The 57,105-nt window shown below is 46.8% G+C and carries 57 protein-coding genes (2 of these 57 only partly in view); 15 read left to right on the forward strand and 42 right to left on the reverse strand.

Annotated elements, in window-relative coordinates; genetic code table 11:
• On the reverse strand, positions 1-2,248 hold the 5' portion of the coding sequence (gene addB / locus G3255_RS11780) for a helicase-exonuclease AddAB subunit AddB (protein ID WP_211654630.1). The gene continues 1,229 nt to the left of window position 1, outside the view; 2,248 of the gene's 3,477 nt are visible here — the first part of the coding sequence; its start codon is at positions 2,246-2,248; its stop codon lies beyond the left edge, outside the window.
• A gap of 73 nt (positions 2,249-2,321) precedes the next feature.
• Positions 2,322-2,936, reverse strand: a complete 615-nt coding sequence (locus G3255_RS11785; protein ID WP_249222114.1) for a TVP38/TMEM64 family protein — start codon at positions 2,934-2,936, stop codon at positions 2,322-2,324.
• Positions 2,937-3,096: 160 nt separating this feature from the next.
• On the opposite strand from G3255_RS11785, the gene G3255_RS11790 reads away from it, so the two are divergent.
• A complete protein-coding gene (locus G3255_RS11790) occupies positions 3,097-3,789 on the forward strand; it encodes an AzlC family ABC transporter permease (RefSeq protein WP_211654632.1) in 693 nt (230 codons plus the stop codon).
• Positions 3,789-4,097 carry an AzlD domain-containing protein gene (locus tag G3255_RS11795; protein ID WP_211654633.1) on the forward strand — a complete coding sequence of 103 codons (309 nt, stop codon included), beginning with the start codon at positions 3,789-3,791 and terminating at the stop codon, positions 4,095-4,097. Before G3255_RS11790 ends, G3255_RS11795 begins: the two co-directional genes overlap by 1 nt.
• 12 nt (positions 4,098-4,109) lie before the next feature.
• On the opposite strand, the gene G3255_RS11800 is transcribed toward G3255_RS11795, so the two are convergent.
• The 13 genes from G3255_RS11800 to hpf all read right to left on the reverse strand — a co-directional run bounded on the left by G3255_RS11800 (position 4,110) and on the right by hpf (position 18,269).
• Complete coding sequence (locus G3255_RS11800) at positions 4,110-4,367, reverse strand: CsbA family protein (RefSeq protein WP_058383368.1); 258 nt, start codon at positions 4,365-4,367, stop codon at positions 4,110-4,112.
• A gap of 12 nt (positions 4,368-4,379) precedes the next feature.
• Positions 4,380-5,537, reverse strand: a complete 1,158-nt coding sequence (locus tag G3255_RS11805) for a PDZ domain-containing protein (RefSeq protein ID WP_349291435.1) — start codon at positions 5,535-5,537, stop codon at positions 4,380-4,382.
• A gap of 81 nt (positions 5,538-5,618) precedes the next feature.
• A complete protein-coding gene (locus tag G3255_RS11810) occupies positions 5,619-6,725 on the reverse strand; it encodes a trans-sulfuration enzyme family protein (protein ID WP_211654634.1) in 1,107 nt (368 codons plus the stop codon).
• Positions 6,725-7,312, reverse strand: coding sequence for a redoxin domain-containing protein (locus G3255_RS11815; RefSeq protein WP_211654635.1), 588 nt, complete (start codon positions 7,310-7,312; stop codon positions 6,725-6,727). Before G3255_RS11815 ends, G3255_RS11810 begins: the two co-directional genes overlap by 1 nt.
• A 169-nt stretch (positions 7,313-7,481) precedes the next feature.
• Positions 7,482-9,008, reverse strand: a complete 1,527-nt coding sequence (locus G3255_RS11820) for a murein hydrolase activator EnvC family protein (protein ID WP_211654636.1) — start codon at positions 9,006-9,008, stop codon at positions 7,482-7,484.
• A 111-nt stretch (positions 9,009-9,119) separates the two neighbouring features.
• Positions 9,120-10,004: a permease-like cell division protein FtsX gene (gene ftsX, locus G3255_RS11825; RefSeq protein WP_211654637.1), complete on the reverse strand. Its 885-nt coding sequence runs from the start codon at positions 10,002-10,004 to the stop codon at positions 9,120-9,122.
• On the reverse strand, positions 9,994-10,680 hold the full coding sequence (gene ftsE, locus G3255_RS11830) for a cell division ATP-binding protein FtsE (protein ID WP_101190690.1): 687 nt from the start codon (positions 10,678-10,680) through the stop codon (positions 9,994-9,996). Before ftsE ends, ftsX begins: the two co-directional genes overlap by 11 nt.
• Positions 10,681-10,946: 266 nt before the next feature.
• Positions 10,947-11,294 carry a cytochrome c551 gene (gene cccB / locus G3255_RS11835; RefSeq protein WP_211654638.1) on the reverse strand — a complete coding sequence of 116 codons (348 nt, stop codon included), beginning with the start codon at positions 11,292-11,294 and terminating at the stop codon, positions 10,947-10,949.
• A 54-nt stretch (positions 11,295-11,348) separates the two neighbouring features.
• A complete protein-coding gene (locus G3255_RS11840; protein WP_442757090.1) occupies positions 11,349-12,164 on the reverse strand; it encodes a YitT family protein in 816 nt (271 codons plus the stop codon).
• A gap of 219 nt (positions 12,165-12,383) precedes the next feature.
• The gene (locus tag G3255_RS11845; protein WP_211654640.1) at positions 12,384-13,583 is read right to left on the reverse strand and encodes a cation:proton antiporter; all 1,200 of its coding nucleotides are present in this window, start codon (positions 13,581-13,583) and stop codon (positions 12,384-12,386) included.
• Between the two features lie 130 nt (positions 13,584-13,713).
• A protein-coding gene (gene prfB / locus G3255_RS11850; RefSeq protein ID WP_211655850.1) for a peptide chain release factor 2 occupies positions 13,714-14,824 on the reverse strand; the annotation gives its coding sequence in 2 pieces (ribosomal slippage) (positions 13,714-14,751 and positions 14,753-14,824; 1,110 coding nt in all).
• A 63-nt stretch (positions 14,825-14,887) separates the two neighbouring features.
• On the reverse strand, positions 14,888-17,404 hold the full coding sequence (gene secA, locus G3255_RS11855; protein WP_211654641.1) for a preprotein translocase subunit SecA: 2,517 nt from the start codon (positions 17,402-17,404) through the stop codon (positions 14,888-14,890).
• Positions 17,405-17,699: 295 nt separating this feature from the next.
• Positions 17,700-18,269 (reverse strand): ribosome hibernation-promoting factor, HPF/YfiA family, encoded by a 570-nt coding sequence (hpf, locus tag G3255_RS11860; RefSeq protein ID WP_211654642.1) that lies wholly within the window; start codon positions 18,267-18,269, stop codon positions 17,700-17,702.
• A gap of 126 nt (positions 18,270-18,395) precedes the next feature.
• On the opposite strand from hpf, the gene G3255_RS11865 reads away from it, so the two are divergent.
• Positions 18,396-19,103, forward strand: a complete 708-nt coding sequence (locus G3255_RS11865; protein ID WP_211654643.1) for an SDR family NAD(P)-dependent oxidoreductase — start codon at positions 18,396-18,398, stop codon at positions 19,101-19,103.
• Between the two features lie 69 nt (positions 19,104-19,172).
• Here G3255_RS11865 and G3255_RS20070 read toward each other — a convergent pair whose 3' ends face one another.
• The 4 genes from G3255_RS20070 to G3255_RS11885 all read right to left on the reverse strand — a co-directional run bounded on the left by G3255_RS20070 (position 19,173) and on the right by G3255_RS11885 (position 22,763).
• Positions 19,173-19,832 (reverse strand): ComFC family protein, encoded by a 660-nt coding sequence (locus G3255_RS20070; RefSeq protein WP_249222116.1) that lies wholly within the window; start codon positions 19,830-19,832, stop codon positions 19,173-19,175.
• The gene (locus G3255_RS11875; RefSeq protein ID WP_211654644.1) at positions 19,829-21,157 is read right to left on the reverse strand and encodes an ATP-dependent helicase ComFA; all 1,329 of its coding nucleotides are present in this window, start codon (positions 21,155-21,157) and stop codon (positions 19,829-19,831) included. The genes G3255_RS20070 and G3255_RS11875 overlap by 4 nt, the downstream gene beginning before the upstream one ends.
• A 40-nt stretch (positions 21,158-21,197) precedes the next feature.
• On the reverse strand, positions 21,198-22,028 hold the full coding sequence (locus G3255_RS11880; protein WP_211654645.1) for a DegV family protein: 831 nt from the start codon (positions 22,026-22,028) through the stop codon (positions 21,198-21,200).
• Positions 22,029-22,202: 174 nt separating this feature from the next.
• A complete protein-coding gene (locus G3255_RS11885; protein ID WP_211654646.1) occupies positions 22,203-22,763 on the reverse strand; it encodes a DUF4440 domain-containing protein in 561 nt (186 codons plus the stop codon).
• Between the two features lie 131 nt (positions 22,764-22,894).
• Here G3255_RS11885 and G3255_RS11890 point away from each other — a divergent pair, with 131 nt between their 5' ends.
• Positions 22,895-23,503 carry a 3'-5' exonuclease gene (locus tag G3255_RS11890; RefSeq protein ID WP_211654647.1) on the forward strand — a complete coding sequence of 203 codons (609 nt, stop codon included), beginning with the start codon at positions 22,895-22,897 and terminating at the stop codon, positions 23,501-23,503.
• A 76-nt stretch (positions 23,504-23,579) separates the two neighbouring features.
• Here the strand turns inward: G3255_RS11890 and G3255_RS11895 are convergent, their stop codons facing one another.
• Complete coding sequence (locus G3255_RS11895; protein ID WP_058383351.1) at positions 23,580-24,254, reverse strand: response regulator transcription factor; 675 nt, start codon at positions 24,252-24,254, stop codon at positions 23,580-23,582.
• A 28-nt stretch (positions 24,255-24,282) separates the two neighbouring features.
• Positions 24,283-25,428, reverse strand: coding sequence for a sensor histidine kinase (locus tag G3255_RS11900; RefSeq protein WP_211654648.1), 1,146 nt, complete (start codon positions 25,426-25,428; stop codon positions 24,283-24,285).
• Positions 25,429-25,581: 153 nt separating this feature from the next.
• Here G3255_RS11900 and G3255_RS11905 point away from each other — a divergent pair, with 153 nt between their 5' ends.
• Both G3255_RS11905 and G3255_RS11910 read left to right on the forward strand, forming a co-directional pair.
• Complete coding sequence (locus tag G3255_RS11905; RefSeq protein WP_211654649.1) at positions 25,582-26,217, forward strand: YigZ family protein; 636 nt, start codon at positions 25,582-25,584, stop codon at positions 26,215-26,217.
• Positions 26,218-26,381: 164 nt separating this feature from the next.
• The gene (locus G3255_RS11910; protein ID WP_211654650.1) at positions 26,382-27,440 is read left to right on the forward strand and encodes an LCP family protein; all 1,059 of its coding nucleotides are present in this window, start codon (positions 26,382-26,384) and stop codon (positions 27,438-27,440) included.
• Between the two features lie 84 nt (positions 27,441-27,524).
• On the opposite strand, the gene G3255_RS11915 is transcribed toward G3255_RS11910, so the two are convergent.
• Positions 27,525-28,601 (reverse strand): glycosyltransferase family 4 protein, encoded by a 1,077-nt coding sequence (locus G3255_RS11915; protein WP_211654651.1) that lies wholly within the window; start codon positions 28,599-28,601, stop codon positions 27,525-27,527.
• 315 nt (positions 28,602-28,916) lie between these two features.
• Between G3255_RS11915 and G3255_RS11920 the strand changes: the two genes are divergently transcribed.
• From G3255_RS11920 to brnQ, 3 genes are all read left to right on the forward strand, one after another.
• Positions 28,917-29,189: a hypothetical protein gene (locus tag G3255_RS11920; RefSeq protein ID WP_211654652.1), complete on the forward strand. Its 273-nt coding sequence runs from the start codon at positions 28,917-28,919 to the stop codon at positions 29,187-29,189.
• 126 nt (positions 29,190-29,315) lie between these two features.
• The gene (locus G3255_RS11925; protein ID WP_211654653.1) at positions 29,316-29,507 is read left to right on the forward strand and encodes a CsbD family protein; all 192 of its coding nucleotides are present in this window, start codon (positions 29,316-29,318) and stop codon (positions 29,505-29,507) included.
• 122 nt (positions 29,508-29,629) lie between these two features.
• Positions 29,630-30,952, forward strand: coding sequence for a branched-chain amino acid transport system II carrier protein (gene brnQ, locus G3255_RS11930; protein WP_211654654.1), 1,323 nt, complete (start codon positions 29,630-29,632; stop codon positions 30,950-30,952).
• Between the two features lie 56 nt (positions 30,953-31,008).
• Here the strand turns inward: brnQ and G3255_RS11935 are convergent, their stop codons facing one another.
• Together G3255_RS11935 and G3255_RS11940 are read right to left on the reverse strand one after the other, a co-directional pair.
• Positions 31,009-31,953 carry a YflT domain-containing protein gene (locus G3255_RS11935; protein ID WP_211654655.1) on the reverse strand — a complete coding sequence of 315 codons (945 nt, stop codon included), beginning with the start codon at positions 31,951-31,953 and terminating at the stop codon, positions 31,009-31,011.
• Between the two features lie 163 nt (positions 31,954-32,116).
• Positions 32,117-32,710 carry a general stress protein gene (locus G3255_RS11940; protein ID WP_283092919.1) on the reverse strand — a complete coding sequence of 198 codons (594 nt, stop codon included), beginning with the start codon at positions 32,708-32,710 and terminating at the stop codon, positions 32,117-32,119.
• Between the two features lie 399 nt (positions 32,711-33,109).
• On the opposite strand from G3255_RS11940, the gene G3255_RS11945 reads away from it, so the two are divergent.
• Together G3255_RS11945 and G3255_RS11950 are read left to right on the forward strand one after the other, a co-directional pair.
• Positions 33,110-34,399: a tetratricopeptide repeat protein gene (locus G3255_RS11945; protein WP_211654657.1), complete on the forward strand. Its 1,290-nt coding sequence runs from the start codon at positions 33,110-33,112 to the stop codon at positions 34,397-34,399.
• Between the two features lie 12 nt (positions 34,400-34,411).
• Positions 34,412-34,888: a hypothetical protein gene (locus G3255_RS11950; RefSeq protein WP_211654658.1), complete on the forward strand. Its 477-nt coding sequence runs from the start codon at positions 34,412-34,414 to the stop codon at positions 34,886-34,888.
• A gap of 93 nt (positions 34,889-34,981) precedes the next feature.
• Here the strand turns inward: G3255_RS11950 and G3255_RS11955 are convergent, their stop codons facing one another.
• The 9 genes from G3255_RS11955 to G3255_RS11995 all read right to left on the reverse strand — a co-directional run bounded on the left by G3255_RS11955 (position 34,982) and on the right by G3255_RS11995 (position 42,837).
• The gene (locus tag G3255_RS11955) at positions 34,982-35,716 is read right to left on the reverse strand and encodes a gamma-glutamyl-gamma-aminobutyrate hydrolase family protein (protein ID WP_211654659.1); all 735 of its coding nucleotides are present in this window, start codon (positions 35,714-35,716) and stop codon (positions 34,982-34,984) included.
• Between the two features lie 86 nt (positions 35,717-35,802).
• Positions 35,803-36,114, reverse strand: a complete 312-nt coding sequence (locus tag G3255_RS11960; RefSeq protein ID WP_211654660.1) for an MGMT family protein — start codon at positions 36,112-36,114, stop codon at positions 35,803-35,805.
• A gap of 10 nt (positions 36,115-36,124) precedes the next feature.
• On the reverse strand, positions 36,125-36,610 hold the full coding sequence (locus tag G3255_RS11965; RefSeq protein ID WP_211654661.1) for a hypothetical protein: 486 nt from the start codon (positions 36,608-36,610) through the stop codon (positions 36,125-36,127).
• A 33-nt stretch (positions 36,611-36,643) separates the two neighbouring features.
• The gene (locus tag G3255_RS11970) at positions 36,644-37,627 is read right to left on the reverse strand and encodes a GNAT family N-acetyltransferase (RefSeq protein WP_211654662.1); all 984 of its coding nucleotides are present in this window, start codon (positions 37,625-37,627) and stop codon (positions 36,644-36,646) included.
• A 26-nt stretch (positions 37,628-37,653) separates the two neighbouring features.
• Positions 37,654-38,313 carry a YveK family protein gene (locus tag G3255_RS11975; RefSeq protein WP_211654663.1) on the reverse strand — a complete coding sequence of 220 codons (660 nt, stop codon included), beginning with the start codon at positions 38,311-38,313 and terminating at the stop codon, positions 37,654-37,656.
• Between the two features lie 322 nt (positions 38,314-38,635).
• Entirely contained in the window at positions 38,636-38,935 is a 300-nt protein-coding gene (locus G3255_RS20305; protein WP_058383334.1) for a MarR family transcriptional regulator, read from the reverse strand.
• A gap of 187 nt (positions 38,936-39,122) precedes the next feature.
• Positions 39,123-40,418: a M20 family metallo-hydrolase gene (locus tag G3255_RS11985; protein ID WP_211654664.1), complete on the reverse strand. Its 1,296-nt coding sequence runs from the start codon at positions 40,416-40,418 to the stop codon at positions 39,123-39,125.
• 20 nt (positions 40,419-40,438) lie between these two features.
• Complete coding sequence (locus tag G3255_RS11990; RefSeq protein WP_211654665.1) at positions 40,439-41,617, reverse strand: amidohydrolase; 1,179 nt, start codon at positions 41,615-41,617, stop codon at positions 40,439-40,441.
• A gap of 23 nt (positions 41,618-41,640) precedes the next feature.
• Positions 41,641-42,837 (reverse strand): hypothetical protein, encoded by a 1,197-nt coding sequence (locus tag G3255_RS11995; protein WP_211654666.1) that lies wholly within the window; start codon positions 42,835-42,837, stop codon positions 41,641-41,643.
• A gap of 339 nt (positions 42,838-43,176) precedes the next feature.
• Between G3255_RS11995 and G3255_RS12000 the strand changes: the two genes are divergently transcribed.
• Positions 43,177-44,601: an NAD-dependent succinate-semialdehyde dehydrogenase gene (locus tag G3255_RS12000; protein ID WP_211654667.1), complete on the forward strand. Its 1,425-nt coding sequence runs from the start codon at positions 43,177-43,179 to the stop codon at positions 44,599-44,601.
• 56 nt (positions 44,602-44,657) lie between these two features.
• Here G3255_RS12000 and thrB read toward each other — a convergent pair whose 3' ends face one another.
• The 3 genes from thrB to G3255_RS12015 are packed head-to-tail and all read right to left on the reverse strand — an operon-like array spanning position 44,658 to position 47,916.
• Complete coding sequence (thrB, locus tag G3255_RS12005) at positions 44,658-45,563, reverse strand: homoserine kinase (protein ID WP_211654668.1); 906 nt, start codon at positions 45,561-45,563, stop codon at positions 44,658-44,660.
• Positions 45,560-46,621 carry a threonine synthase gene (gene thrC / locus G3255_RS12010; RefSeq protein WP_211654669.1) on the reverse strand — a complete coding sequence of 354 codons (1,062 nt, stop codon included), beginning with the start codon at positions 46,619-46,621 and terminating at the stop codon, positions 45,560-45,562. The genes thrB and thrC overlap by 4 nt, the downstream gene beginning before the upstream one ends.
• The gene (locus G3255_RS12015; protein ID WP_211654670.1) at positions 46,618-47,916 is read right to left on the reverse strand and encodes a homoserine dehydrogenase; all 1,299 of its coding nucleotides are present in this window, start codon (positions 47,914-47,916) and stop codon (positions 46,618-46,620) included. Before G3255_RS12015 ends, thrC begins: the two co-directional genes overlap by 4 nt.
• Before the next feature lie 128 nt (positions 47,917-48,044).
• On the opposite strand from G3255_RS12015, the gene G3255_RS12020 reads away from it, so the two are divergent.
• Positions 48,045-49,412: an aspartate kinase gene (locus tag G3255_RS12020; protein ID WP_211654671.1), complete on the forward strand. Its 1,368-nt coding sequence runs from the start codon at positions 48,045-48,047 to the stop codon at positions 49,410-49,412.
• A 68-nt stretch (positions 49,413-49,480) separates the two neighbouring features.
• Here the strand turns inward: G3255_RS12020 and G3255_RS12025 are convergent, their stop codons facing one another.
• The 3 genes from G3255_RS12025 to G3255_RS12035 form a co-directional block, all read right to left on the reverse strand.
• Positions 49,481-49,978, reverse strand: a complete 498-nt coding sequence (locus G3255_RS12025) for a cupin domain-containing protein (RefSeq protein ID WP_211654672.1) — start codon at positions 49,976-49,978, stop codon at positions 49,481-49,483.
• Between the two features lie 44 nt (positions 49,979-50,022).
• A complete protein-coding gene (locus G3255_RS12030; protein ID WP_211654673.1) occupies positions 50,023-51,648 on the reverse strand; it encodes a M20/M25/M40 family metallo-hydrolase in 1,626 nt (541 codons plus the stop codon).
• 187 nt (positions 51,649-51,835) lie between these two features.
• Positions 51,836-53,002: an aminotransferase class I/II-fold pyridoxal phosphate-dependent enzyme gene (locus tag G3255_RS12035; RefSeq protein WP_211654674.1), complete on the reverse strand. Its 1,167-nt coding sequence runs from the start codon at positions 53,000-53,002 to the stop codon at positions 51,836-51,838.
• Positions 53,003-53,427: 425 nt separating this feature from the next.
• Here G3255_RS12035 and G3255_RS12040 point away from each other — a divergent pair, with 425 nt between their 5' ends.
• The gene (locus G3255_RS12040) at positions 53,428-54,426 is read left to right on the forward strand and encodes a TRM11 family SAM-dependent methyltransferase (protein ID WP_249222117.1); all 999 of its coding nucleotides are present in this window, start codon (positions 53,428-53,430) and stop codon (positions 54,424-54,426) included.
• Between the two features lie 84 nt (positions 54,427-54,510).
• Here G3255_RS12040 and G3255_RS12045 read toward each other — a convergent pair whose 3' ends face one another.
• On the reverse strand, positions 54,511-55,356 hold the full coding sequence (locus G3255_RS12045; RefSeq protein WP_211654675.1) for a lytic transglycosylase: 846 nt from the start codon (positions 55,354-55,356) through the stop codon (positions 54,511-54,513).
• Positions 55,357-55,825: 469 nt separating this feature from the next.
• Here G3255_RS12045 and G3255_RS12050 point away from each other — a divergent pair, with 469 nt between their 5' ends.
• A complete protein-coding gene (locus G3255_RS12050; protein WP_211654676.1) occupies positions 55,826-56,392 on the forward strand; it encodes a hypothetical protein in 567 nt (188 codons plus the stop codon).
• A 56-nt stretch (positions 56,393-56,448) separates the two neighbouring features.
• On the opposite strand, the gene G3255_RS12055 is transcribed toward G3255_RS12050, so the two are convergent.
• Both G3255_RS12055 and G3255_RS12060 read right to left on the reverse strand, forming a co-directional pair.
• A complete protein-coding gene (locus tag G3255_RS12055; RefSeq protein WP_211654677.1) occupies positions 56,449-56,748 on the reverse strand; it encodes a hypothetical protein in 300 nt (99 codons plus the stop codon).
• A gap of 90 nt (positions 56,749-56,838) precedes the next feature.
• Positions 56,839-57,105, reverse strand: the 3' portion of a protein-coding gene (locus tag G3255_RS12060) for a LytTR family DNA-binding domain-containing protein (RefSeq protein WP_211654678.1). It continues 384 nt past the right edge of the window; 267 of the gene's 651 nt are visible here — the last part of the coding sequence; the start codon falls outside the window, past its right edge; the stop codon is at positions 56,839-56,841.

The following is a 57,105-nucleotide window of genomic DNA, read 5'->3' on the forward strand; positions in this document are numbered from 1 at the left end:
TGATAATCGACGACCATAACGGGTCTTCGCGGTAGTAATCGAGCACCGCCTGCCACTGCCCGGTAAGCTCGCCACTCCTGATTTGTGCAGCCAGATGCGAAAGCGTTGCGCGCGGATGGCTAATGTATTCCAATGCATCCGGCTCATGCAGCTCTTCCGGGCCGATCGCTGCCAATTTCGGCTCTAGCTGAAGCAAATCGGCAATTTTTCTGATATATAAAGAAGGCAATAAGGCTTTTCCTTCTTCGTCCGCAATCGGGTAAGAGACGCTCAGCCGATCGGAAGCGGAAGAGAACGAGCGATATGCCATATAGGTTTCATCCATCAAACGCATGCGTGAACTTGGCGCGAGTTCGATGCCGATTTTTTGGAACCACTCGCGCTCTGCATCCGTCAAGAGCCCTTCGTGTTCGATGCGCTGTGGCAAAACACCGTCATTTGCGCCGATGATGAAGACTGAGCGGATATCCATCAAGCGCGCCAGGTCCATTTTAGCGATGGTTACTTGATCGAGCGAAGGTGGAATACGGGAGAACTCCAGAGTTTCAAAGCCTTCATCAAGAATCCGCGCTGCGCTTTGGAGGTCCAGTTCTTTGTCTCCGAACATCAGGACAAATTGGTCAAGCACGCCGACCCATTGATTCCACGCTTGCTCGTGCTCTGTCGCAGCAAGCAATTGATGATCGGCCTCTTCGCGGTCTTTCAGCAATTGGATTTTCGAATAGACATCGAGCTCTTCGATAAACTGAAATAGCGCTGTGGCAAAATCGCGGCCTGTCACGCAGTCGCTGAGCCGTGTTTTCAAGCGCTCAAGCGGGTCACGCACCACATCCCGGATGGTTTGCAATTCCATCTGGAGCGCCAATTCTTCGTCTGTCTGGATGCCGGAGTGGAATTCGAGCCCTCGGTATTTTTTATAGATCCAGCGCTTGTCATCAAACCAGCGGTCTCCGTAGATGCCATTGGCAAGGACGAAATTCTCCAGTTGGTCTCCCCGTTCCCGCCATTTGCTGATATTGCCTTCAGGAAAGAACAAATCCGTCTTCAATGCCCGGAACACCGGCTCATATGCATAATTGCCGATGACCGCTTCGAGTGCAGAACGGCTGAATTCAATCAATGGATGATGAAGCATCGATTTCTTCTGGCTGATGAAATAAGGAATCTCGTATTGCGGAAAAATAGTGTTGATCAATTCGTCGTATACTTCCGGCTGGCGGTACAGCACCGCAATATCATGATAACGGCAGCCATCCATCACTTGCTGCCGAATCGAGCGGGCAAGCTCGTGGATTTCAGCCCGCCGGTTGGACGCTTCGACCAGTTCGACGGCCCCTTGCCCTTCGATGGACGGGGCAGGGAAGGTTTCGATGAAGCGTTCGATATGCCTAAGCTCTTCATTCATGAAGCGTTTCGGCTCTTGCAAGTATACTTCCGGTTCCAGCCCGATTCCTTCCGATGCAGCGAGATCTGTAAGTCGGCTTGCCGTGACGGCAGACTGGTAAAATAGCGACTGTTCGTCTTCTGTGCTGCTCGTATCATCCATCGGCAAGACGATCGTCACCGATTTGGCATGCTTCAGCAACTCTTCAATGATTTGGAACTCACGCGCCGTAAAGCTGACAAACCCGTCGATGTAAATAGCCGAATGTTTGATCGTCTCAGAGTGGCGGATTTTTTCGCTCAATAAGCCGAGATGGCCTTCGGAATCCACGAACACTTTGCCAAGCCTCCGATCGATCTCGAGCAGAATGAGCTCCAGGTCCGCTGCCTTGTCCTGCAGCGTCCTTGGGGCCCCAGCTGTTTCAAGAGATGAGCGGATGGTTCCAAGTTCATCGCAGTCGATGCAATAACGGGAAAATTCTTTGATTAATTGTTCAATTTGATCAGTGAAGCCTCTTTTACCTGCAGCTCTTCTAAATAAATTAAACTCATCTCTATGTTCTTCGAGCAAACTGCGGATTAACATGCGGTAGCCGAATGTATCGATTTCCTTGCGGCTGATTCCGCCGACTTCCTGCAATACGCGCCAGGCTAGCCGCTTGAAAGTTACGGCTTGCGCACGGATCATGCCCTTCATACCATATGCTGCGGACAATCGATATTCAGTAGAAAACGACATTTGGTCAGGGACAATGAGAAATATAGGGTCCCCATCTGCCTGGTCTTTCAAACTATCGGCAATTTCTTCTTGGACAAAACGGGTTTTTCCGGTTCCGGCGCGCCCGTAGACAATGCGTAAAGACATGTAATGCACCCCTTTTCAAAAAGAACATTTGTTCTTATTATACTATAAACGATAAAAAAGAACGACTTTCCCGTTAAGATAGCCGTTCTTTTTCACGTTCTTCTTTCGCCCTCTTGAAGTCGGCTTCGACTTTTTTATTGAGCCGTTTCTCCAAAACTTTTCCGACAATATACAGCAGCACGATGACGGCGATCACAATACCTGTGCGAATCGGCTGAGTAAACAAGGCACGGATATCATATCCGACATAGGAAATCGTCAAGACCATGACGAATTTCCCGGCCATCAAGGTCAATAAATAATAATGGCGGCTAATATTCGATAGCCCGGCCACCAAATTGACCAATGCCGATGGCGTAAACGGGAAACACAGCAGCAAAAACAAAGGGCCGAAGCCGTTGCGCTCCACCCAATGGATGAGTCTTTCGACTTTTTGATGGCGCGTCATGAAATTCATGAATCGCGCTTGCCCGAACTTGCGAATCAGCAGGAATACAGTGTACGAACCTGCCACTGCCCCGCCCCATGATAAGAGAAAGCCAAGCCACAAACCATAGGCGGTCGCATTAGCGAAGACGAAGACGAAGAGCGGCAAGAACGGCAAAAACGATTCAATGAATGGCAGCAGAAAACCGATGAACGGGCCAAACGCCCGGTATGATTGCGTTAACTCGACAATGTTTTCCATAGTAAAAAAATCCGACATAGGCTCATTCCTTTTAAATTGCGCGATTTTTCAATAATGAATCTAATAACAGGGAAAAATATGCTATGCTATTATAATTACTTTACACTCTTTCTCCCGTTTTGGAAAAGAGAAATACTTGCGGTAAAAGGAGCGAAACAAATTGCAAGAACACGGATTCTCTTCGGGGCTGAAAGCCGGCACGAGCATCGCCATCGGCTATTTCCCGGTTGCGCTGACTTTTGGGCTGCTGGCCAAAACGACAGGTTTATCGCTCATCGAAGCGACCGCCATGAGCATCTTCGTTTTTGCTGGCGCTGCCCAGTACATATCACTTTCCCTTATCACAGCCGGTGTACTCCCGGCACTCATTGTCGTCAATACCTTCATCGTCAACATCCGCCATTTTTTGATGACAGCGGCATTGAATGAAAAGATGGAACCGGATGCCCGCTGGAAAAAAGCGCTTTACGCATTCGGCATTACCGATGAAACGTTTACGGTACTCGCCACACAGCCAGGTGACAAGATCCGCACTTCATTTGCGGCGGGTGTTATCGTCATTTCCTATGGAAGCTGGGTAGTGTTCACTTCGCTCGGCCATTTGATTGGCGCCAGCCTCCCTGGTTTCCTGCAGGCGTCCATGTCGATCGCACTTTATGCGATGTTCGTCGGCTTGCTTGTGCCGTCAATGAAAGGCAACCGGAAAGTCGTCAGCCTGGCATTGATCGCCGCCCTCTTCAATTCGCTATTTTTCTTCACCGGCTGGCTCTCCACGGGTTGGGCAATCATGGTGTCGACTCTTGCTTCAGCGATCATTATTGAACTGATTTCACGGAAAGGAGTTGCCGCCTGATGGGTGCCTGGTTTTGGTGGATGATTTTTGGAATGGCCGTTGTTACCTACATTCCACGCGCAATACCGTTAACCTTTTTGGAAGGCCGAGAATTGCCGGAAGCTGTGCAGAATGTGTTGCGCAATATTCCCTATGCCGTGCTTGGCGCCTTGATTTTCCCAGCCGTTTTTTTCATCCAAGAAAATGTCTGGTTCGGCGTGATCGGAGCTGTCTCTGCATTTGTGATCGCGTTTACCGGGGCAAACGTTATCCTCGTCGTACTCGGGACTATAGCTATTCTCTCCATATACGGACTTTGGTTCGGATAATAAAAAAAGCCGTCACTCATTTTCATGAGCTTCGGCTTTTTTTCTTTTATTATACATATTGCTCGCATACCAGAAACCAGCTGTTAACGAAGCGGCGTTGACGATAAACAACAGCCAGGTATGTGTGAAGCCGGCATAAACGGCCGCGGCAATCAATGCCACGGTCAATATGAGGCCGACATAATGGTTGAATGTCACGCGCGTAAACAGGATAACGAGAAGCCCGGGCACAAACAGCGATAGGAAAAACTTGGTCACCATTGACTCCATACTCTTCTCTCCTTACTCGACAATCAAAAGACCTAGACGGTGATGGTCATGGCGGAAGACGACATGCTGCCGCAAACGCATTTCCAGGTTATGATCGATTACTTCCAGGCGGCAATGCGCTGCATTGAGCTGGATGGCTTCGTATAGTTCCGTTTCATTCGTCACGGTCGTGCCGTTCACTTTGCGGATGACTTCCCCGCGCACAAGGCCCATCTTCTCAGCCGGAGATCCCGGAAGAACATCAATGATCATAACGCCTTGCGCTTGAGGCGTCACAGTATAATTTCCGCTGCGCTCTTTCTGAGCATAATAGATGCTAATGCCTAAACGGAACAATGCACCTGCGGCAAGCGCGATGATCGCCATCGGCTGCCAAAGGAAACCGAATAAGGCAAGAACGATTGTCAATACAGCCGACCAAGCGATCGATTTCGCAATTTTGGGGTACAAATAAACGGGCAAAGTGCGTTTACTGCGTCCTTGAAACCCGAATACCAACGGGAACAAAATTAAGGAAAATGCCGATTCACCGATCGGCAGCTGCGGCCAGTATGGTGCGTATTCAGAAATCATTTCTCCGGGCACGACTAGAACTGCCGGTATCAGCCATAAGCGGCGCGAAATATAGGCAGCGGCACGTAAACCACGAGCCGATTTATGCAGGCGAGGCGAAGCGGAATCTGCAGCTGATTTTTCGACCATACGGCTTTCGATGAACAACAAAAGCCCTGCAATCAAAGCGACTGAAACAAGCCAGCCGTCCGTAAGCCCCCTGCCTGTCATTTCGGCGAACCCGAGATTGACATTCCAATTATTAGCTTCAAATAACCAAACGATCAACGCTGCCGCCCCCGCCAAATAGACGAAAGAAGCGAGATGGTAAAAACCCGTCAGCATGATAACAATACTCACGATGCTGAGCGCGATCAACCACTCCATCGGTACCGCCAAACCAGCAGCTGCCACGATGACCGATAAAATTAACGCATACAACCAGCCATCTTTCAGCAAACGTTTGAATTCAGTTCCGCCATACACGATCCGTGTACGGAAAATGCGGCGTTCTTTTTTGACGCGAAAATATCCAAGCATCGTCGCTGCAAATAATGCGACATAAAAAACAGGGTTAAGAAAAAACGTGGCAATTGCCATCAAAAAATCCGTTAACACTCCACTGACACCATCCTTAAGCTAAATGAACTTATGTTCCATTGTACCAAAGATGCAGGGTTTGCCCTACACCTTTTTCAATCAGTTAAACGCTTGCTGCAGCTGCCCGAGGATATCTTCAATGCCTTCAATTCCCGCCGACAGCCTGACGACACGCTCAGTCACGCCGATCCGCGCTTTTTCTTCAGCGGATAATGCACGGTGAGACGTGCCGAACGGATAAGAGACGGTCGTTTCGACGCCGGCTAATGTCGGAACGATCTTGATCCAGCCGAGTGAAGAAAAGAAGGCTGAGACGTCAGCTGATTCAGGAAGTTCGAACGAAACGATTGCGCCTTTCCCCGGATACCAAACACGGGCTTTGTCTTGCAGAAAATCGGCGATCGCTTGGGCATTGGCACTTTGTTTCTCCATCCGCAAAGCCAATGTTTTAATGCCGCGTATCGTCAGCCATGCTTCAAAAGGGCTTAGGTTCATGCCGAGGTTTACGACACGTTTTGTGGCTTCTTCAATCAAAGCCTCATCGCCCACCAATACTCCTGAAGTGACATCGCTATGTCCACCAAGATACTTGGTTGAACTATGTACGACCAAATCCACGCCTTGTGCATAAGGCGTATACGTATAAGGTGTCGCGAATGTATTATCGATCATCACTTTAACGCCATATTGTTTTTTTAATTGGACAAGCCCTTCGATATCTTCAATTCGCAAAAATGGATTGGTGATTGATTCACTCAACATCAATTTCACTTCCGGAAAATCAACCAAAATTTGTTCAATCGTACTGGTTTCCGAGAAATCCGCGAAATGGACTGTAATGCCGAGTCTTTTTAATTCTTCCTTCAGCAAATGGAAAGTGCCCCCGTAAACATCCTCTGCAGCGAGGATATGGTCTCCCGCCTCAGCAACAGACAGGATGCCCGCAAGTATCGCGGACATGCCCGAAGACGCAGCAACACCTTTCGGGGCGCCCTCTAGCTGTGCGACAGTTTGCCCAAGTGCATCTGTATTCGGGTTAGCTGTCCGCGTGTAGAGATAAGTTCCGTTTCCTTCGTAGTAGCCTTCCAACTCTTCTAACGAAGAAAAAGAGAAAGCTGATGTCTGGTAGATTGGCATGACTTTCGGGCGGATCGTCCGCTCTTCCATGCCTGCTGTGTGTACAGATTTCGTATCGATTGATGTCATTATGATTCCCCCTTATTGATTTCTTCAATAAATCCATTCATCATTTCTTCATCCATTGGGCCGACAATTTTATGCAGGACACGGCCCTCCCTGTCTATGATATAGGAAGTAGGAATGGAAAACGCTTGGTAGAGCGCACCAATATCCCCATTCACGTCCATTGGAATCGGAAAGCTCAAGTCGAACTCTTCGACAAATTTTTTAATTTCCGACATGCCTCGGTCCTCTGTCGTTAAATTGACAGCAACCACTTCGACATCTTTATCCTGTTGGTTCTCATAGAAAGTTTGCATATGCGGCATTTCTGCGCGGCAAGGCGGGCACCATGTCGCCCAAAAATTAAGAATGACCGCTTTGCCCCGGTAATCCGACAGGCGTATTTCCTCGCCTTTCAAAGTCGTTAATTCAAAGTCGGGAGCCAGTTCGCCTTTTGCCAAGCCTTCATCGGTCGGCAAAAAATCGACCGTGCTGCCAAGCGCCATTTTATTCAGCGCGCGGTCTTCTTTCTGGCTATCGAAGACGGCCCATACTGCGAGAACAATGACCAAAATGGCAGCTATCAGGAGCCCGATCATTTTTTTCGACATTCTTTTCACTCCATTCCGTTACCATCATACGATAAACGAACTGTCTGTAGCCAGTAAATTCGCCGGAATTGCCCCGCAACAAATTGTGTCAACGAAAAAACCGCCCAAGCCATTTATCCAAGCTTCACCAGTCGTGAAGCGGAAAGAATGGCCTTGACGGCTTTTTGGATTAATAAGAGAGATAATTGGCTGGGTTCACAGCATTGCTGCGCGCCCCATTCCAAGATCCTACGTGAATTTCAAAATGCAAATGAGAACCAGTCGAACGGCCGGTATTGCCCATGCCTCCGATAAACTGGCGCTGCTCAACTTTTTGCCCGACTGATACCCCAATTGAACTCAAGTGAGCATAAGCAGTCGCATATGGCTGCCCATTAATCGAGTGGGTAATGATGATGACATTGCCATAACCGCCCATCGATCCTGCATATGAAACGAATCCAGCCGCTGAAGCGACGATAGGTGTTCCTGGGCTGTTGGCGATATCGTAACCAAGATGCGTCTCTGCACCGTCCCCGATATCACGCCCGCCAAATCCGGACGTATGGCGCCCTGATGCCGGCATCACGAAATTAGCTGATGGCTTAACGACAGGAGCCGGTGCCGGCGTTGGCGCTGGTGCCGGAGCTGGTGCGGGTGCTGGCGCAGGGCTGGCAGCGCTGGTGCTTACTGAAGAAGATTTAGCAGCCGCTTTTTCGGCGGCAGCTTTTTCCGCGGCCGCTTTTTCGGCTGCTGCCCGTTCAGCCGCTGCTTTCTCGGCTGCTGCACGCTCAGCTGCGGCCTTTTCGGCTGCGGCTTTTTCAGCCGCCGCTTTCCGTTCCGCTTCGGCTATGCGTGCGCGTTCAGATTCTTCTTGCTGAGCCAATTTCGCCATGCGAGCTTGTTGTCCCATAATCTGCTTTTCGACTGCAGCGCTGACTTCAAGCGCTTCTTCATGCTGTGCTTCCAAATTGTTTTTCTCTGAAGCTAAACGTTTCTGTTCTGCTTCCATTTGAGCTTTCAAGCCAGCTTGTTCTTTTTTCTGGCTATCCAATGATGCTTTCAATGAAACCAGCTCTTCACGGCGCTCTTCTTGGTTAGCAAGAATTGTTTCGACCGCTTCTTTTTTCGCAGCCAATTCTTTTTTGTCGGCTGCTTGTTCACGCATGATTTCACGGTCAGCTTCGATCAAAGTGTTGACTGCTGAAAACCGGTCGATAAAATCAATAAAGCTATTGGCCCCTAGAAGAACATCTATGTAATCGACAGATCCACCGCTCATCTGGATGGCACGTGCACGCTCTTTCAATAATTCAGTGCGTTCGTCGATTTTACGCTCGAGCTCTTTGATTGCTTCTTTCAATTCATCGATTTCTTCTTTGGTTTGATCGATTTCTGCTTGTACTGTGTCTATTTTTGATTGTGTTTCCTGCATTTTCTTATCCAATTGCTGGATTTCCGAAACGATGCTGTCGAGCTTTGAAGACGTTTCCTGAATCTCGCCTTCTTTCTTTTGGATACCCGAGCTCAAGTCTTCTTCTTTTTCTTCCAACTCTTTACGCTCTTGTTCCAATTTTTGCTGTTCTTTTTGTACTTGCTGTTGCTCCTGTTCCAATTCATCGAGCTTGCTTGTGTTTGCGTGTGCACTAGGCATCAGCAGTGACAATGCGAGAATTGATGAAACACCGGACAACATCCATTTAGACTTCGAGTTCAAGTTCGTTTTCCCCCTTTGGATATACGTTCTTTTTCTATGTCTGTATTTTATTTCCTGATTTATGTAAGTTTTAGACCTATGGTTAACATGCGACCATAGGCCTTGGATTGATTATACCCGTAAAAACTTGCGAATGGACATAAAACTTCCCCAAATCCCGATAAAGACACCCATTGCCAAGATCAACGCGCTTACTTGGTAGATGAACGGTGAAAACTCGAGCAATTGGAAGAGTTCTCCGCTGAGACGTGGTTGTACAAATTCCGTGATTTTCTGATATAGCAGTACGACCAGCCCGATCGGTATGATGGAACCGAGGATCCCGAGCCACATGCCTTCTAAAATAAATGGCACACGGACAAACCAATTGGTCGCCCCGACAAGTTTCATGATCTCGATTTCAGTGCGACGCGCCACAATTGTGATGCGGATCGTGTTCGAAATCAAGAACATCGCTGTAAACAATAATGCCAAAATGAGAATCAGTCCAACATTACGCCCTGCGTTAAGGAAATTGAAAAGCTTCTCAATTTTTCCTTCTCCGTATTCTACGTCTTCGATATATTCAAATGCAGCAATTTCTTGGGCTACCGTTTCAGTCTGTTGAGGTTCTGTCGCTTTTACATAGAACACATCAAACAACGGATTGCTTTGCTCGAACAAACTGAGTTCTTCGCCAAAGTCGAGCACAAGATCCGTCAACTCTTCTTCTTTCGTTGAAAAGTCGGCCGATTCAACACCGTCGAGGCCGGATATTTCTTCTTCGAGTTCTGCAACATCTTCTTCTTCTGCATCAAGTGAGACAAAGACTTTGATTTCAACATCGTTTTCCAAATCATCGGCGACTTTGTTTAGGTTCATCATAATCATGACGAATACCCCTACAAGCAATAAAGTAACGGTGACGGCGCTGACAGAGGCAAATGTCATCCAGCCATTTCGTCCGAGGCTCTTAAGGCTTTCTTTGATGTGACGGCCAAATGTTCTAATCTTCATAGCCGTAATCACCTCCGGCTGCGTCGCGCACAATCAGCCCGCCTTCGATGGCAATGACGCGATGTCTTAACTTGTTGACGATTTCCCGGTTATGGGTCGCCATGATGATGGTCGTCCCTGTCGAGTTGATCTGTTCAAAAAGGTTCATGATATCCCACGAGGTATCGGGGTCAAGGTTTCCTGTCGGTTCGTCGGCAATCATCACTTTCGGTGTGTTGACAATCGAACGGGCGATGGACACACGTTGCTGCTCTCCGCCAGACAATTCACGCGGGAACATTTTCGCCTTGTGCTTCAGACCGACCATGTCGAGGACTTCCATGACGCGCTCTTTGATAATTTGCGGTTTTTCCTCGATGACTTCGAGTGCAAACGCAACATTTTCATACACGTTCAATCGGGGCAGTAGTTTGAAATCCTGGAATACTACGCCGATGTCACGGCGAAGAAAAGGCACTTTCCGGTTCTTTAATTTTGCGATATCTTTTCCATCGACAAGCATTTGCCCTGAAGAAGGACGCTCTTCACGATACATCATTTTGATGAACGTGGATTTACCAGCTCCACTCGGGCCGACAATATAAACAAATTCACCTTGTGCAATCTCAACGTTCAATCCGTTAAGCGCTACAATGCCGTTCGGATATTTTTTGTAAACATTCTTCATTTGTATCATTGATAAACCACCTATAGTCATTCGGCATTTTGCCGAAGTTTATTTCCCAAGTACGTAGCAAATTTTGCAGCACGGTTATTATAACACTCCTAAACCCCTTTTTTGTTACAGTTACATTTCAATTCAGACTCAGTCTCGATACAAAGAATTATCTGAAATTTTAATAATATAAGGTCATAATTCATCTATTTTTACCTTATTTTTATCATTCACCAACAAAAATACCTCGTTTTATGGCAAAAAAATAAACCGGGCAAAATGCCGGTTTATTTTTGGTTCGCAAGATACTCTGCTACAGCTTCTGCTTCTTCGCCTTCGATGATGTTCGGAGGCATAGCGCCTTGGCCATTTTGAATAACTGACAGGATTTCTTCTTGTGACAAGCGGGATCCCACATCATTCAATGCCGGGAAGTTGCCCTGGCCTTCTAAGTTTTCACCGTGGCATGAAATACAGTTTTGCTGAATGACTGCTTCTGCATCCACTGTCGTTGTTTCAGTTTCTGTATCGCCGCCTGTATCAGCTGGTTCTTCAGGAGATGTTTCTTCCCCGCCGCCGCATGCACCAAGCACAAGAACTGAACCGAACAATACGGTCATCAATTGCTTTTTCATGGAAATCCTCCTCTTCGTCTTGCTTTTTTTACCTTCTATAGGAGTATACCAAATTTAGGCACGTTTGAAACCTTCCCCAAGAACTTCGGAAGCGTCGGATACGATAACAAAAGCTTGCGGATCGATCAATTTAACCAATTGTTTTAGTCTTGTAAATTCTGTCTGAGGAATCACGACCATCAAAATCGGCTTTTCATTTCCGGAGTAGCCGCCCGTCGCTGTTAATTCCGTAACGCCTCGATCGACTTCATCGTAAATGGCATCCCGGATTTCCACTTGCTTGTTCGTGATGATGTATACCATCTTCGAACGGCTGAATCCGACCTGCACCAAATCGATGGTTTTGGTCGTCAGATACAATCCGATCAATGCATACAAGCCTTTTTCGATATCAAAAACGATGGCTGCTGCCAACACGATCATGCCGTCGATGATCGCAACGCTTGTACCGAGAGTGAGGCCGGTGTATTTGGTGATGATCTGCGCTGCAAGATCGGTTCCGCCAGTCGATGCTTTCCCGCGGAACACGATTCCTAGCCCGAGACCGACCATGATGCCGCCAAACAGCGAGCCGAGCAGCGGATCTCTCGTCCAGGCTTCCCAATCTTCCGTCATGAACACGACGAGCGGCAAAAACACGGTACCGACCGCTGTCTTAATTCCGAAATTTTTTCCAAGCAAAATGATGCCCGAAATAAACAGCGGAATATTGAATGCCCATTGAACGAATGCCGGCTTCCATTCGAACAAGCCGAATAGAATCGTACTGATGCCGCTGACTCCGCCTGAGGCCACTTCATTCGGCAATAGGAACACGTTGAATGAAATGGCGACAATTGCCGCTCCTGCCAGAACGGCGATATAATCCATCACAGTTGTCAAAACCGGATGTGGATCTCTTGATTTACGTATATTTCGTTTACCCATAAGCTATTATTCCTCTTTCGTCTATATTCACTTGAACCCTGTCAGAGTATAGCAGACCCCCCGTTTTTTGTGAACTTCATCTGGATAAAGCAATAGCCTTCCCGCAACTGAACTGCTAGCTGTATTCTATCGGCAAACTCCGACATTTTTGCTGCTCTTCTTCTATTGAATTTTTTTTAATACTTTTGACAGTGGGTAAATGCCGATGCTTTGAATGGCGAGGGAAAGTAGAATTACCGCAAATGCCAGGGAAATCAGCACTTGGTCTTGCCCGGAGGCCGTTTCTTCGAGCCACAGCAACAGTGCAATGGACATGGCGCCCTTGATTCCTGACCATGTAGTTAACGTGATTGTCGAGAAATCATTTTTGAATTCATCCCGCCATTTAGGCACCCCGTAAATGAACAGCGCGATAACGATGAAACGGACGATGATGGTCAATAGGAAAATGACTATTGCGAACCACCAGCCTGAAAATGCCAGATACTCTGCACCGCGTATGCCGATTAACAAAAACAGCACCGCCAATAAAATCGGTGTAACAATATCCCAAAAGCCGTTCAATGACTGTGGGAGTGTATCTTCCTTAATGCTTCTTCCCATTTCATAAGCGACGAATACTCCGGCTGCCACTGTGGCAAGAACCCCGGACACCCCGATCGCTTCCCCTATATAAAAAGCACCGTAAGCTCCGATGACACTCAGCATGACTTGGTATTTTTTATCTTGGGTAAAGCGGATCGTTCTGCTCATCAACCAACCTATAGCAATCCCGAGAACGACGCCCCCAATCGAAACGAGCAACAATTCCGAGACAAATTTGCCCAATGAAAATCCGTTTCCGGTTTGATACATCGTCAGGAAAATCGTGAAAAAGACGATGCTCGTCCCATCATTGATCATTGACTCCCCTTCCACGACATCAGCAATCTGTTCTGCACCGCTGCTTTCTTTCAAAATAGCGGTCACCGATACCGGATCGGTCGGTGTCAGGATCGCCGCTAGCAAGAAAGCCGCCGTGATGGTCAGGCTGGTAAATATCCCGCCTGCGAAATAGATGGACAAGCCGAGCAGAGCAACGGTGAGGATCAGTCCAATCGTGCTCAAACTGACAATAATGCCGATGTTTTGCTTTAGCTGCTTTAATGGAAATTGATAAGCCGAGGTAAACAACATTGCCGGTAAAAAAACATTGAAGATAATTTCTTTTGAGATATTAAATCCGTCGAAATACGGAATAAACGAAAGCCCCAAACCAATTGCTACCAACACGACCGGAACCGGAAAAAAATTCTTTTTGATATCGATTGTATAAACGATATAGCCAATCATCAGCAAGACCAATAATTGATGCGTCATCATGTCCAATACCTCCTTGCAAATACACGTTCCTTTTTCTTCTATTGCCTTTATAGCCATTAAAAAAACCCCGAAAGGCGCCGCTCTATTGAGCAACGACTTTCGGGGCGTATCTTTAACGCTTAGAAAAGTATTATTCAGCTTGTTGCATTTTCGAACGCAGCATCGCATGAATGAACCCATCCAGGTCGCCATCCATGACAGCCTGGAGGTTTCCTGTTTCATAATTTGTCCGGTGGTCTTTGACCATGGAATACGGGTGGAAAACGTAAGAACGGATTTGGCTGCCCCAGCCGATTTCTTTCTGTTCGCCGCGGATTTCCAGCAATTCCTTTTCCTGCTCTTCGATCTTTAATGCATAGAGTTTCGCTTTCAGCATTTGCATTGCTTTTTCACGGTTTTTAATTTGCGAACGTTCCTGTTGGCATGTCACTACAGCACCTGTCGGCAAGTGGGTAATCCGGACAGCGGAGTCTGTCGTATTGATGTGCTGTCCACCAGCGCCGCTTGCACGGTAAGTATCGACTTTCAGATCTTCGGTGCGGATATCGATTTCGATTTCGCCGGTAAATTCCGGCATCACTTCACACGATACAAACGATGTGTGGCGGCGGCCAGAAGAGTCGAACGGCGAAATGCGGACCAAGCGATGGACGCCTTTTTCAGCTTTCAAGTAACCGTATGCGTTATGTCCTTTGATGCCGAGTGTCACCGATTTAACGCCGGCCTCGTCTCCCGCTAGATAATCCAAAGTCTCCACTTTGAATCCGCGTTTTTCAGCCCAGCGCGTATACATGCGCAAAAGCATCGAACACCAATCCTGGGATTCTGTTCCGCCAGCACCTGGGTGCAATTCCAATATGGCATTGTTTTTATCGTACTCTTCGCTTAACAGAAGCTCCAACTCGAAAGCGTTCAAGTCTTTAAGAAACTGCTTCAGCTCCCCGCTCACTTCTTCGTGAAGTTCTTCGTCCGGCTCTTCGCGTAAAAGTTCGAGTGTCATTTCCATATTCTCTTGATCTTCTTCGAACTTGCGGTAACGATTGACTGTATCTTTTAATGCATTCACTTCGGAAATGACCACTTGCGCTTCTTCTTGGTTATTCCAGAAATTTGGGTCGATCATTCTCTCGTCCAATTCCTGTATACGTGCCTCTTTGTTTTCTAAGTCAAAGAGACCCCCTGAAGTCCGCCAGTTTTTCGGCTGTTTTGTCGAGCTCGTTGCGAATATCCGCTAATTCCATCATATAAAGTTCCTCCTCATAATAATGCCGAAGAGCTTTTGCTCTTCGGCCATGAACACTCGTTTACGAAGCTGCCCCGTGGCAGTTCTTGAATTTCTTGCCGCTGCCGCATGGGCACAGGTCATTGCGACCGACTTCCATTTCCCGGCGGGCCGGCTCTTTCTTCTTGCGTGGTGCTTCGCCGCCTTCTTTCGGGTTGACGGCTTGCCCTTTCGCCACTTCTTCGCGTTCGAGATTGTTCTTGATTTCCGCTTTCATGGCGTATTTCGCCACGTCGTCTTCAATCGCCTCGATCATCGCTTCGAACATGGCAAAGCCTTCGTTCTGGTATTCGCGAAGCGGGTCATTCTGGCCGTATGCACGTAAGTGAATCCCTTGTCTCAATTGGTCCATCGCATCGATATGGTCGATCCATTTCGTATCGATCGAACGCAACAGGACGACTTTCTCGAATTCGCGCATGCGGTCAGGCGTCATTTCAACTTCTTTTTCATCATAATGCGCTGTTACCTTGCTGCGCACAAATTCGATGATCTGGTCTTGCGTTTTGCCTTCCAGATCTTGTTCAGTGATCGTATCTTCCGGCAGGAGATTAGCAGAAATCACTTCCGTCAACGACTTCAAGTGCCACTCTTCCGGCTTCTCTGCTGTTGTATAGCTTGCGACCATGCGGCCGATCGAGCTGTCGATCATATTGTCGACAAGTTCGCGCATATTATCGGTCTCGAGCACTTCCATCCGCTCTTTATAGATGATTTCACGTTGTTCACGCAACACATCATCATATTGCAAAAGGCGTTTCCGTGCATCGAAGTTATTGCCTTCCACACGTTTTTGGGCAGATTCGACAGAACGTGTCACCATGCGTGATTGAAGCGGCTGGGAATCATCCATGCCAAGTTTACCCATCATATTGCGCATGGCATCCGAACCGAAGCGGCGCATCAGATCATCTTCAAGCGATAGATAGAATTGCGTTACACCGGGATCTCCCTGGCGTCCTGAACGACCGCGCAACTGATTATCGATACGGCGGGATTCGTGGCGCTCGGTACCGATAACCGCGAGTCCGCCTGCTTCGATGACGCCTTCACCCAATTTGATGTCCGTTCCGCGCCCTGCCATATTCGTAGCAATCGTGACAGCGCCTTTTTGGCCGGCATCCAAGATGATTTCAGCTTCATGTGCGTGGTTCTTCGCGTTCAAGACCGAATGCTTGATGCCTTTTTTGGTCAAATACTCAGAAATGATTTCAGACGTTTCAATCGCTACGGTACCGACAAGAACCGGCTGGCCATTTTTATGGCGCTCGATAATGTCTTCAGAAACCGCTTTGTACTTGCCTTCTGTTGTCGCATAAATTAAATCGACACGGTCATCCCGGATGATCGGCTTGTTTGTCGGAATGGAGATAACGTTCATATTGTAGATGTTGCGGAACTCTTCTTCTTCCGTTTTCGCCGTACCGGTCATACCTGACAATTTCTCATATTTGCGGAAATAATTCTGGAACGTGATCGTTGCCATTGTCATCGATTCGTTCTGGACTTCCAGGCCTTCCTTGGCTTCGATCGCTTGGTGAAGCCCGTCCGAGTAGCGGCGGCCTTTCATAAGGCGGCCGGTAAATTGGTCGACAATGACCACTTCGCCGTCCTGGACGACGTAGTCGACATCTTTTTGCATGGTGACATGTGCTTTTAGCGATTGGTTGATCGCGTGGTTCAAACGTACGTGCGTTAAATCGAACAAGTTATCAATGCTGAATGCTTTCTCAACTTTCTCGATGCCCTCTTCTGTCAGCACGACACCTTTCGTCGTTTCATCATAAGCGTAATCCGTGTCTTTCTGAAGCAGTCGCCCGAAAGCGTTCGCTTGCATATAGAGCTGGGCGGACTTCGCTGCCTGACCTGAAATGATCAACGGCGTCCGTGCTTCATCGATCAAGATCGAATCGACCTCATCGATGACGGCAAAATGAAGCGGACGTTGGACCATATCTTCTTTATATAGCACCATATTATCGCGCAAATAATCGAAGCCAAGCTCGTTATTCGTGCTATAAGTAATGTCCGCCTGGTAAGCTTCTCGTTTTTGTTCTTTTGTCAGGCTGTTGACGTTCAGCCCAATTGTCAGGCCGAGCCAATTATAAAGCTGGCCCATTTCTTCCGCATCGCGGCTCGCCAAGTATTCGTTGACGGTCACGACATGGACGCCTTTTTTCGTGATAGCGTTTAAATAGACAGCCATCGTTGAAGTCAAAGTTTTACCTTCACCGGTTTTCATCTCGGAAATATTCCCTTGATGAAGCGACGCGGCACCCATGATCTGTACGCGGAATGGATACATTCCAAGGACACGCTTTGATGCCTCGCGGACTGTCGCAAATGCTTCAGGCAATATATCATCGAGCGACTCGCCTTGTTCGAAACGTGCTGTGAATTCGGCAGTTTTCGCTTTTAAGGCTTCGTCTGTCTTAGCCGTAAACTCATCGGCCAGTGCTTCCACTTGGTCTGATACTTTTTCCAATCTTTTTAAATCCCGTTTATTCGGGTCAAATACTTTATTCAATACTCCAAGCATGTTTAACCGCTCCCTGCATGGCGATTCAGGCTGAAGACAACCTAAAAACCGCTATTGCTCATATTTTCATTTCTTTGGGTTTATCTTAATCATCTGCAGCATTTTCAAAAAAAATCTCACCATTTATTTTAACACTGCACTATAAAGCGTGCAAACAATGCATTTTCTGCTCGTTCGCAAAATTCCATTGAAAAAGAGCGATTCTTAACAGGCTTCATTCAAAGACCAGTTGCAGAAAATAATGTGCTTGAATAATTGCATAACAAAAGCCTCCCGTTACAGGAGGCTTTTGTTGTTATGAAGTTGTTTCGATTAACCCGTAAGAACCGTCTTTGCGTTTGTAGACGATATTGGTGCCGTTTGATTCGGCGTCAGTGAAGACGAAGAAACTATGTCCGAGCATGTTCATCTGCAGAACTGCTTCTTCCTCGTCCATCGGTTTCAAGTCGAATTGTTTTGTACGGACGATTTTCAAATCTTCCTCGTCATCCGTTTCTGCCGCGCTGTTATTTTGCGCTTCGCTTTCGGCTTGTGCAAAAGCAAGGCCCATTCCTTCGCGGTCGCGGAATTTGCGGTTGACTTTCGTTTTATACTTGCGGATTTGACGCTCCAGTTTTGAAACGATCAAATCGATCGCTGCATAGAGATCATCGTGCCGTTCTTCAGCACGTAGTGTCAGGTTTTTCATCGGAATTGTGACTTCCACTTTTGTTTGGCTATGATTATACGTTTTCAAGTTGACCATCGCTGTTGCATTCGCTCCATCGGTGAAGTAGCGTTCGATTTTCTCTACCTTCTTCTCGATGTGTTCGCGAATTGCGGGAGTTACCTCAATATTCTCGCCTCTGATGTTGAATTGCAACATGTGAACTCCTCCTTCTGTTTTGCTGTCTATCTATTTCTAGTTGTTCCCTACGGAATCCTTCTTGAAACGTAAAAAGTTTCAGTGCTGTAGTAAAAAGGTAAACAATATGACAAGGAGATGAAGCCCATGTTTACAAATAAAACCATTGTAGTAACAGGTGCCGCACAAGGCATCGGGAAAACCGTAGCACAATATTTCCAAAAAGAAGGCGCAAACGTCATCGGCTTGGACATTGAGGAAGTCGAGATCGACGGAGTGGAATACCGCCGCTGTGATGTAGGGAGCTTTACGGAAGTCGAACGCGTCTTTTCCGACATCCATGATGCGCACGGCAGCATCCATGTGCTGATAAACAACGCCGGAATCTCGGAATTTACGCCACTTTGGGAGCTGACGGAAGAAGATTGGGACCGCGTGCTCAATACAAATTTGAAGAGCGTCTTTATCTGCAGCCGTGAAGCTGCCCGTTATATGGATGAGGACATCCGGTCGATCGTCAACATGTCTTCAACAAGAGCGTTCATGTCAGAACAAGGGACGGAAAGCTACTCTGCTTCCAAAGGCGGGATTTTCGCACTCAGCCATTCACTCGCAGCAAGCCTTCATACAAAAGGTATTCGCGTTAACTCGATTGCCCCTGGCTGGATACATACCGGCGACCGGGACGAGCTCCGTAAAGTCGATCATGAGCAGCATTGGAGCGGGCGTGTCGGCACAACGGACGATATTGCTAGAGCGTGCTTATTCTTGTCGAATCCGGATAATTCCTTCATCACAGGGGAATGTTTGACGATTGACGGTGGCATGACACGCAAGATGATCTATGAACATTAATATAAACGTGAACGGCTGCTCCATGCAGCCGTTTTTTTTAATGCCTAGGCGTCAGTCGTTTTTTCAAGCTTAGGCACGAATCAAGGTGAGTATGCGGATCGACTCTGCGCCCGCTTGCTGCAAAGTTTTTGCCGCCTGCCGCATGGTTGTGCCTGTGGTATAGAGATCATCGACGAGCACCAGCTGTTTCGGAACCGCTTCCCCGTTCAATCGAAACAACTGCTTTGTTGCCATCCGTTCCTGGCGTGTTTTCTCCCCCAAGGTTTCACCGCATTTCTCCAGCAGATGCCGGTATGGAATATTCGCTGACAGCAGTAATTGGTCCACTTGCGAAAAGCTCCGTTCGCGGAGCTTTTCTTCATTCAGCGGAATCGGCACGACCAGCGCCCGCTCATTTGCTAAGTTATCATTCAAATCCTTCGCAAATACTTGAGCCAATAAAACATCTTTTAAAAACTTATATTGGTGAAACCAGTCTTTCATGGCATCGTTGTAGCGGTATAGGCTTTTTCCTGAGTGGATGAGACCCCGGCAGCCGTGCTGTTCCCAATAATGGCAATCGTGGCATATCGCTGCACCTTCCTTACCGCAAAGTTTGCAGCATGGTCCTGTAATTTTTGAAAACTCATTGCGGCACTGCTGGCACACCAATTCTGGAGGTTCATAGAGAAAAATGCCGCGCCACGAGGGAACAAAGCGCAATGCTTGGTCGCATAGACAGCAGTTCATGCTTTCTCCTCCTTGTTATAGAAGAGGATTTCTTGTCTGGCCGCGTCCATTTGCCTGGTGATGCCATTGTGGAAAAAGATGACGTCTCCAGTAGGATCTTTTGCGCTTCGCCCGACCCGCCCGGCAATTTGAATGAGCGCTGCCCGGTCGAATACCCGGTGATCGGCCCCGACGACTGCGACTTGCAAGTGGGGGATGGTGATGCCGCGTTCTAATATAGTGGAGGTGGCAAGACCTGCTAAAGCACCTTCCCTCAATTGCATCACTTTTTCTTTGCGATATGGATCTTTTGAATGGACCGCAGCGATTGCGCAATCGATTTTGTGCAGGAGCGGGCTTGCTAGCTCGATCAACTGGATGGACGGAAAGAACAGGAGGAACGGCTGCTTTTTCCGAAGCTTGTCTTCTATCCAATCTTTTAATGGCGACGGAAGCTTGCCTTTTCGGAGATGGCGTTCATAATTCCACATCGCCCGGTAAGCGGGAACTGGCAGGGTTGCGCCATGATAGCGCCTAAATATGGTGGAGTGTTCGGCAATTTGTTTTTGGAGTGTTTTGGATGGGGTGGCGGAAATGTAGATAACGGGAGCGGACGGCTTGGCGGCTTTTTTCACAGCCCGTTCAAGCGATGGGTCAAGCGAATACGGGAAAGCATCCGCTTCATCGACGAATAGCAAATCGAAAGCTTCTTGGAATCGATACAATTGATGAGTGGTGGCCAGGATAATTTCACCGTAGCCGGTTTGTTCGGGGCTATCGCCGTAGAGTGTATGGATGAGGGCATCGGGGAATGCCTGTTTGAATCTGGGGGACAATTCGAGGATGACATCTGTGCGCGGCGCCGCTACACAGATGCGCAATCCTTTTTGCAGCGCTTCGTGAATCGGGGAAAATAGAATTTCTGTCTTGCCGGCACCGCAGACAGCATACAGCAGATGATCCGCTCCTTTTTGGATGCTATCTGCGATGGCTTTCGATGCGTTTGCCTGCAGTGGCGTCAGACTGCCATTCCATCCGAAGGCGCGGGGGCCGGCATTAAGAATGGCCGGAGCTGTCCACAAAACCAATTCTGTACAGCTGCTGATGCGTCCCATTTTGATGCATGTTCGGCAATAGCTGCAAACTTTCCCGCATGTTGCGCATGCGTACGAAATCACATAATCAGGTGATGTCTCCTGGCATCTTCCACACTCGCCATCAGCAGATATGCCGCTGATAACGATTGCGTCGCCTCGATCGATTACTTCCTGTACAAGTTCTTTTGGAAATGGAATGAATTGCTTCATCCATATCCTGCCTCTAAAAAATGCTTCGATTGCCTGCATGAGTTTCCTCCTTCTTTTATAGCCAAAAGGCCTTGACCGGTCATTTCTTTGCCCAGCCAAGACCCATCGCGCCCTCTCCTAAATGCGTGCCAATCACCGGGCCAAAATGGGAAATCGTGAATTCCACATCCGGGCAGGCCAGTTCAAGCTCCGCTTTCCATTTTTCTGCTTCTTCCAGGCGGTTGGCATGGATGACCGTCGCTTGAAGCGGTTCTTTGCCGCAGTCTTTTTTCAATTCTTCAGCAATGCGGTTCATTGCCTTTTTTCGTGTGCGAATCTTTTCATACGGAACGATCAGCTTATCCTGGAAATGCAGCAGTGGTTTGATCTGGAGCATGCTTCCAACTAAAGCCTGCGCCCCTGACAAACGCCCGCCGCGCTGCAAATGGCGAAGGTCTTCCACCATGAAATAAGCACGCAGCGTTTTTTTCATTACCTCAAGCTCTGCTAAAATCCCTTTAGCATTCATGCCTTGCTCCGCCAGTTCCGCTGCTTTTAGCGCATAGAACCCTTGGACTGCACAAGCGATTTCAGAATCGAACACGTGGACATCCAAGCCTTCGGTCATGTCTCCTGCCTGCTTCGACCCAGCCATCGTTCCGCTGATGCCGCTCGACAGATGAATGGCCACCACTTCCTCGTATTGCCCTGAAAGCTTTTCATATAATGAAATGAACTCACCGACCGGCGGCTGAGAGGTTTTCGGCAGTTCTTCCCGCGCTTTTTTGTAAAATTCCGCAGTATCCAATTCGGTTTCCGCATAGGATTCTGTGCCGAATGTAATCTGCAAAGGTACTACATGTATGCCTTTATCTTTTGCTTGCTGCTGCGGAATATATGCCGTGCTGTCTGTCACAATTGCTGTTTTCATTTTCAATCAGCCTCCACTGCTATCTTACCAAAACTTATCTGCCGATAGACAGAAAATCTGGTCTATTAACGGATCTATTTCCGTCATGATTTTAAACTGGCGCGAATAAAAAAAGCTTTTCCGGGTACAAGCATCGATTTGCCTGCCAGGAAAAGCCCTTCGTACAGTTTTCCATTATTGATTTCCGATGAAGTGCAGGCTCGTCACTTTCCAGTCATCCTGCTCTTTCTTGAAAACGACCACTTGGCGCCCGGATTGCTGCATTCCTTGCTCCGTTCCGGCTTCATTCATTTCTACATCGATCGTGGCAAAAACTTCCGCCCGGTCCTCTTCGTATTTGACGATTGTCTCATCGCTTGTCGTATACGTCGTATCGTAATTTTCAAAGGCTTCGCTCAATGCCTGTTGATCTTCTTCGCGGTCAAAGCCATCCGGGTTTTCAGCGATGGTCGCCATATATCGATCCATGTCTTCAGCATTAAAAGCCGCGATGTATTCCTCATATGCGCTAAGGAGTTCCTGCTTTTCAGCTTCCGGAACATCCGCAGCGATGATGTCTCCTTCATCGTCCAATGTAAACCCAACTTCTTGGTCAGTGATACCGTGTTCCACCGCATTATTTTCACTTGCCGCATTGCCGTCTTCCGCAGTATTGCCGTTGACCGAAGCATCTTCTTCGCCTGAACAGCCTGCGAGCGCCAACATGAGCCCCGTTGCCATTATCCATTTTTTCATGATGCATTCCTCCTGCGCTCATTTTGCCATAGCTCTTCCCGGAATACAATGAAGAAACGGTGTCAATATGCGACAGGACAATTCGTTCCACTGTCATGTACAATGGAAGAAAAGCCAAAGGAGGCGATCATTTGGAAAAATGGGAAGCAGAGCGTTTGCTCAACCAAAAGATGCAAGACACACGCACATACCCAAAAAGAAGAACCCCTGCACGGGCGAAAAAATACAATTTGACGATGGCACCGGCAGATGACTATATTGTGTTGGATTTTGAAACGACCGGTTTGCGTGCAGGCGAAGATAAGATCATTCAAATCGGTGCCGTTAAATACATCGGGCATCAACAACAAGACACGATGTATCTGCTGATCAATCCAGAACGGCCAATTTCCAGCACAATCACCCGTATTACAGGCATCCGCAATGGCGATGTCCAGGAAGCACCGGTCATCGAGGAAATCGCTCCGCAATTGATCGAATTTATTGGCGATTTGCCGATTGTCGCCCATAATGCACCATTCGATATGGGATTTCTTTACGCGCTTGAGCACATCACGCCGGTGCCGCCTTACCAAGTTATCGACACAGTCAGGCTGGCACGCAAATTCATCACTGAAACGCCGAACCACAAACTGACGACTTTGTCGGCCTATCTCGAGCTCGAGCACAATGCCCACGATGCGCTCGGGGATTGCCTAGTCACTGCATCGATTTATCAATTTTGCATCGGACGTATGTAAAAAAGCGCCGGAAGAAAAACTTCCGGCGCTTTTTCATATTTTGGGCATCGGTTGAACCGCTGCCGCTCGATGCTTTTTAACGCACTTCCACCCAGCCGTTTTTAATGGCTGTGACGACTGCCTGAGTACGGTCATTGACCTGCATTTTTTGCAGTATGCTCGATACGTGGTTTTTCACTGTTTTTTCAGAGATGAACAAAGTTTCACCGATAACGCGGTTGCTCTGTCCGTCCGTCAATAGCTGTAAAACTTCGCTTTCGCGCTTTGTCAATAAATGGTAAGGACGGCGGATTTCTGTTTGATGGAAAGAACCTTTATTTTCACGTTCGCTCAAACGGCGGAATTCCATCACCAAATTACGCGTCACTTTCGGATGCAGGTAAGAACCGCCTTTTGCGACCACTTTAATCGCTTGGATGATGGCGTCTGCGTCCATTTCTTTCAGCATATAGCCGAGTGCGCCTGTTTTAAGGGCATGCGTCACATACGATTCATCATCGTGAATGGACAGCATAATGACTTTAGCATCAGGGAATCTTTCAATCAATTCACCCGTTGCTTCGACGCCGTTTTTTTGCGGCATGTTGATATCCATCAACACAACATCCGGCTGATGCTCTTCGTATAGCTTAATGACTTCCTCGCCGTCGCCGCCTTCTGCGACCACTTCAAACGATTCTTCAAAGTCCAGGATGCGCTTAACGCCTTCCCGGAACAATTGGTGGTCATCAATAATAATAATTTTTGTCATTATGTCGTCCTCCTCAAAATACCATATCTTACATACCCGCCTTCAGCGGGATATGAAACATTAATACCGTTCCTTCGCCGAGCGTGGAATTGATGAAAAATTCCCCGCCGATCAATTCAATCCGCTCTCTCATGCCGGTCAAACCGAATGACTGGTCTTTGACAATTTCCTGGTCAAACCCGGATCCATTGTCTTTGATAATAATGGACACCTGTTCGGCGAGCCACTCCATCTTGACTTCGATATCAGTCGATTTGCCGTGGCGAATCGCATTTGAGACCGCTTCTTGCACAAGCCGGAAAATGGATGTTTCAAAATTATTCGGTAGCCGGACCTCGTTTCCATTGGAAAGGAAAAACAGCCGGACGCCGCGATTGTATTCTTCAATCGTCTCCAGATATTTTTTCAAAGTCGGGACCAGCCCGAGATCGTCCAGCGCCATCGGACGCAAGTCATAAATGATGCGCCTGACTTCCGTGAGCGCTTGCCTCACCATATCCTTTAACGAAGAAATTTCCTTGAAGGCCTTATCCGCACCTTTTTCGCGGTAGGTTTTTTCAATCAAATCCGAGCGCAGCAGGACGTTCGCCATCATCTGGGCTGGGCCGTCGTGGATTTCACGCGACAGCCTTTTACGCTCTTCTTCCTGAGCTTCGATAATCCTTAAGCTGTAATCCTGCTTGCTCTTCGACTTGTTGACCGCGTCCCCGAAATCTTCCAAATCCGACGATAAATAATTGGTGGCCACATTGATTTGATTGACTAGCCGCTCTGCACGTTCGATCGTCTGAAGTAACTTCTGGAGCTTGCGCTGCAGGCGGTCCCGCTTTTGCCGAAACTTTTTTTCCTCGGCGCGGTTCAAGGATAATTGCACTTGCAGTTCGTTGGCCAATTCAAAAGCTTCGCGAACCTGGCTTTCAGTGAAAGATTCGAAAGAACCCGATAGTTCTGCGAGTCGCCGGCGTGCCGAGCGGGTCCGCTCTTCAAGCGCGTCACCTTCCACAATGATGCGGCTGATGTTCGCCCTGACATTCTCCAATTCGTCCTTCATCTCTTCATAGCTGCGGCGACTTTCTTCGCTAATGGCGAAAATATCCTGTTTCGACTGGTCCATCTTTGCGACCAGCTCGTCAAAAATGGAATCTAATGAAGTTCCATCGTTTTTCTTTGCCATTCTAAAACCGCCTTAGCTATACTTACTGTAACCATCCGTCTCTTTGCTTCTTTCGCCTTACGGGCTTTAACAAGTATATCACTATATACGCAACAGCATATTAAGAATACATTACAAATTATCTGATTTCATTTTACAACAGGGGGAGTAAAAATGCGAGAAAATTACATAACAGTAGGTTCTTCTGCCAATGCAGAAATACTCATAAACAAGTCCCGTTTCATCGGCCATGCAGCACGGGCTGAAACAGAGGCTGAAGCGATCGCTTTCATCGATTCCATAAAATCCAAACACCGCCAGGCTACCCATAATTGTTCAGCTTATATCATCGGTGAACACGACTCCATCCAAAAAGCAAATGATGACGGGGAACCGAGCGGGACAGCAGGCGTTCCTATGCTGGAAGTACTCAAGAAACAGGGATTGAAAGATACTGTGCTAGTAGTGACGCGCTATTATGGCGGCATTAAACTGGGAGGCGGCGGCCTGATCCGCGCTTATGGAAAATCAGCATCAGAAGCGGTTGCAGCTTCCGGCGTAGTAGAACGCCGTCTGCATTATTTGATGAAAGTATCCATCGATTATACATGGCTCGGCAAGATTGAAAATGAAATCCGGCAGTCGGATTATCCATTGGCAGGTATTGACTATTCCGATGCCGTGGTGCTATCCATCCATGTGCCAGTCGAAAAAGAACAACAGTTTATTGACTGGATCAATGAACTGACGAATGGACAAGCTGAAATCGAGTCAGCGCACACAGAATTCCTCGAATTTCCCCACGCTTAGTTTCTTTTCATTTACGCATGGAAAAAATCACTGTATAATATCCACAGCACAAAAAAATGAAAATTCGTAAATTCACTATGTCCTTAAGAATAGTGATCAGCCCTATCCATGTGTTTGGCTACTACCAAAGCCGCACATAATCCCCCTTTAGAGGAGCAACTATAATGAGTAGAAAAGTGCAGCGGGAGGCCAAGTCCAGCCGCCGGCGGAAAATCATTAAAATCTCTGCCATCCTGGCCGTCTCCCTGTTGATCAGTTTATCCGCATTTGGAATTTGGCTGGTGAAAAAAGCTGAGTTTGCCGCAAACAATGCCTACGAATCGGCAGATGGACGCGACAAATCAGATCTCCGCGAAGAACAAGTCGAACCTTTGAATGATAATATCTCGATTTTGTTCATCGGAATTGACGATAGCGCCGCACGGGACCAAAGCAGCGATAACATTCGTTCAGATGCATTGGTGTTGGCAACATTGAATAATGAAGATAAATCAGTGAAGCTCGTCAGCATCCCGCGTGATACGTATACCTTCATTCCGGACTCCGGCTATGAAGACAAAATCACACACGCTTATGCACTGAACGGCCCACGCTCGACGATTGAAAGCGTCGAAGGCCTGCTTGATGTGCCAGTGGATTATTACATGACGATGAACTTTGATGCTTTCGTCGATGTCGTGGATGCGCTTGGCGGAATCACAGCAGAAGTCCCTTATGACTTGAAAGAAAAAGACGAAACAGACTCCCATAACGCCATCGAACTCGAAGAAGGAATCCAGCAGCTCAACGGCAGTGAAGCATTAGCCTTGGCCAGAACGCGGTATTACGATAACGACATCGAACGCGGCAAGCGCCAACAGATGATTCTCGAATCCATCATGGATAAAGCCCTATCGGCAGGATCAATCAGTAAATACGGCAATGTCATCGAAGCTGTCGGAGACAATATGAAAACCAATTTGAGTTTCCGCGATATGCAGGCATTCTTCGAATATGCGAAAAATGGCAAACCGGATGTAGATACGATGAGTGTCCAAGGATACGATGATATGTCGACAGGCATTTACTACTACATGCCGGATGAAGAATCGCTTGAGGAATTAAAAGATATTCTCCAAAGCCACCTTGGCTTAAAACCGGATACTTCCAATCTTTCATTAAACGAAGATGATCTTACTGAACAGGCTTTTCCAGCTGCCGGATCAGATCAGGAAGAAGAATAAAAAACTGGCAACCGCTATCGGTTGCCAGTTTTTTTATGTACTTACCGATTTTGCCCCAAATAAAAAAGCGGCCGCAGCCGCTTTTTACTTCCCTATCATTCTCACTATATTGATCAATGGGCGGTAATTCTTTCCTGCCAGCCCGACCACTTCCACAAACAATTCGATTGCCAGAAGCATAACACCGATCAGCAGGATGCCTCCCCATAAAGTCGCTTGGGAGAATAGCAAAGCAGCAAGTCCGAATAATGCGGAGATGCCATAGATGATCAGCACGGTCTGGCTATGTGAAAACCCGATGTTCAACAAGCAATGATGCAAATGCGATTTGTCTGCTTCTGAAATGGATTTCTTTTCACGCACGCGGCGCACGATGGCAAAGAAGGTATCTGAAATTGGGACGCCGAGCATGATGATCGGAATGATCAAGGCAACGACTGTCACGTTTTTGAACCCCATCAATGCGAGTACGGAAATCATGAAGCCAAGGAACAACGCTCCTGTATCCCCCATGAAAATCTTCGCCGGGTGGAAATTGTAGAACAGGAAACCGATGGAACTGGCGGCAAGAATGGCGGCTGTCGACATAACGAAAATGTCACCCATGATGAATGCCATTGCTGTTAACGTCAATAACGCAACCGTGGAAACCCCTGCAGCCAAACCATCAAGCCCGTCAATCAAGTTGATGGCGTTGGTGATCCCCACAATCCAAATGATTGTCAGCGGAATGCTGAAGTAGCCAAAATCCAAGACGCCGCCGAACGGCAAGTTAATGAATGATATTTCGAGCCCGCCGCCAATAACCACGACACCGGCTGCAGCCAATTGGCCAAGCATTTTGGCTTTCGCTGTAATTTCGAGCATATCATCCAAGACGCCCGTCACGATAATTAAAAACGCGCCGATAATAATTGCTGTTTCAATCGGGATCAACGATGACTCGAATGCAGCTGAAACCGGATCCTTCGGTTGAAGGAAAAGGTAAGCAATCAAAAATGACCCAAATATGGCTAATCCGCCCAAACGCGGCATAATCCTTGCATGTACTTTACGGTAATTGGGACGATCCACTGCCCCGATGCGAAATGCCAATCTTTTCACAAGGGGTGTCAGGAGAATCGAAGCGATAAATGCCACAACCAGCGTCAGGTATAGCATGTCCTTCCTCCTTAAAAAACTCTCATTTTGCATACATATCCATCGTTATTATAGCATGGACGATAAAAAAAGAAAGTGATACCTACTGCTATTCTTTATCTTTCCTTTAATTATAGACGATCTTCACGAAAGAAAAGTTTCCAGCTTCCCCTATTTCATTCAAACAAATCACTAAGCCGTTACTTTTAGACCGGTAAATAACTTTTTTTGATAATTTTCAGAATTAACAGGCACTTTTATAGTATTATATCCATTATATGCTATAATAAACCCATGGATCACGAATATCATACTAATTTGAGCGGGAGTGCAGATATGGACAGCAATCTTCTATTTTATGCATCGAAGAAAGAATGGTCTCCTTACGATGAAGCAGCTGTATTGAAAATGGATTACCCAAAACGGGCAGAGCTCGCACACTCCATTAATTGCGAAGGGCTTCTTGTTGACTTGTCGCTCGATCAGCATCCCGAAGTCCGCAAAGGTGTCGCCGCAAATGCAGCCACGCCATTGACGACCTTAAAACGGTTGGCAGAGCAGGATTTGTGCATTTCCGTACAGGAAAAAGCAAAAAAAAACACTCAATGAACAATCCTTAAAATCATAAACTGATGCTTCCCAATCATAGGGAAGCTTTTTAATTATTGCCAGAGGTTTACAAATTTAAAAACAGGCTACACATGCAGTAAGGAAATTTCAAAGGGAGGCATTCAAATGGCTGATAAAAAAGGATTCTCTGATAAACTGAAAGGCGCCGTCAGCAAAGGCAAAGGCGAATTGAAAGACCAAGTGGGCAACGCGACAGATAACCCTGACATGCAGGCTGAAGGCAAATCAGACAAAACAAAGGGCAATGTGCAAGATACGGTCGGCAAGTTCAAAGAAGGCTTTAATAAAGATAAATAAGTACACGAAACCTGGCGCAACTGCCGGGTTTTTTTATTTCCAAATTTTAATTTTCATAACTGCGTGAATTCAGTTATAATAAATCCTTGTGCGACTATCTTTAATGTAGAAGGAGAACTCCCATGAATAAGAAAACGCTTACAAATTCTGAAACCTTAACTATTGGCCTTATGCTTTTCGCGCTATTTCTTGGCGCTGGAAATTTAATCTTCCCTCCCTATCTCGGACAATTGGCAGGAGAACAATTGCTCCCCGCCATCACGGGCTTTTTATTAACAGGCGTCGGCTTGCCGCTGTTAGGCATACTCGCCATCGCAAAAGCGGGCGGAGACTTGCAGTCGATTGCCGGACGGGTCCACCCAGTCTTTGGCATCGTCTTCACGATGATTGTCTATTTGGCTATCGGGCCATTCTTTGGGATTCCCCGAACCGCCACTGTCGCCTTTGAAATTGGCACTGCGCCTTTTTTGTCCGCTGAAATGTCATCATCTTTCTGGTCATTACTCCTTTTCACCCTCATCTTCTTTGTCATTACTGTGCTGTTTGCGCTGAACCCGACGAAACTTGTTGATCGAATCGGTAAAATCCTGACGCCGATCCTCATCGTCGTCATTGGCTTCCTGGCTGTCAAGAGTTTCCTGACGCCTATGGGGCCAATCGGTGCGCCTGTCGGAAATTATGATACAGAAGCGTTCTTCGAAAGCTTTCTTCAAGGCTATTTGACGATGGACGCAATTGCTGCGCTCGTATTCGGGATTGTCATCATCCAATCCATCCGCGCAAAAGGCGTTGAAGACAAGAACACCATTTTGAAAACAACAGCGTATGCTGGATTCATTGCGGCAGCCGGTTTGTCGCTAGTCTACCTATCCTTAAGCTATATCGGGGCAACCAGTGTAGAAGCTATTGGCATGCAAGACAACGGCGGAGAAGTCATTGCGCTCGCTTCACGCGTCCTGTATGGCGAAATTGGCGGCATCATTTTGGCTGCTGCCATCACATTCGCTTGCCTGACAACTTCCATCGGGCTTGTGTCAGCTACAGCACAGTTTTTCAATAAAATCTTCCCTCAACTCCCTTATGTGGCCTATGTATTCGTATTCGCCGGATTTTCAACTATCATTGCCAATGTCGGATTAACTCAATTGATTGCCATTTCATTGCCGGTATTATTGGCCATCTATCCGCTCGCAATTGTTCTTGTTATCCTGTCATTTTTCGATCATTCCTTTTATCGAAAATCGTACGTTTATATCATTCCCCTTGTTCTTACGGGTGTTATCAGCGTTTTTGATGCATTGAAAAGTACAGGTTTTGAGTTCAATGCAATCACGCAGATTTTCTCTTACCTGCCGTTTTACGAGCAAGGGATTGGTTGGCTTGTTCCCGCAATCATCGGAACCCTTGTAGGCATCGTCATTGCACGAACCAACCATAAACGATAATTCCATGCACACAAAAGGCCAGAGAAATTTTACATTTCTCTGGCCTTTTTCTAATTTTAAAATAGCCGCGGCGTCGGTGGCGTTCCCGTCTTTTTCTCTACGTTTTTATGGAAGTCGTCAACGTCTTTAGGGTTTTTTGTTGATTCGAAATCGTCACGGCGCTCCGTCTCGGCTAGGTGCTCTTCTTCTGAATCACGGCCGAACGGCGCTGGCCCGAGATTCGGATCGGCTCCTGGAGAAGGCTCATCTTGCCGGCGGTTCACGCCGTCTTCACGGTTCAGTTGTTTTTCACCGTCTTGATCACCAAGTTTTGGTTCATGTTCCATACGCTTTTCGGATGGCTTTTCCGCTTCCGATGGTTTGACACGATCGGTTGTCGGATGGATTTCATCGCCTTTTAAACGGGAATCCTGAGATTTGCTGTGTAATTGGGATTTATTCGTCTGCTCACGCGTCGCATCGCTTGTATAGATGTCTTCAACGCCAGTATCGTGGCGGCCTTCATGCTTTTGGATATCTTTGTCGATGAGCTTTTCATCGTCATGCCTTCTGCCGTCCCGTTCAACATCACGACCAAATGGCGCAAACGCTGTATTGCGCTCCCCAGCGTCCATGTCCATCGGGCGGTTATCGTCCGAATGGGAAGAGAAATGTTCGCTTTCACCATCCCCATTAGGCGCCCCATCGGTATACAATAGGACAGCGCCGCGTTCAATTTCGCGCTCGTAATGGTCGGCCTTGTCGCGATCGACACCGAATTCATCGAGCTTAGCACGAGCTTTATCTTCCCCAGTCAAAAGGGTTTTGATACGGTTGCCAAAAGAGTTCGCTTTGTTGGAATCCACGCCATAACGGTCGTGTGCTTCGTTCACTAAATTTTTGTCATTTGCGAGCACATGGATATCTTCATTCCGGTAGCCTTTTGAAATAAGGTCTTCCAGAGCACGTTCCATTTCTTCCTGTGTATAAACAATTTCAAATTGACGGTTTGTCTGTGCCATTCATAAAACCTCCTGATTTTAACTTGTCTTGCTATTTGTTTACCCGCACTTTATCGTTGCTAAAACATTTCGTTTCTTCTATATAACTACTTTAAGCCTGATAAAGCCCGGTTTATCGGATAAAATAAAAAATCCCGGTCCTTTATAGACCGGGACCGAGACATCATCTGTATTTTTTATCCGTCTTGGTTTGTGCTTCGGTTTTGCTCGTTCCGCCTCTTGCTTTTTCGACTTCTGCTTTTTCTTGTGTCGTAAACGATACATGGCGTTCGTCTTTCACTAAGGTCGGATCTTGAAGGAAAGTCTCTCCGCGGGCGAAACGGTCTTCCTGTTCATCATAGTTATTATCGACAGACTGGATATACTGGCGGCGCTCTGCGTCAGTTGGTTCATGTTCCGGTGCTCCTTCCGATTCTTCCAGCGCATCGATGATCCCTTTTCTTTCGTCTTCTACGTAGAGCAAGATTCCGCCTTTAGCGACATCTTCTGTATACCGCTGCGACTCTTCTTGTGATAGGCCAAGTGAATCAATAGATTCCTTGACTGCGCTTTTTCCTGTCACGAAACTCTTCATTTTATCTCCAAAGGTCCCCGCTTTTTCAACTTCCACTTGGCGATCGTTCAATCCATCGGTATGTTCAGCGACCGCATGGATTTCGTTTGAAGAATAGCCTTGCTCATTAAGCTGGGTCATTTTACGCTCTAAGTCCTCCTGAGAATACACAATCCCAAGCACTTTTTTATTTGATGAGTTCATTATAATACCCCCGTTTAATTGGTTTTAACGCTCATTATTCTTCCTTACCCTTCTTTGCACCTTATCTAAACTTTCACGAAATTATTTCGATAGAACAAAAGGACTAGTAGTAAGTCCAAATACTGTAATGATTTGGCTATTATTTTAGCTGTTAGGCACTTTTTACCTTTTTTCTCAAAACAAGAGTAATAGAAATAAAAAAGCAGTTTATTTTGAAAATTGATGCTATCATAGATTTAATATATGTAAATAAAGTAAAATGTGGATGTGGAGGCGGTAATTATCGTACTAAACAATCTCTCGGATATACGCTTGTCAGGGCCGCCTGGCCAAGCGGAGGAAAACTCTCCTACATGGATGATTGAAGTACTGCCCATGCAAATGGAAAGGAGAGCGGACATGGACACAGGAATGCGACTGAAATATCATCGGCTGAAAAAACGTTTCAGCATGGAAGAAACTGCATCGGGCATTTTCTCTTCAAAAGATTTAAAAAAAATTGAAGCTGGGTTAAAAGAACCCGCACTTAAAGATTTAGAAGCGTTATGCAAAAAACTCGAAATCCCACTAGCTGCCAAAGACAATCCGATCGGCAAGGTGCTAGTGAAAAACTTTAAAAATTCATTGCTCCATCCCCAAAACAAAGGCAAGATCATGGAGCATTATGCAGATATCTGCAACCATCCTCTCCTGCGCGCAGACGAAGATGTCGAACTCGAATTCGATATTCAACAAATCCGCTATTTCATCATTACAGGCGATTTGGAAAGTGCAGAAAAGAAAATCAAAGAGATGGACCGTTTCAAGGAGTTCATGGATCAAGAGCAGTATTATCTGTATCACAAATACAATGGTAACTATAATTACATCTTGAATGATTATGAGAATGCGTTGAAAACATACTTAATTGCTGAAAAAATTGCTCCAAAGTCTATATCTGCCGCTGAAATAGGAGATTTATACTATTCTATTGGCATCTCAAGCAATCACTGCGAAGAACATGAATTAGCTTTCAAATATTCAGAGTTGGCTTTAAAAATTTACCAGCAAGAGTTCGTTCCCAAACGAATTGTAGAGTGCCATTTGAATATTGCGATTACCCATGAATACTTTGGTAATCACAAGTTGTCTATGGAGCACTATAAAAATGCTTTAACTATAGGCAGTAAATTGGATATTGATATCCTTAAATTTACCACCGAATATAATGTCGGGTATTCCAACTTTATATACCAACAATATGAAGAGGCTATTCCACATTTGAATAACTCCTTGAAATATATACCTGAAGAATATATAGCAGATAATATTTCAGCACATTGTGTGTTAATTAAGAGCTATCTAGAACTAGGCAACAAATCTAAAGCTAAAGAAATAATGAAAGTTGGCCAAAGGTTAGTTGAAGCTAAAAATGTTAGAATCGATTCTCCTTCAAACGATCTTTTTAAGGATGCGTATATGGAATTTGTATCTTTAACTTATTTACTAAATGATGAAGATGAGAAGTTTGAGGAAATTATATTAAATAAGTTAATTACTAGTTTTACAAATTCAAACAGTTATCATGATTTGGGATATTATTTAGGCTATTTGGGTAAAGTCTACTTTAAGCAGGAACGTTATAAAGAATCTGCTGAAGCATTAGAAAAATCGAGAGATGCTTATAAAGAGGTACTCAATATTAGATAGGAGTGGGAAATAATGAAAAAAGGTATGGCTGTTTTATTTGTATTCGCTATTGCTATTAGTACTTTACCAAACTCTGATAGTACATCTGCATCTGAAGAATTTGCTGCTAAAGCCCGTATTCCTGAGCCTTGGTCTGTACAAGATCAATTTGCTGCTAAGGCCCGTATTCCTGAACCTTGGTCTGTACAAGATCAATTTGCCGCTAAGGCCCGTATTCCTGAACCTTGGTCTGTACAAGATCAATTTGCTGCTAAGGCCCGTATTCCTGAGCCTTGGTCTGTACAAGATCAATTTGCCGCTAAGGCCCGTATTCCTGAACCTTGGTCTGTACAAGATCAATTTGCCGCTAAGGCCCGTATTCCTGAACCTTGGTCTGTACAAGATCAATTTGCCGCTAAGGCCCGTATTCCTGAACCTTGGTCTGTACAAGATCAATTTGCCGCTAAGGCCCGTATTCCTGAACCTTGGTCTGTTAATCCAAAAGCATAATTTTCTACATCCAAAATTTAACCCGCCCTCAAAAATGGAGAGCGGGTTTTTTTGATAATAAGAAGCGCCACCGGTTATGCCCGTGCATCTTTCTTATTGATTTTGTTTTTTGTCAATCAGGCATTCCTTTACGAAATACGAGAAGATATTACGTGACGCTTCATCGCCTTGCAGCGCAAATTCTTCAGGATGCCATTGGATCCCCATCGCAAATTGATGATTTGGGCTCTGCAACGCTTCCACAAGGCCATCTGCGGCACGGGCTGCTACTTCTAAGTCTTTTGCGACGTCTTTTACACCTTGGTGATGGAAAGAATTCACATGAAATTCCTTTTCTTTCATGATTTCATATAGCAAGCTGTCTTCTTCCAATTTTACGGAATGCGTGCGGTGTGTCCGCATAGCCATTTGTTTATGCTGGTAAAGCGTGCCCTCATATTGAGCTTCTAAATCCTGATACACGGTTCCACCGAAGGCCACGTTAAACATTTGCATGCCGCGGCACATTCCAATAAACGGTTTATCCAATTTAAGGAAATTCAAAATAAGTTCTGCTTCGTATTTATCGCTGCCGGGATAAACGGCGCCCAAACGGACATGAGGCTCTTCCCCATAAATATTCGGGTTGATGTCCCCACCCCCTGTTACGATCAATCCATCCAATCGCTCGCAAAGAAGCGGAATATCCTCTTCGTCCACGATCGGGACAATCAAAGGCAATCCGCCTGCTTGTAAGATGGCATTTGCGTAGACAGGATCCAAAGAATACATTTGATCTTCTTCTACACGGGCCGTAATTCCAATAACCGGTTTGTTTTCTGTAGCCACTATAATTCCCCATTTCTGCACAAAAAAATTTGTCGATGCAGGTTTATACCCTTTTTCAGGCTCATGATAAACTTGCATTTTCATGTTCACAGATTTGGAAAGTGTTGATAGCGGCTTAAAGATACTTTTCCATCCTCTTCAAAACAAAGTCCCTCTTCTTCCAAAAGCAGCTTTTGGGTATAGCGCCCTTCCCCATCCTTGATAGCGATTTCGCCTTTTGCATTGACGATTCTATGCCAAGGGATATTCTGTTTTTCACTCATGCTATGAAGAATCCTGGCCACTTGGCGGGCAGAACGAGGGCTCCCAGCAGCACGGGCTACTTGCCCATATGACATTATTTTTCCTTGCGGTATACTTTTCATGACGTCGATCGCTTTCTTCGTAAATGGCTGCATCCTTTAATAACTACCCCTTTTTAGCATTTGGTGAATTCTTCATTATTTCTTCAAGCAACTCGCCAGCCTCGTAGCGTTGCAGCAATTCTTCGACAAACTCAAACAACGGCAGATTTGAAGCTTCCACAGCCAACCCTTCACTTTCGGCATTTACTTGGCGGTAATAAGCAGCTATTTTTTCGACTTGCTCCTTGAAACCGTCCAAACTCGATTCACCGGTATGCTGCAGCGGTTCAGTAACAGTCGGCTTCTTCCCTTCATTTACATAAAGAAAATGCATTTTGTCAAGCTCCTGTACTTTTTGGTCGAATAGCCGTTGATGATCATCATATCTGTAAAAATTGCGCCAGTATTCAAAGATGGTTTTGGCAACCCCGAGGCGCAGTGCCCCATTAATTGAATCTACCCCTTCTACAATACATAATTCATACATGATTTTGCGCAACGACTTTTTATATTCCCTTTCCACTACTCCCTTGTATTGTGTATATCTCATTTATTCTACCTCCCTGTATTTGCTGAATTTAGTTCAAATATTACGGTAGCGCCGGATAATGTCTTCGTCATCCAAAGAAATGAATCGATCGTAGAGCTGTTGCTCATGGATGCATTTGCCGATAAAAAAGGTGAATTCTGGCATATTGGCAAGCGCCCGTTTCGCATCTCCCAGCTCGCTGTCCAGGCTACCTCCCAAATGAAACTCTTCATAATAATTATCCAAGCCCCATTCAGCCACTTTAGCCAATAATTCATGGCCAGCTTGATGCTCTTTCCCTCCTGGCAAATTGCCTTCCAGATGGAAATGCATCGTCTTCCCCATCGCCAGCACATAGCAGGCGGAAACCAATTTATCTTCTCTATATGCACCGAATAAATGAAGATTCGGACCAAGTGTGCTGACTAAAGCTTCGAAATAATCGTTGGTAAAAAAGTAATAACTATCAGCTTCTTCCCTTCTACGGGCGTTTGAATAATAAAGGACAAGGAATTCGAACATATGGCGGACAGTCCCTAACTTTCGGACATCCACTTCAGTTGAAGGTTCCTTTTCCTTCACGAAGGGGCTTTTCCATTTTTTCAGATCAATTGAGTAGGTCTTGTATAAAGGCAATAACTGCATATGGCCTTTGAAGAATTCAGCATTTTTCTGGGAAGGATGAAAGCGGATGAATTCAGCGATAATTTGTTCCTTTTTACAGAAATCGCTGAATTCTTTCCTAAAGTTTTCTATGAGCGATGCGCTGTCGGAACGGATATTCAAGACCGGGCCGCCATAGCCGAATGGCGTGGCAATATCAAAACATTGCGGCTTTGCTTCATCCACTTTTCTTTTAATGAAAGGATATGCCACTTCCCCGTCATCACATTGAAAATAAAAGAGGTAAGCTTCCCCTGGATCCAATTTAAGGGCACTCAGGAAGTATTGGGTTGTGTAGTAAATATCCTGTATGTTCAAGGCATCAAGAATTTCCTGCCATTGGATATGCTCTTGGATCGAAACCAGCTTGTACATAATCTCACCTCTGCTTTAACTGCTGCTTATTTGAAGACAGTTTGTAAATGTGCGCTTTTCTTTCTGCCAAACTGGCCGTATCGCCGTAAAACACCCAGCAACTCGAACGTCAGGCTTAGAAGGACTCCAGCGACTAGCCCGGCAACGGCTGCAAGAGACAACAGGACGCTCAAACTGCTATTTTCTTCAAGTGCGCCCTGGGATGTGTCTGCTTTTAAGATGATGCTCACGTTATCAACTTTCAATAAGTGTTCTACTTCTTCTTGTAAACTGAAGGCAATGGCGTTCGCTATGGCAGCAGCTTCATTTTTATTTTCTGCAGAGACAACGATATTAAGAACTTGGGAATTTTCCGGCCGATTGATGGTTATGCGATTATGAAGTTCGGCCATCGAATAGCGGCTAGCTGTATTTTCTAAAACTTGAGATAGGACAGCCGGGCTTTTTGCTAAAACTTGATAAGCTTCCAAAGTTTGATAGTCGGATGTGACTAAAGCCTCTCCATGAATGGTATCGGATTTTAGCGGTTCGACAAATACTTGGCTTGTTGCCATGTATTCTGGTTCATAGATAAAGACTGACACAAGCCATACGGCAAAAACTGTAGCTACCGTTGTACCGGCTACCAGCACGAAATTTCGGCTGATGCATGCTAAAAGTCGACGGCCGATTAGTTGTTCCCCCATTTCCCATCCTCCTCGCTAAGCATTATCGATCTTCCTATCTAAAAATTCAGATTATTATAGTACCTTTATATCACACTTCTTTGGTTCATTCTACACTTTAAAGCGTATTTACATAAAAAATTTTAATAAATATAAGTAAATAGGCTTTATATGGAAATATATTTCATCTAATATAAACCGGCATAATTATATATACCCAATACGAAAGACAATTCTCCTTATAACCAAAATTTTATTTTAAAATGTTGTAAAAATCGGCATAAAAAAAGACTGGCGGAATATCCGCCAGTCTTCGCTAAACTGATTTTTCAGATCGCTTCAATTATTCCTGCCACAAACCAATGATTCCGTTTCTTCTATAAATAATCTCTTCTTCCTCGAGCCGTTTCAGCACTTTGGTCAAGGTTTGGTGAGAAATATTCAAATCGTGTGTGATTTCTTTGATCGTTTTGAAAAGAACACCTTCAGAAGAAGCATTTCGAATAAAATATTCCATAAATCTCTCAGCGATTTCTGCTGTTCGAGCAGTTTCCGATGAAAAATAATGGCGGCATTCCTTTAGAATTTTTTCTTCAGAAAACGGGCGCGCATTATTAGAAGCATTGTTCTCAACTGCTTTCACGTTCATCACCTCCGTACCGTCTTTAGGATCATTACTTACGTTTTATATACCCGATTTACTGGTAAATATACACTCTATATCAATTTAACCTGAAAATTCCATAATAAGGATCTCTTCATCCATATATTTCAAATATACTTGCATAAAAAAAGACAGAGGCATCTGCTCTGTCTTTTGAAAAAATCACTTATGCTTTTTTCATTCTCGACTCAATGAACGCTTTCAGAGCATGAACTCCGTGAACGCAATCAGATAAGGAGGACCATTCTTTTGGATTGTGGCTGATGCCTTCCTTGCTGCGAACAAATAACATTGCAACCGGAATGTGGCGCCCGACGATCATGGCGTCATGTCCTGCCCCGCTTGGGATCCGCGCCGGTTCAATTCCTTGCTGTTCTAACACCGCCGAAATTTCCCGCTGCAGGTCTTCCGCGATCGGCACGGGGGTGATGCTTGTATTCTGCTGGAGTGAAACAGCGACCTGGTGCTTGCCAGCTACTTCTTCTGCCAGGCTTCGAATGCGCTCTACGAGTTGGTCACGCGGTTCTTTATGGATGTCACGCGCATCGACGTGCAGCACAACCTGCTCCGGAATGACATTAATGCCATTTGGCGATACGTCCAGCTTGCCGACCGTCGCAACAGCCGTCTCACTGATTGCTGGGGGAAGTTCAGGCAAGCGGCTGACGAATTCACCGGCTGCCACCAAACTATCCGTTCTGCCGATCATTGGCGTATTGCCGGCATGGCCTGCCTGCCCTGAAAACTTCACTTCCATCCAAGCCGGGCCGGCGATTCCGTTGACGATGCCAACCGGCTGATTTTTTTGTTCCAGCTTTTTGCCTTGCTCGATATGCACTTCTGCGAACAACTCCAGCTCCGATAAATCCCTAACCGACTTGCGGAATCCATCCAGAGAGCTGCCGTAAGAATTAAGAACTTGTTCCAAGCCTTCACCGTTGTAATCCCGCAACTGCTTCATCTCTTGTTCGGTAATGTCCCCCGTCATCGCACGGCTCCCAGTCAGGCCGCTGTTGAATCTTGAGCCTTCCTCGTCGGTGAAAATCACTACTTCATAGGGTTTTTCAGGAACAAAGCCGACTGACTTCCAGGCTTCAACCACTTCAAGCGCAGATAGCACACCGAGCGGGCCATCAAAATTGCCGCCATTCGGTACGCTGTCGACATGAGACCCCGACGCGATAGCAGGGCCATCCGACTGCCCAGGTAAAGAACCGAAAACATTTCCGGCACCATCTTCCCTCACGCTAAGGCCAGCCTCTTCCATCCAGGAGCTGACCAATCGCTTGGCTTGTTTTTCTTCACCGGATAACCCCGGCCGTTTGATTCCGCCAGGTTCGGTGTAGCCGATTTCCGACAAGGCATGCAAGCGTTTTGCAAGGCGTTCCCCGCTGATTCCCGAATGATCCAATTGCTTATCGTATCCCTTGATCAAGTCTTCGTATAATGTGCTATTTCCCATAAGCCCCTCCATCGATTTGATTATTTTTTATTCAAGTAAGAATAAGCATATTGTGCATACAATTCCGCACCGGTTGAAAGCGCCTCTTCATCGATATTGAACCGCCCGTGATGATGTGCCCATTGCGTATCTTTTTCTGGATTCCCCGCTCCGACCAATGCGAAACAGCCTGGTGCTTCGTCCAAAAAGAACGAGAAATCTTCTCCACCCATCGTCGGCTCTTCATGATACAAAACATCTTCCCCGAAAGCTTCTACTGCCACTACACGTGCCAACTGTGCGCTTTCAGCTTCATTGATGACCGCCTGCGTGCCGTGGATGTATTCCAGTTCAGCAGTCCCACCATAAAGCTCGGCAGTATTTCTGGCATATACTTCGAGCTGCTTTTCGATATGGTCGCGCACTTCCGGATCGAAACAGCGGACCGTGCCTTCAATAAGCGCATTCTCTGCGATGACATTAAAGCGTGTGCCGACCGTCATTTTGCCAACCGTGACGACTGCGGGCTGCTGCGGGTCTATTGTTCTTGAGACGATTGACTGGACATTCATGACAAACGAAGACGCCATGACCGACGCATCGATGCATGCTTGTGGCATGGCACCATGCCCGCCGCGCCCAGTGAATCGGATATTGAAAATATCAGCAGACGCGAATGATGGCCCTGCTGTGCAAGATACCATCCCGGTTGGGCTTTGTGACCAAATGTGCATGCCAAATACATTATCGACGCCTTCCATCGCGCCTTGTTGGACCATTGCCCGTGCGCCTGTCGCGACTTCTTCTGCCGGCTGGAACAAGAACCTGACCGTTCCCTCGAGCTGGTCTTTGACCGAAACGAGCGTTTTTGCGGCAATTAACAACATCGCTGTATGGGCATCATGCCCACAAGCATGCATTTTCCCTTGTTCTTTGGAGCGGTACGGCAAATCCGAAGTGAGCTCTTCGACAGACAAAGCGTCCATGTCTGCCCGCAGGGCCACCGTCTTCCCGGGATTGGCGCCAACCAATTCACCAATAACACCGGTCGGTTCGGTTTTGCGGCATTCGATCCCGAGTTCGGTCAAATAGCTAAAGACGTATTCCGTTGTCTCATACTCTTCCCAAGACAACTCTGGTTCGCTATGCAATTTTCTACGGATATCAACCAATTCCCCTGCATGATTTGCTATTTCTTTTTTGATCGCTTCAAGAATCACAGCAAAACCCTCCTAATGATTGTTTACAGGAAACCGACAAAGATTCCTGCCAAGATGACCGAGACGATGGTGACCGTAATGAATCCGGCGACGAGCATCGGCGGCAGCATGCGGCTAGTCAGCATCTCGCGTTCTTTTTCGTCCTGCGTCAATGCGTTGATCACTTCAACCGTGATGATGTAATCCGCCGGGAATCCGTAAAGCGCCGTCAACGAACAAGCGAACGCCATTTCTTTGCTGACTTTGAGGATTTTTCCGATGATAAACGAAAAGATATACATCCCGGCAAGCCCGATAATGATGCAGCCAATTAACGGATACAGAATTTCCAGCATCATTTGAGGTGTCGCCGTTTTTAAGCCGTCGAAGATGAATAGCAGCAAAGCCATGATCGCAAAGCCGAAGCCATTCGCCTTCTGCAGCGGGTGGCGCTCCAAAAATCCGATCGAACGCGCTAATACCCCAAACAATAAACACAATACATACGGGCTGATTTCCACAATCGGCGCTGCCAATGTTGAAGCCAGATAAGCGGCGTAGCCCACTAAAGCAAGCCGGAAGAATTTGAAGAAATCGGTATTGTATTTCTCAGGCAAGGCCGCAAACAACTTCGGTTTTTCGTCTTGGACTTTTTCTTCAGCGGTTCCTGCTGCCAAAGGTGCGTAATCCGTCAATTGGTTATTGCGGTATTTTTGCAGCAAATTACGGCCTTCTCTTTTTAGCATGACAGAAGTCAGCGGATAGCCTGCAAACCCTTGGATAACATAAATGACAATGGCGAACACAGCGAGCGTCGGAAGCCCTGCGGCCGTCGCCCCTTCCGACATGATCAATGCCGACACCAATCCCCCGACAAGTGGCGGGATGGCTACGATAACTGTCTGGAAATCAAACAACAGTGTCCCGATCGCAAGCAAAAATACGACAATCCCCAAAATTCCGGATAAGGCGATCAAAATCGTGCGCCACTGCTTTTTCAGTTCATCCAGCGACAATAAGGTCCCCATATTCGTGATCAGCAAATAAATCAGCAAAGTGGCGACGACTGGCGGAATCCCGCCGATGGTCACGATATCTTCCGGGAAAAATGTCCAATACCCAATCAGGAACAATACCCCACTGACGAAAATCGACGGAATCCAAGCTTTCGTGCGAATGGAGATCAGTTCTCCAATAAACAGGATGAAAGCCATAATGGCCAAGGCTAACATTTGGGGCATATTGTTCATTCCTCTCTCTGCTTCAAAATATTATACGAAAACATGTTTTTTCTGAAGCTTATTAGTTTTAAGCAATAGTAGCACAGAATTTCGAGTTCGGAAATATAATTTATAGACTATTTTGAAATAACTTTAAATTGAACAAACGTTCATTTTAATGGAAGCGCAACCAATAGTGATATATTGCGTATCTTTAATTTTATGAGCTTGGTAAATCTTTTTGCTAATTTTTTTTCGATATTCAAATGCGCTCCGCCTGTTAAGCAAGACTAGCGAAAGTTTAGACATTTTCCAGGGGAGGTATTGACTACAAGAAGCATAATTTAAGGAGGAGTTTGGATGAACGGCAAACATTATATAAATGGTGAATGGACGGATAAAGGCAATGATTCAATTAAAGTCATGAACCCGGCGACCGGTGAACAAGTCGGGACAGTGCCAAATGGCGGCGAAGCGGAAGCGACTGATGCGGTTGAAGCTGCCGCTGCAGCATTTCCTTCCTGGTCGAAGACAACGGCTTATGAACGGGCAGAGCTATTGATGAAATGGCATGATCTCCTGTTGGAACATAAAGAAGAAGTCGGTGAAATCCTGACGAAGGAAATGGGCAAACCGCTGAAAGAAGCAATCGGTGAAGTGGAATACTCCGCATCCTTCATTTCCTGGTTCGCGGAAGAAGGCAAACGCGTTTACGGCCGGACTATCCCTGCGAGCAAAGACGGCAAACGGATTCAAATCAATAAACAACCAGTAGGTGTAGTTGCGTCCATCACTCCTTGGAATTTCCCAGCTGCGATGATGGCACGTAAAATTGCGCCTGCCCTCGCAGCTGGCTGCACGTTCGTTTCGAAACCGGCGAAGATGACGCCGCTCACAGCGGTCCGCATGTTCGAGCTGGCGGAAGAAGCCGGATTCCCGAAAGGCGTCGTCAACTTGGTAACCGGCAGCGCCTCACAAATCGGCGAAGTGTTTACGAGCCACCCATCAGTCCGCAAGCTCACTTTTACCGGTTCGACTGAAATTGGCAAAGAATTGATGAAACAAGGGGCCGATACGATGCTGAACCTGTCATTGGAACTTGGCGGGCATGCGCCGATCATTGTTCTCGATGATGCAGATATCGACAAAGCGGTCGAAGGCGTCATGGCTTCAAAATTCCGCAACGCCGGGCAGACTTGCGTATGCGGCAATCGCATTTACGTACAGGAAGGGATTGTCGATGAATTTTCTGAGAAGCTTAAGCAAGCAACCAGTCAACTGAAAGTCGGCAACGGCCTTGAAGATGGGGTAGATATTGGCCCGCTCGTCGACAAAGACGGTTATGAAAAAGTCGAGCGCCACGTAAAAGATGCCATCGATAAAGGCGCAAAAGTATTGATCGGCGGCGACGGCCAATCCGAAAACGATGCTTATTTCTACAACCCTACGGTTCTCATTGATGCGAGTGAGGATATGCTCGTCATGAACGAAGAAACCTTCGGGCCTGTTGCGCCGATCATGAGTTTTAAAACCGACGAGGAAGCGGTTAAGCTCGCAAACGACACACGTTTCGGACTGGCTTCTTATTTCTTCACTGAAAGCATGTCACGTGGCACGTTCATGGCCGAGAACCTGGAATACGGCATCGTCGGTTGGAATGACGGCCTGCCATCGGCTGCACAAGCCCCGTTCGGTGGAATGAAAGAAAGCGGCGTTGGCCGTGAAGGCGGACAGGAAGGCCTCGATGCATTCCTTGAAACCAAATATATCTCTATCAAATTGTGAACAACTTGCACACTATGCAGAAAAAGCTCCGGATCAAGGGATCCGGAGCTTTTTTCTTATGCTACTGTTTCATGTGATTTGGTGCCGCTGCGGGCCGGCTTCATTGCCATGCTTTCATAATGCGGGAATAGCTGGCCGAGCGCTTGTCCGATGCGTTTTTCATCCCCGGCACGGACCGGTATGAAGAGGGACGGGCCCGCTCCGCTGATTGCGTATCCATAAGCGCCGAGCTTCTGGCACGCTTCACCGATTTCCTTGAAATCCGGGAAGCGATTTTGGCGATACGGCTGATGGAACGTATCTTTGTTCATGAGCTTGCCGGCTTTTTCCCAATCGCCGCGCACCATCGCTGCAGAAAGCACATTGGCCGCGGCACTTCCACGCACGCTTTCAGCATGTTGAAGCTGTTCGGGCAACAGGCTTCTGGACTCTTCTGTCAGAAAAATCTCCTGTGGGATCAATAGCACGACCCCGATATCGACTTGTCCGACATGCACAGTTTCGATCTGCTCTTCATCATAATAGGAAATTGTCAGCCCCCCGAGCAGTGAAGCGGAGATATTGTCCGGATGGCCTTCCATTTCAGTGCCGATTTGAACTTTTTCCTGGTCGGACATACGCAGATCGAGCAAACGGTTCGCCAATTCAATGCCTGCTGCAATGGCCGAAGCGCTGCTGCCAAGCCCCCGCCCGAGCGGGATATCTGTATCGATTTCGAGTTTAGCTGCCGGCAACTCTTTGCCGTATGCGGCAGCTGTGCGTTCAGCCGCCTGCAGGATTAAATTACCTTCAGTACCGGACAAATGGGCATATTCTGCTGTTTTATAATCAAGTTGCCATGAATCGGCAGGCGACACGTGAATATTTAAATGGAGGTCCAGCGCAAGTCCGATGGAATCAAATCCGGGGCCCAGGTTGGCAGTAGATGCAGGTACTGCTATCGAAAATTCTTTACCGCTCATACTTTGACCTCCTTTTTTAACTCCTCCCAAAACTGTTCCATGTTTGCGGCTTCGAGCATGCCGTCTTGTTTACTGACTTCGATTGCTGTCGCCGGGTCTTTCAGGCCATTTCCTGTCAGTACACAGACGACGGTCGATCCTTTTTTAATCTGGCCGTCTTTGACTTGTTTTTTGAGGCCCGCGATCGATGCGCAAGATGCCGGTTCCGCAAAGACGCCTTCTGTCTTGGCGAGCAGCTGGTAAGCTTCGAGGATTTTATCATCACTTCTCGAAAGGATCGTGCCCTGCGATTCATCGAGTGCGTTAAGTGCCAATTGCCAGCTTGCCGGGTTGCCAATGCGGATCGCCGTCGCGACCGTTTCAGGGTGCTCCACGACTTTGTTCTGGACGATCGGCGAAGCGCCTTCCGCCTGGACGCCGAGCAGTTCAGGGCGTTTTTCGCCAGTGCGTTCGGCGTATTCAGTAAAGCCTTTCCAAGCAGCTGAAATATTGCCGGCATTACCAACAGGAAGCGCGAACAGGTCCGGTACTTTCCCAAGTTGCTCGATTACTTCAAAAGCGATGGTCTTCTGGCCTTCAAGACGGTACGGGTTAACGGAGTTGACGAGTGCGATACCTGGGGATTTGCCGATTTCACGGACCATTTCCAGCGCTTCATCAAAATTGCCTTTGATTTCCAAAATTTCTGCACCGTACATTTTTGCCTGAGCCAACTTGCCAAGCGCAATGCGGCCTTCCGGAATGACGACAATCGTCCGCATGCCCGCTCTTGCGCCATATGCAGCTGCCGAAGCCGATGTGTTTCCTGTGGATGCACAAACCAGGACGCTTTTACCTTCTTCCTTCGCTTTAGCGACTGCCATGACCATTCCCCGATCCTTAAAGGAACCGGTCGGATTGGCGCCTTCGATTTTGGCATAGACCTCGATGCCCCAATCAGCAGATAGCTTTTCAAGATGGATCAGCGGTGTATTGCCTTCTTGCAATGTCAGTGAAGGAGTAGCTTCCGTCACCGGCAGCCACTCTTTATATTGTTCGATCAGTCCAGGCCATCTCATGCTGCACCCTCTCCTTCAATGCGGTAATGACTAATTAGGCTTGCCATTCCTTCCAGTTTTTTCAAGACATCCAAATGCTGTTGGCGTGAAATTTCGTGTGTTTTTAAAATAAGTTCCGCTTTCCCTTCGTTTGCATCGGTTCCCGGATTCTGCACGATCGATTGAATACTCGCGCCGTGCTGGCTGTATATGGCGCTCACTTTGGACAATACACCGACCACATCATCCACCAGCAAACGATGGAAATATTTCGAACGGCTTTTATCCGCAGGCTTGATCACACGTTCATGCTGCGCTGCGTGTTCGCGTTTCCCGTTCACTCCGAGAAGCAAGTTCCTGCATGCCGCAATGATATCGGAGACGACTGATGTCGCAGTCGGCAGTGATCCTGCTCCTGGTCCGTAAAGCATCGTTTCACCGACCGCATCCCCATAAATATAAACAGCGTTGAATTCGTTATTGACCGAAGCCAAAGGATGGCTGTTCGCCAGGAAAATCGGTTCAACAGACACATCGATGCCATCTTCGTCTTTTGTCGAAGAGCCGACCATTTTCATCGTATAGCCTAAGCTCTCGCCCATCTCCACATCACCGTCTTGAATCGTTTCCATGCCGCGGATATTGACATCATCCAGCTTCACTTCTGTCGAATAGGCAAGCGATGACAAGATGACCATCTTGCGTGCTGCGTCGAGGCCACCGACATCCGCTGTCGGGTCGGCTTCCGCAAACCCGAGTTCGGTCGCTTCTGCGAGTGCATCTTCATAGCTTTTCTTTTCCTGCTTCATCTTTGTCAGGATAAAGTTCGTAGTCCCATTGACGATACCCATCATGCTCGAGATACGGTCAGAAGCCAGTCCGTCTTCTAGCGTACGGATAATCGGAATGCCGCCGGCTACACTCGCTTCATAGAAGAGATCGCATTTCTCGGCATCCGCCAGTTTCAATAAATCGTGGCCATATTGTGCCATGACGTCCTTATTAGCAGTCACGACTTGCTTGCCAGATTTCAATGCCTGCTCCATCGCTGCCCTTGCGCCTTCGATGCCGCCCATCACTTCTACAATTATGTCGAGGGAAGAATCATTCAAGATTTCTTCAATATCTGTCGTGAAGACATTCGGATCGAGGTCCGACAGCCGATCTTTCCCGGCATCCCGGACAAGTACTTTCCGGATCGCGACTTGGGCGCCGAGTTTGTGCTGAAGATCTTCCTGATGTTGCTGGATAATCTTTGCCACGCCGCTCCCTACTGTCCCGAAACCTAATAATCCGATTGAAATTTCATTTCTCATTGACGATTCCTCCCATGGTGTGTACACTGTGAAAAAACAGTTGTTTTTGTCATAGAGACATTATAGTATTATATATTAACGAAAACAACCCTTTTTACAGACTATTAAAAAAGATGGGACTTGATAGGATGAAAGTATGCAAATTCGGTGGAACTTCAGTCGCTAGCGCACAGCAAATCAAAAAAGTCGCAAGCATCATCAAAGCGGACCCAGCACGCCGGATTGTGGTCGTCTCAGCTCCAGGCAAACGCCATAGTGGAGATATAAAAGTGACCGACCTGCTCATCCGTCTCGCGTCCGCCGCATTATTGGGCGAATCCATCCAACAGCCCTTGCAGGCAGTCATTGAGCGTTACACGGAAATTGCCGATGAACTCGGGCTCGACCGGGATATCATCGACATCATCCGTGCCGATCTCACAGGCCGCCTCCGTGCAGACAGCGGCCAGCATGATTTGTATATCGACTCGATCAAAGCGGCAGGAGAAGACAATTCAGCGAAATTGATCGCTGCCTACTTCACATCCATCGGAATGCAGGCGGAGTACGTCAATCCGCACACAGCTGGTTTGTTCGTCAATGATCCGCCGGAACGCGCCCAAGCCTTGCCGGAATCCTATGGCCAGCTTGCCTCTTTAGCGCAAAAGCCATCCATCACCGTCTTTCCTGGATTTTTTGCTTACACAAAATCCGGAATACTTCGGACGTTCGATCGGGGCGGCTCCGATATTACAGGGTCGATCCTGGCAGCTGCCGTCAAGGCGGAGCTGTATGAGAATTTCACAGACGTCGACTGTGTCTTTGCCGCCAATCCACAAGTTGTCGATAATCCGGTAGAAATCGAGCAGATGACTTACCGCGAGATGCGCGAGTTGTCTTACGCCGGATTCGCCGTCCTTCATGATGAAGCCTTGATGCCTGCCTACCGGGCGTCGGTGCCGCTGTGCATCCGCAACACCAATAATCCGTCCGCTCCAGGCACGATGATTGTCGCAGAACGCGCTAGCTCCCCGCGCCCCGTCACCGGGATCTCCGCAGATAGCGGCTTCTCCACCTTATATGTCGGCAAGTATTTAATGAACCGCGAAGTCGGATTCGGCCGAAAGCTGCTGCAAATCCTGGAAGAAGAGGAAATCTCCTACGAACATATCCCATCTGGCATCGATAATCTATCAGTCATCCTCAGAAGCCATCAGCTCGATGATGAAAAAGAACGACGCATCATTGGACGGGTCAAGGACGAACTTCAGGCGGACGATGTCCATATCCGCAATGATTTCTCGATGATTGTCTTGGTCGGCGAAGGAATGAACAATAATAAAGGCCTGACTGCCCGTGCTGCCGCTGCGTTTGCGCGCACCGACGTGAATATTGAAATGATCAACCAGGGATCTTCCGAAGTCAGCTTGGTGTTCGGCATCTTAAAAGAAGATGAAGCAAAAATCCTCAATGAACTGTACAAAGAATTTTTCGCCCCGGCGCTTGTCGGCCAGTAAAATTCCCTAAACAAAAAAGACGAAGCGCGAGGTCATCACCTTGCGCTTCGTCTTTTTGTTATGCAGCCTCAAGCATTCCACTCTAAAAGCAATGGTCCTTCGTCACCGTAAACAGGATCGGTCTTCGGAATCGGCGTATTCTGGATATCTTCCAATACATATGGACGCTCATCTGGCTCACCGGTTTTCAGATTATATTCCACACCTCCGGGATAGGCGCCAACGATGCGGAAATCATCGCTTGCTGATAGGCGTTTATGGCCTGTTCCCGCGGGTAAAACGCAGACATCCCCAGCTTGCACTTCCACTTCTTCCCCGCTTTCACCGCCCAATTGGAGCCGCGCCGATCCGCTCACCACTCCAAGTGCTTCGTGCGTGTTGCTATGGTAATGATGAAAATCGAATACGCCGCCTTGCCACGTATTGCCCCAGCCATGCTGCTGAAAAGCCTGTTCGATTCGTTCTGTCTTGCCGCTGAATGCAGCGGGATAAAAAACTACTGGAAGCTCCGGGTTATTCGGGATGGCGCCATCGTCTTCAAAATGAAAAAACTGTGCATCTTTCATTGAAATCAGCTCCTTTTGCCCTTCTTTACCCGGCATGCGCCCAGTTATGCTTGTTTATTCGACAATACCGGCGTGAACTGCGACAGCAGCAAATCTTCCAGCAGGACAGGAAGCTCCTCGAATGCACTCTTGCGATTCAAACGTTCCGTACGCTGATGCGCGTCACGCCCGAATGGACCGACATTCAATACCGGCGCCTTGAGCTTGTTCATCGAATCGAACGGAATGCTATAACTTCTGCCGTAAACAGGCGTGTTCTGTTCATACGTCTGCCAGCCTTCGTTTTGGTCTTGGAAATTGACATAGCTTAAATCGGAAATGCCGTTGAAATAATGGCCTTGCTTCACTTCCAGGCCAAACCGCTCTAGCGCCGTTTCCTGCACTTGATGAATGCATTTCTGGACAAGCTCTGAATCACTCGAATTGACTGGCGGATAATATGGCGGCGCAAACAGCAAGATGACCGCAGGCGTCAGTTCATGGCATTGAATCAATAATTGATCAGTAATGGCGTGGGATTGTTCGCGCACATCGTGATCCACATCTTCTGTGACATTGGACATAATCTGCTCAACCGCTTTTTCCCCCAGTTTCTCAAGTGCATATTCTTTCAGCTCTTCGAAGCGGAAAACTTTCACTTCGTTGACCGGCTCGATTCCTTCACGCGTACACATCTCGACGTAATCATGGCTCATTTTAGCCAGTGCTTCACGAGCCGTTTCTTCAAACATTTGCATCGTTTCTTCCGCATTGCGTTCGAGCAGGAAAACATTGTACATGGACACCGCGCGATACGGGGTCTGCGCAGAGTATTCCATTTTAACGTCACGCTGCAAGACTGTGACCGGAAGGGGCGAAGTTTCGCCGTAAAGCGTTTCACGGAATTTCGGGTTCCAGCTCATTTCCTGAGTCAAATAGGAAGCCATATAATTCGAAGTCAGCCCGCTGAGCGGTTCGCCGACATGCGTTTCTTTTCCGTAAAACAAGGCGCTCGGCATGATTTTCCCGATACTTCCGCTGTATACTTTAAAATCGCTTTCTTTTGGATCCTGGGCGAATACCGGTTCTCCGTTTAAAAACAAGGAATAGTCGAGCTGATGCGTTTCCGCTAATTCCAAAAGAAACGGGACGGCATGGCGCATGCCGTTGGAATTGACTTCCTCATCCGGCACCGTCAACAACACCAGATTGACCGGCCATTGTTCTGTCGATGCCTTTTCGAGCAGCGCCATATGCAAAGCGAGTCCTGCTTTCATATCCATCGTGCCGCGGCCGAACAAATAATTGCCCGACTCCAAATCAGCCAGTGCTTCTTCACTGAGCATTTCCTTATAATCATGGAGCGCACGTGTCAACAGGCGTGGGTTTGAAGCCAATGGGCGTAAAACTCCATAATCCTCAGTGGACACCGTATCGAAATGGCTGATCAGAACAACCGTATCCACAGCGTCTTCATGTTTATAAAGCGCCGTCAAAAACGTTCGTCCCCAGTTGACTTCGCCGAGCTCCAATTGGTCCGGGTGCTGTTTGAAATAATCCAATTCGCCCAACAAACCTTTCAATTTAACCGGGAATTCCGCTTCCCCTTGAGTCAGGTAAATACTTTCCCAGCTGACCAACTCGCACAGCAAATCCTCCATTTTCTCCGGTGTGTCCCAGAAACGCTCCATTATAAATCCACCCTTTCAGTTTCCATATACTTGAAGTGCAATAAAAAATTCAGTTCATTTATCCCATTATATGGCTATTAAATTCCTCATTAAAATACAAAAAGGCAAACAATTTCGAGTTGAATTCACTGGCTAAGTTTTCAATCAGCCCAGCCGGTTTTACACCGCAAACCGGCTGGCATTGCTGCTATACCTGTTTTTTTAGTGTTGAAATAAAGTTTTCCAGACGGTCCATCCCTTGCTTTAATACCGGCATGCTGTAAGCATAAGAAATTCGCAAGAAGCCTTCTCCGTATTCAGTGAATGCCGATCCAGGTACCGCTGCCACACCGCCTTCTTTCAATAAACGGATGGCAAAGTCATAAGACGTTAAACCAAATTTTTTGATGGACGGAAAAATATAGAATGCGCCTGTCGGCATGACCACCTCAATACCCATCTCCGTCAGCCGCTTGTAAACAAAATCACGCCGTTCAACATAGGCTTTGTTCATTTCAGCCGGCACTTGGCGCTGGTGCACAAGCGCTTCAATCGCAGCATGCTGTGAAGGAGTCGAGGCACAGATTGCGTTGTATTGATGGACTTTCAAGACATGCTGCATCACTTCCACAGGCCCTAAAATAAAACCGATACGCCACCCGGTCATCGAATGGGATTTTGATAAACCGTGCACGAGTATGGTTTTCTCTCGCAAGCTCTCAAAGCAGGCGAATGTGCAGTGAGCACCACCGAATGTGTTTTCACTATAGATTTCATCCGTCAAGATAAACAGGTCGTGGCGTTCGAAAACTGTTTTTAAAGCGTCCAACTCGTCCATCGTCATGGTGACGCCTGTGGGATTGGACGGAAAATTCATCAAGACCGCTTTGGTGCGCTCAGTAATTAGTTCTTCGAGCGCTTGTGGATCTGGTTTAAAGCCAGTTCCAGATGTATCCAAGTAGACGACTGTGGCGCCGCATAGTTGCACGAGCGGCTCGTAGCCGGGGTAAGTCGGCGCCGGCAAGATCACTTCATCGCCTTCTTCCAAAATGGTTCGGAATACGGAATCAAGCCCTTCGCTTGCGCCGTTGGTGACGATTATTTCATCTTCTGCACGGTACGACAAGCCGTAGCTGTCTTTGAAAAATGATTGAACAGCCTGGCGCAGTTCCATCGCGCCTGCATTATGTGTATAGCTTGTCTGATCATTGCGGATGGCCTCGACCCCTGCTTGTTTAACTGCTTCAGGAGTGGGGAAATCCGGCTGGCCGATCGTCAAATTGACCGCCTCGGGATAAGCCGGTATTTGATTGGCGAATTGTCGGATCCCAGAAATCTGAATCGACTCGACTCGTTTATTTAATCTCATACTCATAAAGAATCAACCTTTCTTCAACTAGCAATTACTTTTTTAAAAAAAATTATACTATAGTGAGCTGGATATGCTAATTAGCTTTTGTAACTAGATGGAAGGCAGTCCCATTTTTGTTTGAACATGAGCACACTATCTCAAAACATTTTGTTAACTTGACCACTACGTGCAATAATACATGAATTGAGAGTTAAATGACGAGTGGATTGTACTAAACCTCAAGAAACCTTATTGCTGTTTACAAGGATGGATTGAATGCTTTATGACGTGTTGGTATTTTGGTGCAGGATTGTCCCATCCTATGTTTGACGAATGGATTGTACCACCTGGCCGGCTTTTGGATGTCGCAGATGACTCATTGTGCCGCTCGTATTGGTATACTGGTCATATGTAGTTTAGAGAGATAGCTTCAAGAAGGACGGGATGAATTGAAACCATTATCGCCAACAGGTGGATTTATATATACCTATGCTTACCATCAAGATGAAAAGGATTTATGCCAATTGGAAATGCGCGCATTTTTTGGAACGGACACTGGCGGAAAAGTCATTAAAAGCAGTCGCGCCATCGCTCCCGGGCGAAGCCCATTCATCAAGGAACGGATTGAGCTCTTGTTTGAAGCAACAGAATTTGCTGATATTGTAAAACTGGCTGGAGAATTGGATATGGAGGATTCCACATTCAAAGTGATCTTCCCAAAAATCAACGGCTTGAACGCGGCTGAACAAGTGGATTTTGACAAAAAGCGTGACATGGAGCGTCAAATCGGCTTTGTCATTAAAGGAAAAGCCGATGTCCACAATCCGGATATCATATTCGGGCTAATTCCATTTGACGGCCGCTGGCATTTCGGGATCTATCAATTGAGTGAATCGGTGTGGTTTAAACACCAGCAAAAACCGCGTGAATATTCCACTGCACTCAGTACGAAAACCGCTCGTGCCATTGCCAATATTGCCGTGCCGGAGCCAACAGGCATCAAAGCAATCGATCCTTGCTGCGGAATCGGGACGGTGCTAGTCGAAGCCTTATCGATGGGGATCGACATCGTTGGCCGGGATATCAACCCGCTCGTCGTCGATGGCTCGCGGGAAAACATAGCGCACTTCGGTTTGTCTGGATCGGTCGATTTGGGCGCAATTGCCGACATTACAGAGCAATACGATGTCGCCATCATTGACATGCCTTATAACCTCTACACGCACGCGACACCCGATGAACAACAGGAAATCCTGAAACATGCCTTGCCGGTTACTGAAAAACTGCTCGTCGTCACGATCGACCCGATCGACCATATGATAGAGAACGCAGGGTTCATAATAACCGACCGCTGCATTGCAAAAAAATCACTGTTTCTACGTGAAATCCTCGTATGCGAGAAAACGGAGATGCCGCATTTTTCTGCCCAGGAACTTCAGCAATCGTAAAATGAAAGACATCCCATAAAAAATCACCCGGACCAACCAGGTCCGGGTGATTTTTCTTTAGCTTTCTAAACATTAGCTGCCATTTCATTCCAGCTCTTGAACCGCATAGGAAACCATTTCATAACGCTCGCCTACCCGAACGACCGTAAACGTCAGCCTAAGATCATTACGATCCGCCAAATACTGGATGGGTTCGTTTCCTTGATAAAGGTTAATCGCATAATAATCATTGCCGACTTTTACTTCAATCACTCGGCCATCCGCTAACCCGAAAGGTTCTTCTGTAGTAAGTTCAAGAACTTTCCCAGTGATTTTAAGCGGCTGGAGCACCTGCAATTCACCACTTGGCAAAGTGACCGTGTTGCCGAATTTATTGCGAAGCGTGTATTTCGTATCACCTGACTTCACATAATACGTTGCGGAAGTCCGGTGAATCACCCCGACATCCGGGTACAGCGTCAAGACTTGGCCGACCATGATCAGGTCGGATGACAAGTTGTTCAACCGCTTGATGCTGTCAATCGAAACACCGGTCCGTTTGGAAATGGAGTACAACGTATCCCCTTTGACCACTTGATAATTTCTCGCATTCAAATCTTCCTGGTTTCCAGACCATGGTTGAGTTTTATGCGGGATGGCAATTTTTTGCCCAACGATAATTTTGGTGCTTGTCGTGAAGTTCGCCGCCATCAGTTGTTCAACCACCAAGCCATACTTTTTCGCGATGCTGTAGAACGTGTCCCCTTTTTGGACTGTGTAATAGCTGGCCACTTCCGTTGCTGCACTAGGTGACATGACAGGGCCTGCCGCTGCTGCGGACGAGACTAGAGCAAATGACAAGAGAACTTTGGATAGCCGTTTTTTCCCTTTCGGCGTTTGAGGCTCTTTCTGTTTGGCTGGAGGGACAGGTGTCAAATGAAGTTCAGTCATTTTACCTCCCTACTTTCCTGTTTTATTTTTGTTTCTAACATTACTTAAGTACCCTTTTACCGAAAATAACAATCATTAATTTGTTATTATCGCATCATTTTTACAATTTATTTCACAGAAGCCTATTTTTGTACTTTGCTGAGTTCTGTCCATTGCCTAATCACTGGCTTGTTATACTAATTCTTAGCATATAAGTGTTGGATATTTTGACATTGCCTACATCAGTGGCTATCATAAAATAATAGAATTGATTCTTCTCCGTAACAGGATACGGTCATTGTTTAAATGTGAGCCGCGTCCTGTGCCCAAACATTGATTGTTCCGTAATATAATAATTCGGTAGAGTGAGCCAGACGATTGAGCTGGAGTAACGCCAAGAGAGTGCAAGCTTCTTTTTGGTGTTTTTATTTTGCACAATAATCCTATTTCTATACTTTTTGTTGTTAATAAAGACAGAAAGGAGAATTCGATGTTCGGTTTTTCTGATTTTATTTCACTTGTGATTTCCGCCTTTATTATACTGCCATTAACGATTCTCGTAAGGGAAACGGGATATCTGATTGCCAGCGGCCTTGTCGGAGTGAAGAACCCAAGGCTGACGATCGGCTCTGGCCCGCGCGTTTTTAAAATAGGGATATTCGATGTGCGCAAATACTATCAATTGTACAGTTGGTTTTCTTACGATTCATTGAAGAGAGACAATAAATTCGCTTATATTTTTTTATATGGGAGCCCTATCTTGATGACTCTCGTTCTGGCATTGTCACTCAATATGCTCCTTGCCAATGGCGTTCTTCAGTCATTCATGACTTTTTGGGATCGATTTGTTTTCTACGCTATTTTTTACCTATTGTTTGATGTGGTGCCAATGAAAATGCAAGGCGGCATGCCCAATAATGGCATGATTATCTACGAAATGCTCCGATATGGCAAACGGATGGATTACAACGAACATCCTTTCATTCCATCTACATCGGATGCCGAAAAGGAACAGGAAGAAGTGCTTGAGAAAATAAAGCAATATAAAGAACAATAGCGTAAAGTGCAAAAAGCCGTTGAATCTTTCTCAACGGCTTTTTTTATAGAAGAAACTTATACCCACCAACTCCACGAAACGGCGAGCGCGATAATGGAAACGAAAATCGAAGCAATAACTGCCATGGAACGTTCCCTCCGGATCAACATCGAAGTAATGCCAGAGAGCAGTGCAATCACAAAGGACGCAAGGGACATCAGCAACAGAAACGTCAAAAGCAAATTATCGGACATCTTCCCTCCGAGCGGTAAATTCTGGAATGCGCCGGCAAGGGCGATGACCAGTGCCAACAATAACGGAACGACTGTGAAGACAACAGAAATATTGCCGAGCTTGGATTTAGGCCAGATGGTCATATCCGCCTCCACCTTTCCTCTCATTTTACGTTCTGCATAAAGTATTCCACTTGCCTGCCCCATTTCCTGCCGAACCGATTGTAAAGATTATTAAAATCCGAGGCGGCTGCGTACATCGGCTGTGTAGTTTTGGCTGACGGGAATCGTTGAGCCATCGCGCAAAGTCAAAACATAATTCGAGGCGACGTCTTTTGCGATTTCTTCTATATAATGCACGTTAACGATAAATGAACGATGGACGGTCAAGAAATAATCAGGCAATTGTTCTTTCAGGTTCTTCAATGTATGGCTTGAACAATACGGATCTTCCTCTGCATAGAACCAGGTTTTCTTTTGGCTGCTTTCAATATGGGATAC

Origin of the sequence: Planococcus sp. MSAK28401, from assembly GCF_018283455.1 — a bacterium.
Lineage (GTDB): Bacteria > Bacillota > Bacilli > Bacillales_A > Planococcaceae > Planococcus > Planococcus alpniumensis.

What these genes read in the sequence shown, in the direction of transcription:
- G3255_RS11800 (WP_058383368.1), bottom strand. Translation starts at nt 4,367, where the DNA reads ATGGAGTCAATGGTGACCAAGTTTTTCCTATCGCTGTTTGTGCCCGGG.
- brnQ (WP_211654654.1), top strand. Translation starts at nt 29,630, where the DNA reads ATGAATAAGAAAACGCTTACAAATTCTGAAACCTTAACTATTGGCCTT.
- ftsX (WP_211654637.1), bottom strand. Translation starts at nt 10,004, where the DNA reads ATGAAGATTAGAACATTTGGCCGTCACATCAAAGAAAGCCTTAAGAGC.
- G3255_RS11785 (WP_249222114.1), bottom strand. Translation starts at nt 2,936, where the DNA reads ATGGAAAACATTGTCGAGTTAACGCAATCATACCGGGCGTTTGGCCCG.
- G3255_RS11965 (WP_211654661.1), bottom strand. Translation starts at nt 36,610, where the DNA reads ATGAGATATACACAATACAAGGGAGTAGTGGAAAGGGAATATAAAAAG.
- G3255_RS11995 (WP_211654666.1), bottom strand. Translation starts at nt 42,837, where the DNA reads ATGCCCCAAATGTTAGCCTTGGCCATTATGGCTTTCATCCTGTTTATT.
- G3255_RS12000 (WP_211654667.1), top strand. Translation starts at nt 43,177, where the DNA reads ATGAACGGCAAACATTATATAAATGGTGAATGGACGGATAAAGGCAAT.
- G3255_RS11915 (WP_211654651.1), bottom strand. Translation starts at nt 28,601, where the DNA reads ATGCTATACCTGACGCTGGTTGTGGCATTTATCGCTTCGATTCTCCTG.
- G3255_RS11815 (WP_211654635.1), bottom strand. Translation starts at nt 7,312, where the DNA reads ATGTCGAAAAAAATGATCGGGCTCCTGATAGCTGCCATTTTGGTCATT.
- G3255_RS11845 (WP_211654640.1), bottom strand. Translation starts at nt 13,583, where the DNA reads ATGATGACGCATCAATTATTGGTCTTGCTGATGATTGGCTATATCGTT.
- G3255_RS11810 (WP_211654634.1), bottom strand. Translation starts at nt 6,725, where the DNA reads ATGACATCAATCGATACGAAATCTGTACACACAGCAGGCATGGAAGAG.
- G3255_RS11875 (WP_211654644.1), bottom strand. Translation starts at nt 21,157, where the DNA reads ATGCAGGCAATCGAAGCATTTTTTAGAGGCAGGATATGGATGAAGCAA.
- secA (WP_211654641.1), bottom strand. Translation starts at nt 17,404, where the DNA reads ATGCTTGGAGTATTGAATAAAGTATTTGACCCGAATAAACGGGATTTA.
- G3255_RS11935 (WP_211654655.1), bottom strand. Translation starts at nt 31,953, where the DNA reads ATGGCACAGACAAACCGTCAATTTGAAATTGTTTATACACAGGAAGAA.
- hpf (WP_211654642.1), bottom strand. Translation starts at nt 18,269, where the DNA reads ATGTTGCAATTCAACATCAGAGGCGAGAATATTGAGGTAACTCCCGCA.
- G3255_RS11985 (WP_211654664.1), bottom strand. Translation starts at nt 40,418, where the DNA reads ATGGGAAATAGCACATTATACGAAGACTTGATCAAGGGATACGATAAG.
- G3255_RS11885 (WP_211654646.1), bottom strand. Translation starts at nt 22,763, where the DNA reads ATGAAAAAATGGATAATGGCAACGGGGCTCATGTTGGCGCTCGCAGGC.
- G3255_RS12055 (WP_211654677.1), bottom strand. Translation starts at nt 56,748, where the DNA reads ATGACCATCTGGCCTAAATCCAAGCTCGGCAATATTTCTGTTGTCTTC.
- G3255_RS11975 (WP_211654663.1), bottom strand. Translation starts at nt 38,313, where the DNA reads ATGGGGGAACAACTAATCGGCCGTCGACTTTTAGCATGCATCAGCCGA.
- G3255_RS11920 (WP_211654652.1), top strand. Translation starts at nt 28,917, where the DNA reads ATGGACAGCAATCTTCTATTTTATGCATCGAAGAAAGAATGGTCTCCT.
- G3255_RS11905 (WP_211654649.1), top strand. Translation starts at nt 25,582, where the DNA reads ATGCGAGAAAATTACATAACAGTAGGTTCTTCTGCCAATGCAGAAATA.
- G3255_RS11840 (WP_442757090.1), bottom strand. Translation starts at nt 12,164, where the DNA reads ATGGATTATATCGCCGTTCTGGCAGGAGCGGCAATTGTCGCCATTTCA.
- G3255_RS11950 (WP_211654658.1), top strand. Translation starts at nt 34,412, where the DNA reads ATGAAAAAAGGTATGGCTGTTTTATTTGTATTCGCTATTGCTATTAGT.
- ftsE (WP_101190690.1), bottom strand. Translation starts at nt 10,680, where the DNA reads ATGATACAAATGAAGAATGTTTACAAAAAATATCCGAACGGCATTGTA.
- G3255_RS12025 (WP_211654672.1), bottom strand. Translation starts at nt 49,978, where the DNA reads ATGAAAGATGCACAGTTTTTTCATTTTGAAGACGATGGCGCCATCCCG.
- thrC (WP_211654669.1), bottom strand. Translation starts at nt 46,621, where the DNA reads ATGAGATGGCCTGGACTGATCGAACAATATAAAGAGTGGCTGCCGGTG.
- thrB (WP_211654668.1), bottom strand. Translation starts at nt 45,563, where the DNA reads ATGAGCGGTAAAGAATTTTCGATAGCAGTACCTGCATCTACTGCCAAC.
- G3255_RS12035 (WP_211654674.1), bottom strand. Translation starts at nt 53,002, where the DNA reads ATGAGTATGAGATTAAATAAACGAGTCGAGTCGATTCAGATTTCTGGG.
- G3255_RS20070 (WP_249222116.1), bottom strand. Translation starts at nt 19,832, where the DNA reads ATGAACTGCTGTCTATGCGACCAAGCATTGCGCTTTGTTCCCTCGTGG.
- G3255_RS12020 (WP_211654671.1), top strand. Translation starts at nt 48,045, where the DNA reads ATGAAAGTATGCAAATTCGGTGGAACTTCAGTCGCTAGCGCACAGCAA.
- G3255_RS12050 (WP_211654676.1), top strand. Translation starts at nt 55,826, where the DNA reads ATGTTCGGTTTTTCTGATTTTATTTCACTTGTGATTTCCGCCTTTATT.
- G3255_RS11795 (WP_211654633.1), top strand. Translation starts at nt 3,789, where the DNA reads ATGGGTGCCTGGTTTTGGTGGATGATTTTTGGAATGGCCGTTGTTACC.
- G3255_RS11880 (WP_211654645.1), bottom strand. Translation starts at nt 22,028, where the DNA reads ATGAAAACAGCAATTGTGACAGACAGCACGGCATATATTCCGCAGCAG.
- G3255_RS11945 (WP_211654657.1), top strand. Translation starts at nt 33,110, where the DNA reads ATGGACACAGGAATGCGACTGAAATATCATCGGCTGAAAAAACGTTTC.
- G3255_RS11865 (WP_211654643.1), top strand. Translation starts at nt 18,396, where the DNA reads ATGTTTACAAATAAAACCATTGTAGTAACAGGTGCCGCACAAGGCATC.
- G3255_RS11900 (WP_211654648.1), bottom strand. Translation starts at nt 25,428, where the DNA reads ATGGCAAAGAAAAACGATGGAACTTCATTAGATTCCATTTTTGACGAG.
- G3255_RS12030 (WP_211654673.1), bottom strand. Translation starts at nt 51,648, where the DNA reads ATGGAGCGTTTCTGGGACACACCGGAGAAAATGGAGGATTTGCTGTGC.
- cccB (WP_211654638.1), bottom strand. Translation starts at nt 11,294, where the DNA reads ATGAAAAAGCAATTGATGACCGTATTGTTCGGTTCAGTTCTTGTGCTT.
- G3255_RS12045 (WP_211654675.1), bottom strand. Translation starts at nt 55,356, where the DNA reads ATGACTGAACTTCATTTGACACCTGTCCCTCCAGCCAAACAGAAAGAG.
- G3255_RS11925 (WP_211654653.1), top strand. Translation starts at nt 29,316, where the DNA reads ATGGCTGATAAAAAAGGATTCTCTGATAAACTGAAAGGCGCCGTCAGC.
- G3255_RS12015 (WP_211654670.1), bottom strand. Translation starts at nt 47,916, where the DNA reads ATGAGAAATGAAATTTCAATCGGATTATTAGGTTTCGGGACAGTAGGG.
- G3255_RS11895 (WP_058383351.1), bottom strand. Translation starts at nt 24,254, where the DNA reads ATGACAAAAATTATTATTATTGATGACCACCAATTGTTCCGGGAAGGC.
- G3255_RS11960 (WP_211654660.1), bottom strand. Translation starts at nt 36,114, where the DNA reads ATGCAGCCATTTACGAAGAAAGCGATCGACGTCATGAAAAGTATACCG.
- G3255_RS11940 (WP_283092919.1), bottom strand. Translation starts at nt 32,710, where the DNA reads ATGAACTCATCAAATAAAAAAGTGCTTGGGATTGTGTATTCTCAGGAG.
- G3255_RS11970 (WP_211654662.1), bottom strand. Translation starts at nt 37,627, where the DNA reads ATGTACAAGCTGGTTTCGATCCAAGAGCATATCCAATGGCAGGAAATT.
- G3255_RS11910 (WP_211654650.1), top strand. Translation starts at nt 26,382, where the DNA reads ATGAGTAGAAAAGTGCAGCGGGAGGCCAAGTCCAGCCGCCGGCGGAAA.